The sequence below is a fragment of the Microbulbifer taiwanensis genome, from assembly GCF_014904815.1.
Classification (GTDB): domain Bacteria; phylum Pseudomonadota; class Gammaproteobacteria; order Pseudomonadales; family Cellvibrionaceae; genus Microbulbifer; species Microbulbifer taiwanensis.
The window spans coordinates 1-57,671 of record NZ_JACZFR010000029.1; the positions used below are offsets into that span (position 1 = coordinate 1).

The 57,671-nt window shown below is 61.2% G+C and carries 52 protein-coding genes (1 of these 52 running past the window's edge); 25 read left to right on the forward strand and 27 right to left on the reverse strand.

What is annotated here, in order from left to right; genetic code table 11:
• Positions 1-191 precede the first annotated feature (191 nt).
• Positions 192-1,190 carry a TauD/TfdA family dioxygenase gene (locus tag IG627_RS11455; RefSeq protein WP_193192504.1) on the forward strand — a complete coding sequence of 333 codons (999 nt, stop codon included), beginning with the start codon at positions 192-194 and terminating at the stop codon, positions 1,188-1,190.
• Between the two features lie 28 nt (positions 1,191-1,218).
• A complete protein-coding gene (locus IG627_RS11460) occupies positions 1,219-2,199 on the forward strand; it encodes a TauD/TfdA family dioxygenase (protein WP_193192505.1) in 981 nt (326 codons plus the stop codon).
• A gap of 301 nt (positions 2,200-2,500) precedes the next feature.
• On the opposite strand, the gene IG627_RS11465 is transcribed toward IG627_RS11460, so the two are convergent.
• Entirely contained in the window at positions 2,501-3,658 is a 1,158-nt protein-coding gene (locus IG627_RS11465) for a DNA-binding protein (protein WP_193192506.1), read from the reverse strand.
• Positions 3,659-3,765: 107 nt separating this feature from the next.
• Here IG627_RS11465 and IG627_RS11470 point away from each other — a divergent pair, with 107 nt between their 5' ends.
• Positions 3,766-4,764: a site-specific integrase gene (locus tag IG627_RS11470; protein ID WP_193192507.1), complete on the forward strand. Its 999-nt coding sequence runs from the start codon at positions 3,766-3,768 to the stop codon at positions 4,762-4,764.
• Between the two features lie 34 nt (positions 4,765-4,798).
• On the opposite strand, the gene IG627_RS11475 is transcribed toward IG627_RS11470, so the two are convergent.
• Together IG627_RS11475 and IG627_RS11480 are read right to left on the reverse strand one after the other, a co-directional pair.
• Positions 4,799-6,439, reverse strand: a complete 1,641-nt coding sequence (locus IG627_RS11475) for an acetolactate synthase large subunit (protein WP_193192508.1) — start codon at positions 6,437-6,439, stop codon at positions 4,799-4,801.
• A gap of 83 nt (positions 6,440-6,522) precedes the next feature.
• Positions 6,523-7,929: an aminotransferase-like domain-containing protein gene (locus tag IG627_RS11480; protein ID WP_193192509.1), complete on the reverse strand. Its 1,407-nt coding sequence runs from the start codon at positions 7,927-7,929 to the stop codon at positions 6,523-6,525.
• Between the two features lie 118 nt (positions 7,930-8,047).
• On the opposite strand from IG627_RS11480, the gene ccoG reads away from it, so the two are divergent.
• Positions 8,048-9,406, forward strand: a complete 1,359-nt coding sequence (gene ccoG / locus IG627_RS11485) for a cytochrome c oxidase accessory protein CcoG (RefSeq protein WP_193192510.1) — start codon at positions 8,048-8,050, stop codon at positions 9,404-9,406.
• A gap of 214 nt (positions 9,407-9,620) precedes the next feature.
• On the opposite strand, the gene IG627_RS11490 is transcribed toward ccoG, so the two are convergent.
• Both IG627_RS11490 and IG627_RS11495 read right to left on the reverse strand, forming a co-directional pair.
• Entirely contained in the window at positions 9,621-11,672 is a 2,052-nt protein-coding gene (locus IG627_RS11490; protein WP_193192511.1) for a hypothetical protein, read from the reverse strand.
• A gap of 324 nt (positions 11,673-11,996) precedes the next feature.
• Positions 11,997-12,275 carry a hypothetical protein gene (locus IG627_RS11495; RefSeq protein ID WP_193192512.1) on the reverse strand — a complete coding sequence of 93 codons (279 nt, stop codon included), beginning with the start codon at positions 12,273-12,275 and terminating at the stop codon, positions 11,997-11,999.
• A gap of 26 nt (positions 12,276-12,301) precedes the next feature.
• Here IG627_RS11495 and IG627_RS11500 point away from each other — a divergent pair, with 26 nt between their 5' ends.
• Both IG627_RS11500 and IG627_RS11505 read left to right on the forward strand, forming a co-directional pair.
• The gene (locus IG627_RS11500; protein ID WP_193192513.1) at positions 12,302-12,790 is read left to right on the forward strand and encodes a Crp/Fnr family transcriptional regulator; all 489 of its coding nucleotides are present in this window, start codon (positions 12,302-12,304) and stop codon (positions 12,788-12,790) included.
• A 148-nt stretch (positions 12,791-12,938) separates the two neighbouring features.
• A complete protein-coding gene (locus IG627_RS11505; protein WP_193192514.1) occupies positions 12,939-13,268 on the forward strand; it encodes a hypothetical protein in 330 nt (109 codons plus the stop codon).
• Between the two features lie 239 nt (positions 13,269-13,507).
• Here IG627_RS11505 and IG627_RS11510 read toward each other — a convergent pair whose 3' ends face one another.
• Positions 13,508-14,425 carry a pirin family protein gene (locus tag IG627_RS11510; protein WP_193192515.1) on the reverse strand — a complete coding sequence of 306 codons (918 nt, stop codon included), beginning with the start codon at positions 14,423-14,425 and terminating at the stop codon, positions 13,508-13,510.
• 352 nt (positions 14,426-14,777) lie between these two features.
• Here IG627_RS11510 and IG627_RS11515 point away from each other — a divergent pair, with 352 nt between their 5' ends.
• Both IG627_RS11515 and IG627_RS11520 read left to right on the forward strand, forming a co-directional pair.
• Entirely contained in the window at positions 14,778-15,629 is an 852-nt protein-coding gene (locus IG627_RS11515) for a DUF417 family protein (RefSeq protein ID WP_193192516.1), read from the forward strand.
• Positions 15,630-15,898: 269 nt separating this feature from the next.
• A complete protein-coding gene (locus IG627_RS11520) occupies positions 15,899-16,741 on the forward strand; it encodes a mechanosensitive ion channel family protein (protein ID WP_193192517.1) in 843 nt (280 codons plus the stop codon).
• Positions 16,742-16,744: 3 nt separating this feature from the next.
• Here the strand turns inward: IG627_RS11520 and IG627_RS11525 are convergent, their stop codons facing one another.
• A complete protein-coding gene (locus IG627_RS11525; protein ID WP_193192518.1) occupies positions 16,745-17,683 on the reverse strand; it encodes a LysR family transcriptional regulator in 939 nt (312 codons plus the stop codon).
• A 109-nt stretch (positions 17,684-17,792) separates the two neighbouring features.
• Between IG627_RS11525 and IG627_RS11530 the strand changes: the two genes are divergently transcribed.
• Complete coding sequence (locus IG627_RS11530; protein ID WP_193192519.1) at positions 17,793-18,386, forward strand: FMN-dependent NADH-azoreductase; 594 nt, start codon at positions 17,793-17,795, stop codon at positions 18,384-18,386.
• Positions 18,387-18,458: 72 nt separating this feature from the next.
• The gene (ygiD, locus tag IG627_RS11535; RefSeq protein ID WP_193192520.1) at positions 18,459-19,241 is read left to right on the forward strand and encodes a 4,5-DOPA-extradiol-dioxygenase; all 783 of its coding nucleotides are present in this window, start codon (positions 18,459-18,461) and stop codon (positions 19,239-19,241) included.
• Positions 19,242-19,463: 222 nt separating this feature from the next.
• On the opposite strand, the gene IG627_RS11540 is transcribed toward ygiD, so the two are convergent.
• The 3 genes from IG627_RS11540 to IG627_RS11550 form a co-directional block, all read right to left on the reverse strand.
• Positions 19,464-21,518: a TonB-dependent receptor gene (locus tag IG627_RS11540; RefSeq protein WP_193192521.1), complete on the reverse strand. Its 2,055-nt coding sequence runs from the start codon at positions 21,516-21,518 to the stop codon at positions 19,464-19,466.
• Between the two features lie 170 nt (positions 21,519-21,688).
• Positions 21,689-24,853 (reverse strand): efflux RND transporter permease subunit, encoded by a 3,165-nt coding sequence (locus tag IG627_RS11545; protein ID WP_193192522.1) that lies wholly within the window; start codon positions 24,851-24,853, stop codon positions 21,689-21,691.
• Between the two features lie 12 nt (positions 24,854-24,865).
• On the reverse strand, positions 24,866-26,068 hold the full coding sequence (locus IG627_RS11550; RefSeq protein WP_193192523.1) for an efflux RND transporter periplasmic adaptor subunit: 1,203 nt from the start codon (positions 26,066-26,068) through the stop codon (positions 24,866-24,868).
• A gap of 331 nt (positions 26,069-26,399) precedes the next feature.
• On the opposite strand from IG627_RS11550, the gene IG627_RS11555 reads away from it, so the two are divergent.
• Complete coding sequence (locus IG627_RS11555) at positions 26,400-27,059, forward strand: TetR family transcriptional regulator (RefSeq protein WP_193192524.1); 660 nt, start codon at positions 26,400-26,402, stop codon at positions 27,057-27,059.
• Positions 27,060-27,100: 41 nt separating this feature from the next.
• Here IG627_RS11555 and IG627_RS11560 read toward each other — a convergent pair whose 3' ends face one another.
• From IG627_RS11560 to IG627_RS11605, 10 genes are read right to left on the reverse strand one after another with little or no spacing between them, the layout of a single operon-like run.
• On the reverse strand, positions 27,101-28,795 hold the full coding sequence (locus IG627_RS11560) for a Na(+)/H(+) antiporter subunit D (RefSeq protein WP_193192525.1): 1,695 nt from the start codon (positions 28,793-28,795) through the stop codon (positions 27,101-27,103).
• The gene (locus IG627_RS11565; protein ID WP_193192526.1) at positions 28,788-29,081 is read right to left on the reverse strand and encodes a hypothetical protein; all 294 of its coding nucleotides are present in this window, start codon (positions 29,079-29,081) and stop codon (positions 28,788-28,790) included. The genes IG627_RS11560 and IG627_RS11565 overlap by 8 nt, the downstream gene beginning before the upstream one ends.
• Before the next feature lie 6 nt (positions 29,082-29,087).
• Positions 29,088-30,557 carry a proton-conducting transporter transmembrane domain-containing protein gene (locus IG627_RS11570; protein WP_193192527.1) on the reverse strand — a complete coding sequence of 490 codons (1,470 nt, stop codon included), beginning with the start codon at positions 30,555-30,557 and terminating at the stop codon, positions 29,088-29,090.
• A complete protein-coding gene (locus tag IG627_RS11575; protein WP_193192528.1) occupies positions 30,554-32,032 on the reverse strand; it encodes a monovalent cation/H+ antiporter subunit D family protein in 1,479 nt (492 codons plus the stop codon). Before IG627_RS11575 ends, IG627_RS11570 begins: the two co-directional genes overlap by 4 nt.
• A complete protein-coding gene (locus IG627_RS11580) occupies positions 32,032-32,403 on the reverse strand; it encodes a cation:proton antiporter subunit C (protein WP_319024556.1) in 372 nt (123 codons plus the stop codon). The genes IG627_RS11575 and IG627_RS11580 overlap by 1 nt, the downstream gene beginning before the upstream one ends.
• A 1-nt stretch (position 32,404) precedes the next feature.
• Positions 32,405-33,439: a DUF4040 domain-containing protein gene (locus IG627_RS11585; protein WP_193192529.1), complete on the reverse strand. Its 1,035-nt coding sequence runs from the start codon at positions 33,437-33,439 to the stop codon at positions 32,405-32,407.
• A gap of 20 nt (positions 33,440-33,459) precedes the next feature.
• Entirely contained in the window at positions 33,460-33,846 is a 387-nt protein-coding gene (gene mnhG, locus IG627_RS11590; protein ID WP_193192530.1) for a monovalent cation/H(+) antiporter subunit G, read from the reverse strand.
• Positions 33,839-34,129: a monovalent cation/H+ antiporter complex subunit F gene (locus tag IG627_RS11595; RefSeq protein ID WP_193192531.1), complete on the reverse strand. Its 291-nt coding sequence runs from the start codon at positions 34,127-34,129 to the stop codon at positions 33,839-33,841. Before IG627_RS11595 ends, mnhG begins: the two co-directional genes overlap by 8 nt.
• A complete protein-coding gene (locus tag IG627_RS11600) occupies positions 34,123-34,620 on the reverse strand; it encodes a Na+/H+ antiporter subunit E (RefSeq protein ID WP_193192532.1) in 498 nt (165 codons plus the stop codon). The genes IG627_RS11595 and IG627_RS11600 overlap by 7 nt, the downstream gene beginning before the upstream one ends.
• A gap of 46 nt (positions 34,621-34,666) precedes the next feature.
• Entirely contained in the window at positions 34,667-35,116 is a 450-nt protein-coding gene (locus tag IG627_RS11605) for a Rap1a/Tai family immunity protein (protein ID WP_193192533.1), read from the reverse strand.
• Positions 35,117-35,397: 281 nt separating this feature from the next.
• Between IG627_RS11605 and IG627_RS11610 the strand changes: the two genes are divergently transcribed.
• The 14 genes from IG627_RS11610 to IG627_RS11670 all read left to right on the forward strand — a co-directional run bounded on the left by IG627_RS11610 (position 35,398) and on the right by IG627_RS11670 (position 49,891).
• Complete coding sequence (locus tag IG627_RS11610; protein WP_193192534.1) at positions 35,398-36,114, forward strand: response regulator; 717 nt, start codon at positions 35,398-35,400, stop codon at positions 36,112-36,114.
• Positions 36,111-37,463, forward strand: a complete 1,353-nt coding sequence (locus tag IG627_RS11615; protein ID WP_193192535.1) for an ATP-binding protein — start codon at positions 36,111-36,113, stop codon at positions 37,461-37,463. Before IG627_RS11610 ends, IG627_RS11615 begins: the two co-directional genes overlap by 4 nt.
• Positions 37,464-38,031: 568 nt before the next feature.
• Entirely contained in the window at positions 38,032-38,178 is a 147-nt protein-coding gene (locus IG627_RS20885; RefSeq protein ID WP_226864978.1) for a hypothetical protein, read from the forward strand.
• Between the two features lies 1 nt (position 38,179).
• Positions 38,180-39,367, forward strand: coding sequence for a LuxE/PaaK family acyltransferase (locus tag IG627_RS11620; RefSeq protein WP_193192536.1), 1,188 nt, complete (start codon positions 38,180-38,182; stop codon positions 39,365-39,367).
• Positions 39,368-39,395: 28 nt separating this feature from the next.
• Positions 39,396-39,776, forward strand: a complete 381-nt coding sequence (locus tag IG627_RS11625) for an iron-sulfur cluster assembly scaffold protein (RefSeq protein WP_193192537.1) — start codon at positions 39,396-39,398, stop codon at positions 39,774-39,776.
• Positions 39,773-40,954 (forward strand): cysteine desulfurase family protein, encoded by a 1,182-nt coding sequence (locus IG627_RS11630; protein ID WP_193192538.1) that lies wholly within the window; start codon positions 39,773-39,775, stop codon positions 40,952-40,954. Before IG627_RS11625 ends, IG627_RS11630 begins: the two co-directional genes overlap by 4 nt.
• 16 nt (positions 40,955-40,970) lie before the next feature.
• On the forward strand, positions 40,971-42,677 hold the full coding sequence (locus tag IG627_RS11635; RefSeq protein ID WP_226864979.1) for a fatty acyl-AMP ligase: 1,707 nt from the start codon (positions 40,971-40,973) through the stop codon (positions 42,675-42,677).
• 20 nt (positions 42,678-42,697) lie between these two features.
• Positions 42,698-42,970, forward strand: a complete 273-nt coding sequence (locus IG627_RS11640) for an acyl carrier protein (protein WP_193192540.1) — start codon at positions 42,698-42,700, stop codon at positions 42,968-42,970.
• A complete protein-coding gene (locus IG627_RS11645) occupies positions 42,970-44,037 on the forward strand; it encodes a flavin-containing monooxygenase (protein WP_193192541.1) in 1,068 nt (355 codons plus the stop codon). Before IG627_RS11640 ends, IG627_RS11645 begins: the two co-directional genes overlap by 1 nt.
• A complete protein-coding gene (locus IG627_RS11650) occupies positions 44,034-46,382 on the forward strand; it encodes an efflux RND transporter permease subunit (protein ID WP_193192542.1) in 2,349 nt (782 codons plus the stop codon). The genes IG627_RS11645 and IG627_RS11650 overlap by 4 nt, the downstream gene beginning before the upstream one ends.
• On the forward strand, positions 46,372-47,169 hold the full coding sequence (locus tag IG627_RS11655) for an outer membrane lipoprotein-sorting protein (RefSeq protein ID WP_193192543.1): 798 nt from the start codon (positions 46,372-46,374) through the stop codon (positions 47,167-47,169). The genes IG627_RS11650 and IG627_RS11655 overlap by 11 nt, the downstream gene beginning before the upstream one ends.
• 4 nt (positions 47,170-47,173) lie before the next feature.
• Entirely contained in the window at positions 47,174-48,361 is a 1,188-nt protein-coding gene (locus IG627_RS11660; RefSeq protein WP_193192544.1) for a hypothetical protein, read from the forward strand.
• 9 nt (positions 48,362-48,370) lie between these two features.
• On the forward strand, positions 48,371-49,162 hold the full coding sequence (locus IG627_RS11665) for a 4'-phosphopantetheinyl transferase family protein (protein WP_193192545.1): 792 nt from the start codon (positions 48,371-48,373) through the stop codon (positions 49,160-49,162).
• Between the two features lie 48 nt (positions 49,163-49,210).
• On the forward strand, positions 49,211-49,891 hold the full coding sequence (locus tag IG627_RS11670; protein WP_193192546.1) for a MaoC family dehydratase: 681 nt from the start codon (positions 49,211-49,213) through the stop codon (positions 49,889-49,891).
• Here IG627_RS11670 and IG627_RS11675 read toward each other — a convergent pair.
• The 7 genes from IG627_RS11675 to IG627_RS11705 all read right to left on the reverse strand — a co-directional run.
• Positions 49,882-53,037 carry an efflux RND transporter permease subunit gene (locus IG627_RS11675; protein ID WP_193192547.1) on the reverse strand — a complete coding sequence of 1,052 codons (3,156 nt, stop codon included), beginning with the start codon at positions 53,035-53,037 and terminating at the stop codon, positions 49,882-49,884. The genes IG627_RS11670 and IG627_RS11675 overlap by 10 nt on opposite strands.
• 13 nt (positions 53,038-53,050) lie before the next feature.
• Positions 53,051-53,953, reverse strand: a complete 903-nt coding sequence (locus IG627_RS11680; protein ID WP_226864981.1) for an efflux RND transporter periplasmic adaptor subunit — start codon at positions 53,951-53,953, stop codon at positions 53,051-53,053.
• Between the two features lie 26 nt (positions 53,954-53,979).
• Positions 53,980-55,281, reverse strand: coding sequence for a TolC family protein (locus IG627_RS11685; protein ID WP_193192549.1), 1,302 nt, complete (start codon positions 55,279-55,281; stop codon positions 53,980-53,982).
• Between the two features lie 76 nt (positions 55,282-55,357).
• The gene (locus tag IG627_RS11690; protein ID WP_193192550.1) at positions 55,358-55,720 is read right to left on the reverse strand and encodes a hypothetical protein; all 363 of its coding nucleotides are present in this window, start codon (positions 55,718-55,720) and stop codon (positions 55,358-55,360) included.
• Positions 55,721-55,780: 60 nt separating this feature from the next.
• Positions 55,781-56,434 (reverse strand): protein-methionine-sulfoxide reductase heme-binding subunit MsrQ, encoded by a 654-nt coding sequence (locus IG627_RS11695; RefSeq protein WP_226864982.1) that lies wholly within the window; start codon positions 56,432-56,434, stop codon positions 55,781-55,783.
• Positions 56,434-57,441, reverse strand: coding sequence for a protein-methionine-sulfoxide reductase catalytic subunit MsrP (gene msrP, locus IG627_RS11700; RefSeq protein ID WP_193192551.1), 1,008 nt, complete (start codon positions 57,439-57,441; stop codon positions 56,434-56,436). The genes IG627_RS11695 and msrP overlap by 1 nt, the downstream gene beginning before the upstream one ends.
• 145 nt (positions 57,442-57,586) lie before the next feature.
• On the reverse strand, positions 57,587-57,671 hold the final stretch of the coding sequence (locus IG627_RS11705; RefSeq protein WP_193192552.1) for a flavin monoamine oxidase family protein. 1,307 nt of this gene lie beyond the right edge of the window; 85 of the gene's 1,392 nt are visible here — the last part of the coding sequence; its start codon lies beyond the right edge, outside the window — the gene reads right to left on this strand; its stop codon occupies positions 57,587-57,589.

Consider the following 57,671-nt stretch of genomic DNA (forward strand, 5'->3'; position numbering starts at 1 on the left):
GCAAAAGAGCCCAGAGCGGGTCAGAAAATATTTCAAACACGAGAAAATCCGCTATGCAGCGTGAGCGAAATATACTATTGCCGGGTTAATAACAGTGTAATATTTCTTTACTAACAATCGGATCGGTACTAAAAGTATCCATCACGGCATAGGTTCTTAACCAGAAAAAATGTAGCTTGTGTGAAATTGGCATGGACACAATTGATCTGTTTCGTGATGAAAAAGATGAAATAGTTAAAATTATCAAGGATCTTGATAAGAAGTATGGCAGCGCGTCAAGCCAGAACTTTGTGCAGAATGCGCCCCTGCATGCTATGGAGCTCCCTCGTCGCGTGCGGGCTTCCCTGGCCCCCTTGAAATATGATGAAGAGCACGCTGGAATCACCATCTGCCGGGGGTTTCCTGTCGACCTGAAGACCAATACACCAGATGGATGGGATTATCCTCAGTCCTATTTCCCTGCGATCCCCCTTGATTATTTCGCAGTCCTACTTGGCAGCATCGTGGGGGAAGCCTTTGGTTGGTCCACCCAGCAGAATGGTAAACTGATCCATGACATCATTCCGATGCGAGGCAAGGAGAACCAACAACTAAGCACGGGCAGTGCCAGTGAACTCCTCCTGCATACCGAGGATGCGTTCCATGAGTATCGCGGGGAGTACATCTGTTTCTATTGCTTGCGCAACCCGGAGCGAGTGCAGTCGATATTCGCCACGATCCGCGACATACAGCTTCCCGATCATATCTTGGACACTCTATTTGAAAACCGCTTTTTCATCGCACCGGATGACTCGCATTTGGATCTCGCTCAGAGAGTCGATGCCGCCAGCGAAACCTATCATAGGGACCTGATGGAGGATGAAAATCGATTTTCCCTTCTGTACGGTAATATTAGATTCCCCTACCTGCGCTTCGACCCTGCCTATACGATTGCACCCAGCGACGACCAGGAGGCTGCCAACTGCTATGTTTTCCTGAGGCAGCAAGTCGAGCGCAATGTCCATAAGGTAGAACTACGCCCAGGGGATGTCTGTCTTATCGACAACCGCAAGGTAGTTCACGGAAGAGCCGCTTTTAAAGCGAACTACAACGGCAAGGGCCGGTGGATGAAGAGAATCAATATATCCTCAAATTTGCGACGATCTGCGTTCCTGCGCAGCTCTGACATGCTTCGGGTGATAGGGACATGATGCATGCATTTCGAACAGGGAGACAGCAATGCATTCCTTGCATTTTACTAAACAGAATTTGGTACAGACTCAAGACCTGATTCAGGTCGTTATGGAACAGTATGAAACCGCGGAGGATGGCGATTTTCTACGGGATGCGTATCTCTGGGCAGCCGATCTCCCCGACGAAGTCCGGCGCGTTACCACCGCCCTGAAAACGGATGAATACCACGATGGTATCCTCCACCTTAAAGGATATCGATTCCGTCGCCCGCTACGTCCAACCCCGAGGAACTGGACCCTGCCTGAAAGCGGGTTACCAGACCAAGAAGCGGACTTCCTTGGCGTACTGCTATCTACCCTGTTGGGTGACGTATTCGGGTTCGAAACCCAGCAGGATGGGAAGTTGATCCACGACGTCATGCCCGTTAAAGGAATGGAGTTTGTTCAGTCAGGCAGCAGCAGCCTGGCCAATTTGAGCTACCATACGGAAGATGCCTTCCACCCTCATCGCGGAGAATTTCTCGTATTTTGCTATCTGCGCAATCCGAATCGCGTCGGCACTGAATTGGCCAGCATCCATCAGTTTGAACTCCCGGATTCAGTGCACAGAATTTTGACACAACCGAGGTTTTTTGTTGTACCGGACAATACACACAGTGTAGGGGAGGAATTCGGAGAAAGAACGCCGGTGTTATTCGGGCCAAGCGACCGCCCTTTCATCCGTTTCGATCCAGATTTTACACATGCCTGCCATGGCGACAACGAGGCCGAAATGGCCCTTCAGGTGCTGGACAAGTCAATCAAGTCCGTCCTTTTTGAGGTGCCGGCCGAACCAGGAGATTTTCTTGTTATCGACAACTGCAAAGTTGTTCATGGTCGGCGTCCATTCCAAGCGAGGTTTGATCAGGAAGACCGCTGGCTTAAGCGCTTCAATATTAACCTCGACTTAAAGCGAGCCGCACCCTATCGGCGAGACATGAGGAGCCGCCTGCTATCCGCGGCGCCAGTGGGCCGAAACAGCGCATGACAAAGTCGAGTCCCTAACCTTTTGATGCGCCCCTAGCGGGTTTGATATCAATTGGACTAGTTCAGACTTGATCTGACAGTGACCGGTTTTTCAGAAGTTATTCTGTCAGGTCAAGTCTGAACTACTACATATCACTATAGCCACTAGTAAGATCCGCTTGGGATTCTATTCATCCGGGCACCATCGCCGGCGCATCAACGGGGCATTTGAGGCTTATCTCCACTCTCTCGGCATGGTCCTGCAAGCGAGTTCAAACTGCTCGACACCGGTGAGTTGAGCGCAATCTAAATTCGCAAGCGCCTTAGGTTTCGTTTCTCGTCTCCACCAGGGAGTGCGTCAGTTGCTTGAACTGACCCTGGATTATGGCCTTTTCCTGCAGAATGGTTCGGTTCTCATCGGCCAGGGATACAAGCCGTTCCCTGGTTGAGCCCAGCTCCGACTCCACTTTGGCCAGTGACTGACGCAGCAGCTCAACTTCTTTGCCAGCGGCCACACTAGTGCTTTGCAGAGCGCTGATTCTTTCCCCCAGGGCACCGATTTCGGATTCCTTTTGAGACACCTGGTTCCGGTAGTCGGCGCTCGCCTGTCGGAGAGATTCCGCCTCTGCACTATGGATCGAGACCTGCTGCAGCAGCTGCTGCCTTTCAGCGCCCAGCTCTGCAATTGTAGCCTGATGCTGCTCGCACATCTGCTCCCGCTCGACGAGTCTGCGGCCGGTTTCGGCAAGTTGCTCCGACAGGCGGGCAACCTGTCCCTGGAGCTGTTCGTTGGTCGAACGAAACTGATCCCGCTCCTGCTGGCGATCTTCCGCCGTGCGCAGCTGGAAATGCTCGAAGTGATCGCGCATATCGCGATTCTCCCGCTTCAGCTCTTGTTGCGCGGACTTCAGCTCAGCAATGCGGGCCATCCCGTCCTCTCGCTGAATCTCGCTTTTCGCCAGCGCTGCCAGCGATTCATCGCGCGCCTGTTTCAGCTGCCGATTCTCTTCCTCGGACGCCTCCAGTTTCTGGGAGAGGTCCCGCAGTTGCTTGAGCTGACTCGCGGCTATATCGCGCGCCTCTTTCAGCTCACAGCGCCATTTTTCTGCGGCAGCTTCCTGTTGCTCCCGCGCCTGCTCAATCTTTTGATCGGCTTCCTGCTGTACCCGTTCGCGCAAAGCGCGCAGGGCATCGATCAGATCTTTTGGCAAACCGTCGCTGTCCGCCGGATTGTCTGTTTCGGCACGCCATCGCTTTAGGAGGGGCGCAATGGTGCTCTTGCTCCCCGTGCCCAGATGGGCCCTTACCCGATCCACTGTCGGCTCCTCTCCGCGATTTTTGACCGCTTCCGCCGCCCGGACGATATCCAGGTAGGTTACTCCTGTACGCGCCATTCCCTGCTCCTTGTATTTTTCTGTAATGTAATACGTGATACGTAATATAACATTATTTGTTGTTTTAAAAGTACTTCTTGAGAACAAATTACTAACCTACGATAATCAAACTTATCGCAGGTTATATTTCACTCTTCCAATCTGCACACTCGACTCTCAGTACGAAATCCGGAAATCGGCGACGCACTTTCTCAATGGATAAAAAACACCCTTCACCAGAATCCCCGCAGCAACTCGGCGTATCACCGACAGGCGCACAGGCACTGCAATCCAGGGAAAGGGTTCAGCGGTATCTGCGCGAGGCGACATCAGACAGCACGCGCAGGGCCTACCGCTCAGCGATACGGCAGTTCGAGAAATGGGGAGGGAGGCTGCCCACAGACAGTGATCACATTGTTCGCTACCTGCTCGACAGGGCCGAATCAGTCAACCCGCGCACACTGGACCTGCATCTCACCGCTATCGGCCAGTGGCACAAACTCCAGGGCATCGCCAATCCCGCAGATACCGCCCTGGTACAAAAAACCATGACCGGTATCCGGCGTCTGCACGGCACGCCAAAACAAAAGGCCAAGGCCCTGCGACTGGAACATATCGCGGCCATGACCCGATATTTGCGCGCGCTGCCGCAAAGCAGGAAGAATCTGCGGGATCTGGCCCTGGTGCTGACGGCCTATTTTGGCGCCTTCCGGCGCAGTGAACTGGTGGCTATCCGGGTTGCCGATCTGACCTGGGAAGATGAGGGCCTGATCGTCCGCCTGCCGAAGTCCAAGACCGACCAGGGCGGAGAGGGGCTGATGCGCGCCCTGCCCTACGGCGACGCACCCGTCTGCCCCGCCACAGCGCTCAGGCAGTGGCTGGAGGCGGCGGCGATCAGCGAAGGGCCGGTGTTTCGCGCCATCAATCGCTGGGATCAGGTCCGCCCGGGACAACTGAACCCGGGCGCCGTGAACGATCTGCTGAAGAAACTTGGCAGCGAGTGCAATTTCGACTTCGTCGCCAGTTTGAGCAGCCACAGCTTCCGGCGCGGCATGTCGACGAGTGCCGCACGCGAGAAGGTCGAGTTTGAACTGATCAAGATGCAGGGCGGGTGGAAAAGCGATGCCACCGTGTGGGAATACATCGAGGAGGGACAGCGGCTGACGGACAATGCCGCCATAGTGCTGATGGAAAAAATGGCGCGCCTGGTATGACCGCTGTTCCGCGAGGTGTACACCCAGGTTGCCGCTACAATTTGCGCGACAGCTCGAGAATTTCCCGGTTGAGGATACGGTCGTTGTCACTGTAATTGACCTGCACATCAATCAGGTGCACGCCACCCTCCGCGCAACACTGTTCGATCAACGGTTTCAACTCGGTAGTGGCACCGATACGGTGGCCGTGCGCACCATAAGATCTTGCATAGGCAACGAAATCCGGATTGCTGAAATCCAGGCCGAAATCGTGGAAGTCCATCTGCTTCTGCTTCCACTTGATCATGCCGTAGCCATCGTCGCGCAACAGCAGGATCACCAGGTCCATCTTGAGGCGTACGGCTGTCTCCAGTTCCTGGGAGTTCATCATAAAACCGCCGTCGCCACAGATCGCCAGCACCTTGCGCTGCGGGTAGACCAGCTTCGCCGCCATCGCCGACGGCAGGCCGGCGCCCATGGTCGCCAGGGCGTTGTCCAGTAGTACGGTGTTCGGCGCATGGGCCGGGTAATTGCGCGCGAACCAGATTTTGTACATACCGTTGTCCAGCGCAATGATACCGTCGTCCGGCACCACATCGCGGACTTCCTTTACCAGCCGCTGCGGGCGAATCGGGAAGCTGTCGTCACCGCAGCCCTCGAAAATATGCCGGTGCAATGCATCGCGGATACGATGCGCATCGGCGAAGCTCCAGTGCTCCTGTGGTACCAGTTTTTCTTTCAGTTGCCACAGGCTGTTGGCGATATCGCCGACCACCTCAATCTGCGGGAAGTAGACCGGGTCGACACGGGCGGAATTAAAGTTGATATGTACCACTTCGGCGCCGCCGGGGCGCATAAAGAAGGGCGGCTTCTCCACCACGTCGTGGCCGACATTGATGATCAGGTCCGCCTGGTCTATGGCGCGGTGCACGAAGTCGCCGTCGGAAAGGGCCGTATTGCCGATAAAGTGCGGGCCTGACTCGTCGATCACGCCCTTGCCCATCTGGGTGGTGACCGCGGGGATACCCAGTTTCTCGACAAATTCGCGCAGCATCTTGGCGGTGAGTTTGCGATTGGCGCCGGCACCGATCAGCAGCAGTGGTTTGCGCGCGCCGGCAATGGCTTCCGCCGCCTGGCGAATGGCTTTTTCTTCGGCGATGGGCCTGCGGGTGTAACTCGGCTCCAACACCGGCATGGTCGAGTGCTCGTGAGCTATGTCTTCCGGCAGCTCCAGGTGAGTCGCACCGGGGCGCTCTTCCTCCGCCTGGCGAAAGGCCTCGCGCACATGGGCGGGAATATTGTCGCCGCTGACGATGGTTTTGGTGAACTTGGTCAGCGGCTGCATCATGTCGACGATATCGATGATCTGGAACTGACCCTGCTTGGAGCTTTTGATCGGCTTCTGGCCAGTCACCATCACCATCGGCATGGCCCCGAGTTGGGCGTAGGCGGCGGCGGTCACCAGGTTGGTAGCGCCCGGTCCCAGGGTCGACAGGCAAACACCGGAGTTGCCGGTCAGGCGACCGTAAGTGGCGGCCATAAAACCGGCCGCCTGCTCATGGCGGGTAACGATCAGTTTGATCTTCGAGCCGCGCAGGGACTCCAGCAGGTCCAGGTTTTCCTCGCCGGGAATGGCGAACACATATTCGACGCCCTCCGCTTCCAGCGCACGGACAAACAGATCGGATGCTTTCATTGGCGACTTCCTCGAGTTGACCGCCCCGCCCATAGGGGAAAGTTTCCATTAAAGACCAGGGCTTGGCCTGCTGCACGCCCGGGTCATTGTTGCAGCAACATCCCCGGCAGTCGATTCAGCGCCTGCACACGCGCCTCATGCCAGGGGTGTGCAAAGCTGATGCGCAGGCAGTTCCTGAATTGGCCCGACGCGGAAAACAGGGGGCCGGGCGTCATCACAATGCCCTGCTTGAGCGCCTCGGGATAGGCCGCCAGTGTATCCACTGTCTCCGGCAGCTCCACCCAGGCGGCCAGCCCGCCCTGCGGGGTGCTCGCCCTGGTGCTGCCGGGCCAGGCATGCAACAGCGCCAGCAGCTGGTCCCGCTGCTCGCGAAGCCTGTTGCGCTGGCGCCGCAGGTGGGCGGCAAAACTGCCGTCCGCGATAAACTCCGCCACACCCTGTTGAAGATAGCGGCTGCTGGCCAGTTGGGTTACCAGTTTCAGGTGCAGAATACGCGCATGCCAGCGGCCGCCGGACACCCATCCCAGCCTCAGGTCGCGGGACAGGCACTTCGAGAAAGAACTGCAGAGAATCACCCGCTCATCCATGTCCAGTGCCTTGAGCGGGTCCGGTACCGGGCCAAGCGCCGTGTCGGCGTAGATATCGTCCTCGATCACCGCCAGGTCATGCTGCTCGGCCAGCGCCAGCAGTCGCTTCTTCGCCACATCACTCATCAAGGCTCCGGCGGGTGTCGCGAACGCCGGCGAGACGATACACGCCCTCACCTTCCAGCGTTGCAACACCGCTTCGAGTGCATCCAAATCCATCCCGCTCGCGCTGGAACTGGGCACCTCAACAACCTGCAGGTCCAGCTGTTCGATCAGCTGCATGGCGCCGTAAAAGCCGGGGGACTCGACAGCGACCACATCGCCGCGCTGGCAGGACGCCATCAGCGCCAGAAACAGCGCATGCTGGCAGCCCGAGGTGATACACAAGCGCTCCGGCTCTGGCCGGTAGCCCCGTCGCGACAGGTGCAGCGTCAGCTGTTCCCGCAGGCCCGGGTCACCGGCGGGATCGTCGTAATACTGGAATGCATCGCCCTTCTGGCGCCTGAGCGAGCGCGCGATCGAGCGGTTCAATGCGACGATGCCCGATGGCAGGTCGCCGGCATCGAAATCCGGCAGCAGGTCGAAGGCGGCACTCCTGCGCATGATATCCAGCAGCAGATCACTGACTGTGACCGGCGCCGGCGCCGCCAACCGCGCGCGGCCCAGTGGCTGCTGCACTGTGGTCGCTTGCAAGCATACGAAATAGCCCGCCTTGGGGCGCGCCTCCAACAACCCCTGCGCCTCCAGTCTCTGCAAGGCATGCTGTACCGTCGCTTTTGATACCGCGTGTTCCCGGCACAGGGCGCGGATTGACGGCAGTCGCTCCCCCAGGCGCCAGCGTCTGTCCCTGATGCCCTGCAGCAACCAGGCTTCCAGCTTCTGGTAGCGAAAATCCGCGGCCATCCATATACCTCCCCAGGGAATCAATCTGTACCTATTATATTTATTTTTTCTACACCTGACCCTATCGACGTTATCGGCGTAGCCTGCCCGCCGTCAGACTTCTAGCGGTACGACCAAAATGGAAAAGATTCCTGCAGTAGAAGAATTCACGCCCACACAGATACACGACGGCAAGCTCCATGTGCGGCTCGTCAATGGCCGCTTCCAGAACCTGCGGCGGCTTGCCAGTTGGCCCCTTATTGCGCTCTTCTTTGGCCTGGTCTGGGTACAGGTCGACGGCCAGCCCTGGCTGCTGTTTTCCTTTGAAGAGCGCCGCATCCTGCTGTTCGGCAATGCCCTGTCCTGGCGCGACCTGTCGCTGCTGGCCGGCCTGCTGATTGCCGGCGCCGGCCTGCTGTTTTTCCTCGCGGTCGCCTGGGGCCGCGTCTGGTGCGGCTTCGCCTGCCCGCAGAGTATCTGGACCTGGCTTTTTATCCGCATCGAAGATCTGACCGAGGGCAGGGCCGACAAGAGGGCCAGGCAGGAAGGCGCGCCCCTGGGTGGGTGGCGCCTACTGAGCCGGTTCGGCAAGCACCTGCTGTGGCTGCTGCTGGCCCTCGCGACAGCGGTGACCTTCACCGGCTATTTCATCCCGATCCGGGAACTGCTGTCGGATGCCGTACAGCTGCAGATGTCGGCATCCGTTGCCGGCTGGCTGCTGATCATGGCCGCCCTGACCTACCTCAACGCGGGACTGGTGCGCGAAAAAATCTGCCTGCACGCCTGCCCCTACTCGCGTTTCCAGGGCGTGATGTTCGACGAGCATACGCGTACCGTCAGCTACGACGCCTGCCGCGGCGAACCCCGCGCCAACCGGCGCAAGGGTGACGCCAACAGCGGCGACTGCATCGACTGCGGCCTGTGCGTGCAGGTGTGCCCGGTCGGCATCGATATCCGCGACGGCCTGCAGGCCGCCTGTATCGACTGCGGGGCCTGCATCGATGCCTGCGACAGCGTAATGAAAAGGGTCGACAGACCCGCCGGGCTTATCCGCTTCACCGCCGAAGCCGAACTGCAGGGCGGCGGCAGCCGCTTCCTTCGCCCGCGACTGGCCGGCTATGGCGCCGTGATGCTCGTCGCCTTCAGCGCCGTACTCTACGGCTTCACCGACACCACCCAGTTACTGATTGAAATCCGGCGCGATCGCGGCGCCCTCTTTACCCGCCTGGACGAGCACACTGTGTGCAACAACTACCGGGTCAAGGTCGAGGGGTTTGTTGAGGGGCAGCAACTGGTCGATGTATCGATTGCCGGCGACGACCAGTTCGAGTTGTTTGGCAGCGGCCAGATCGACCTGGCAGAAAACAATGCCAGTTGGCTGCCCTATCGGATCTGCGCCCGCGACCTGAAGCGGCCGAGCGCGAAAGTGACGTTCAACTTTAGCGCCGGATCAGTAGCGGCATCGAAGGCGTCGACCTTCCTGGCCCACTCCCTGTGAAGGCGTTGTTAAATCTGGCTGTATACCAGCAACGAGGCTCCCACTTTGCCTCGCTGTTGATCGACGGGATCCACCATGGCAACTGCACCGGCGCCGGTGGAAATCGGCAAGAAAATCACCCGACGGAAAATCCCGGTCTCTAACATTGCGACACGGGCCGACAGGGCCCCCTGGCGCTGGCGCCGGTTCCATGACCGGCGCCAGCTGTGCGACCTTACATGTATCCATACCTGGAACTGTAAACACAGTAAAGCTTGTCGCGATGCGCGGCCAGCGTCGGCGCGCACAGCGTGTAACAGACGCCGGGCTGTTTCCGTCCACTCCAGGAGGCGGCGCCCTTGTCGAGCGTGTTAAGCCAGACTGCGATGTCTTGCTTTTCGCGCCAGGCGCAGTAGAGTTTGTCCTTGAATACCGCGAGGCTGGGTGATAGTCCTGAGCGTTGGCTGTCCGCGATCAGCTCCTCCTGCTGCCAGTTGCTGCCGTCTTCGTCGGCTCGAATCCACGCCAGCCGGCCGCCAGGATCGTCACTGCAACGGTAGACTAGGTGAAGCTTTCCGTCGAAAACCGCGGCGGCCGGGTTGGATCCACAGCGGCTGGAGATGACTAACGACTTGCTAAAATTATCTGAGTGGCTGTAGCAGAGGTCGTTACTGTCCCGATCATAGAAGAAGAAGTGGCGTCCCATTCTGTTACCTCTCGGGTCCACTGTAATAGCCGCACCCATTGCAACCTCTGTGTGATCTGTGGGTTGGGGATACACTATCCCTTCTTGGTGTTTCATTCCGCTTACGGCCCTATATGAATCGGAATTATTGGTACCGGATACGCGCTGCAGACCCGCCCAATTGATCGATCCACCTTTATAGAGCGCCGCGGTAGCTCGCTTTATCTCCAGGTTCGCCGGAAATATGTAGTCATCAGCCGTCCAGTCATGCATATATCGCGCAATTGAGATCTTGTCCTCGAACCAGCTGTGATACAGACAATACAGGAGGATATCGTCGTCCTCGGGTAATGGCGGCGCGACGAGTACCGGGTCGCGTGCGTGGATCTGCATAGAATGCTTTTGCCAGCCTGCGCCGTGGTCCTCGAGAACCGTGCAAAATAGGTGGCCGGGCCCCTTGGGCTCGATGGTCGCATCCATATAGAGTTTGTAGTGGGCGTTCTCGCCGACAAAGTTCCAGTAATGCGCGTCTTCGGTCAGCCGCTGCAACACTGTCCGGTTGATCGCGATGGTGCGGTGCTGGATAAGATCGTCGCTGCCGAGGATCAGGTCGAGCAGCGCCCCCATCAGCGCCGAGACGATGGCGATAACCGCACCGAGAGCGGCGTCTTCCTTGTCCCCATTGTCGATGATATCTGAGGCGCCGTCCGCGCAGTATTCGGCGATGTCCGCCAGGGCATTGCGGACATCATTCCAGAAGCCGCCGCGATCCTTCTCCCAGCACTGGATATCCACCATCAGTGTTCGCCGGAAGCCACCGTTGAACAGGAATGTATCGGCGCTGAAATTGCGGCGATCGCCCGCGTCCACGTTGCCGAACTCCGGCGAGAAGTACTCGGTCACGCTTTGGGCATCGCTGCCGGTGCCACAGCCCCAGTAGATCTCGTCGGACGGGCCGAAGAATGAGTCACCGGTACCCTTGATACAGTCGAAATAGCGCAAGCGCACCGTGACATCGTCCGGCGGCGGTACCAGTTGCGAGCGCGGCTGCGTTGAATCGACAACGACGGTCAGCCCGCAGCCCTGTTCGCGCATGGCGGTGATAAACTCCGGGCTGTCCAGCTCCGCGCCCTGCGGGAGACTGGCCATATCGACCACGCTGCAGTTCGGCTGCAACAGCACTCGCTCACCCAGGCTCACCAGGTCGCCCCGGAAGTCCGCGCCGCCATAGGAGTCCGACACCGCCAGCCGGGTCACCTCCGCCGGAAAGGCTGCCGCGCCTCGCGCCCTGGCCTGCTCGTACACCCGGCCCATTTCGGCCAGTTCGTCGGCCGGCAATAACCGCTTCAGCCCCGTGAAGAGCAGTTGCTCCAAACCTGACAGTTTCAACCCCTCGTTCGAGCGGGCGCACGCATGCAATGCGAGCCCCATCAGGAAGTTACCGGTATCGGCCGTTCCCAGGCTGCGGGATTTTGCGGTGCCATTCACCTGCGCGCGCAAACGGGCCATGCGCTCTTCCCGCGTCGATTCGGCGAGACTGGCGCACCCCGTATTCGCTTGATTACCCTCGGTGTGTGGATCCGGAGTTGGATTTTCAGACATATCAATTCCTTTGTTTGTCTCATTTTATTGATAAGGATGAGATAGAGGTTGTCTACTCGTTATTTTTCGAGCAACTGATACCGCTCCAGACAGTAACAAAAACGGTATCGACTCAATTTCATCCGTTTCCATTTGCTATCTGCTACAGCAGAAGCTTCGGGATTATAGTCACCATTTCATTAGGAAATGTGTTTTTAATACCAGAATTTCTGATAGAAAATTAACACGATCATCTTGGCAACTCTTCAGCTTCCAGACCGTGATCTGGCCATTACTTTTCAATCGCACACTGAGTAAAAATAAACCCACTTCACTTCGATAGAATCAGTAGCGCAACCGCCAGTAAGAAACAGCCACGGCTTCGTGCCCACCCGGTAAATGCACAGCGCTCTTTGCATCAACGAAGTCCAGGTCGAGAAGGTATGCGACTCCTGCACCACCAATCAGTACCAGGCCAACACTCTGCACGCTGCCACCACCAGGTTCAGCCACAACACCTGCATTTTTGTCAGCGGCGGCAGCCACTACAGGCAGCACGAATCCTGCAGCGCCCGAAGCACAATCGCCGGCATTGGCCCATACTTGACGAATGGTCCAGAGCAACAGTATCAATTGATGAGAAGGCTGCCATGCGACAGTTAGATGGTGAGCTACTACTCGATGAACTCGGCATCGATCATTTGAAAAATGGTGCGGCTTTCGGCGCCCTGACCAGTCAGGCGATCACTTACCTGGTAAAAAAGGGGCGTATTCACGCGCTGCAAGAAGGGGAAACTCTGGTCGAAACCGGAGAGCCTTCGGGCTCCTTCTTTATCGTCCTGAAAGGTTCCCTTTCCTACTACCAGTCGCTAAACAGCCACAAAGAGCATATCTACGACTTCCACTTTGGAGAGGCAATAGGTTTCGTCAGCATGATCGCGCTGACGCCCTGGCCCGGCACAACCATTGCCGCCAGCGACACTCATGTGCTGGAGGTGAATTCAAACCTGTTTTACACCTTTCACTGCGAAATGCCCTTGGACTTTGGCGTGCTACTGATCAACCTATCCAGGGAGCTGGCGCGAAGAATCCTGAACCTCTCCCAGCAGGTGGCAACACTGAAAAGCAGAACTCCCTGAAGTTACCGCCCTGACCACTGCAGTAACCTGCCCCCTTCGTCTGCCCGATAAAGTTTGTCATCAAATTCATGGAGTTTGCCGTGGGAACTGTTTGGACCAGACCCTTTGTCCGGTAGTATGCGCCGCTCTTTTTTGAGGGGGATTTACCATGACGATTGGACAGAAAATTTTCCAGGCCATCGAATTGTTCAGCACTGAAGTACCGCATTTCGATAGGTTCAAGAACGCATTTCGCAATACCCTGATCGATAACGGCGCTCCGAAGGAAAATGCCGAGCAGATGGCGGCGATTGCCGCAGAGACACTGGGTGACCTTGACGAGGTTGACTACCACTTGGGTATGGCCCATATCATCACCTTTCATACGGAGTTTGAAAGAGCTGCCGGTGGCAATCCCGAGGCACTCCAGGCCATGCACAAGTACATGTCTTATTACCTGGATTTCTCAGAGCTGCAACCGACGGCGGCCGCCAACTGACGGCAACCGTTTCCTTCGGGTTTCAGGAGGAATTCCGTTTTGGAGGACAAGACGCCGGGCGATCACCAACGTCATTTTGCGTAAAAGGGGATCTGGCGGCCACAGAAATTGATCTGCGCACTCCCTAAGACCAGGTCGGCAGCTGATTTCCATTGTATTCTGCTGCGACCACTACCTCCGCCACACCATTGAACTTCAGGTTATGGAAAAGACGGACGGTCGAGTCGCGGCCATTGGCTTTATTTATCGGGAAATGGAATAAATTCCACCTCGTCGCCAACTACTTTCGGGAAGCGACCATCTTTCCACTGCTGCACGGCCTCATCGATGCGCCCGGCGCGACTGGAGACAAAGTTCCAGACTATGCAGCGCTTGCCCATCGGCTCACCGCCGATGATGGTGATGCGACTTTCCTCGACGGCCTCCAGCTCCACGCCTGGCTGGTTCGAGAAAACCGCCAGCGAGTGTTCCGGAATCACGGTATCGCGCGCCTTCAGCCCGCCACTCGCCACATAGACGGCGCGCTCCTCCGCATCCGGTAGCTCAATCCTCTGGCCCGCCTGCAACCTCGCCTCCGCGTACAGTGTTTCGGCAAACGTCACAACCGGCGATGTGACGCCGTAGGCACTGCCCATGATCACGCGGATCGGGACACTGCCAACGGTGATCGCCGGAATCTGCGCGGAGGGGTAGTGGTGAAATTCCGGCTCCATTTCCTCGAGCGCCTGCGGCAGCGCCAGCCACAGCTGCAGCCCGTGCTGGCGGTGGCCGGCCTGCCGAAACTCCGGTCGCTCGCGCTCCGAGTGCACTATGCCGCGGCCGGCCACCATCAGGTTGATATCACCGGGGCGGATCAGCTGCTCGCTGCCCAGCGAATCCCGGTGCAGAATCTCGCCCTCGAACAGGTAGGTGACGGTGGCGATACCGATATGCGGGTGGGGTCGCACGTCTATCCCCTGCCCTGCGGGGAAATCGACCGGGCCCATATGGTCGAAAAATATCCAGGGGCCTACCATCTGCTGCTCGCGACTGGGCAGGCAGCGCCTGACCGAAAAGCCGCCGAGTTCCCTCTCCTTCGGCTGCACTATTTCTACAAGGGCTCCGCAGCCCTGCACAAACTCGCATGCCAGTTCGACCGTCTTGGTCAAGTTGCTCATATTTACCCCCGGCGACAGTACCTATGGAATTACCGCCAACTATAGCTTCTCCGGTCGACAAAGAGGCTGACGGCAGATCGGCATCCCGGGCGCTTCGTCACATCACTGCACCCTCTTGCCGCGGGAGCCGACCTTATTCGGAAACAGCCATTCCCTACCCCAGGGGCCACTGTTGGCAACCACCTTTATCCTCGGATGCTCGGGCAACCCGTGCCAGAATGTAAGAAACGCCTTCCCGGCGCGACAGAGTTCTGCGAATGCATTCTTTTCACGTTTGTCCGAGCTGCACCCCGAATTCAATGAGAGTCCGGTATGTATTCGATGGCAACTTTCACACACATGCAGGATTTCTATGGATTACACCTGGTCGAGAAGACTCACACTGCTGCTCCTGGCAGCCTCATTTGGACTGATAGGGCTGGCCCTGGCCAGCGGACAGATGGGCGGCTTGGCAAACATCGCCGACTTTTATGGCGTCGACACAGAAAGCGTCCAGAGTGCGATCAGGCCGCTGGCCGCGGTGGCTTTTGCCCTGCTGGCCGGAATGGCCCTGCTCTGCCTCTTCTACAGGAAGGCGACCATACTACTCGCCTGGGCCATGCTCGGGCTGTCGGCCCTGCCACTGCTTAGCCTGATTGGAAAGAGTCACTGGATTGATTCTCTGGGCGGTTTTCCGGCCATCGGCTCCGGGCAGGGTGTCATCAAGTATTTTGCCCTGGTGGCGCTGGCCCTGACCTGGCTGTACGGCGGAAGGTTGGGCCCCGGGCGACTGGCCTGGCTCAATTATCTGCCGGTGGGTCTGGTACTGCTCTGGATCGGCGGGATGAAATTTACCACCCTCGAAGCGCAGGGCATTGAGCCCCTGGTGGCCAGCTCGCCGCTCATGTCGTGGATGTACAACCTCTTCGATGTGCAGCAGGCGTCGAACATAATCGGCGTCTACGACCTGATCGCTCTGTTACTGCTGGCCTTGGGGCTGACTATCAGGCGACTCTTCTGGCCCGGAATCCTTATGTGTGCCGCCGTCTTCTTTACCACCCAGAGTTTCCTGGCAAGCTTCCCCGGCGCCTGGAGCGCTCCCTGGCAACTTTCTTCCAGCGGAATTTTCATTGTCAAGGACCTGTGGTTTATAGCCAACCTGCTGGTCCTGATTGAAATCCGCGGCCGAACTGAGATGAATAGCGGGAAAGCTTCCCGCCCCTGAATTTTTTGTTGGGGGTTGCTCACGGCGACTCCCCACTGCCGTCGCCGTCTACCGGTTCGCGCCGTCAGCAGCCCTGCAATCACACGCACCTTATCCATTTACATGCCCCGGCGTCTGGAGCTACAGTGTCGCCGATGCTGGCAGGCCCTCGGTTCCGCCTGGTGATATTTTCAGGGCCCGGGGCGCCGGTCGGCTAAGCTTGATGCGTCGCCGCAGCGCGGTTCAGCTGACGTGACAGAACAACCTATTCCTTTAGTACGGGACCAGAGATGCTGGAACAGGTTCTCGACAATAATCTCATCCTGACCCTGGTGGTCGTCGCCGTAATCCTGTCGTTGCGCTGGCTGCTGTCGTTTGCCATAGCGCGCAGTAACTGGGCCATTGCCGACAAGCGGCGGCGTATCAACACGGTACACAACTACTGCAATCTGCTGCTGGTGATTGGTGTTATCGCCATCTGGATCACCGAACTGCGCGAGTTTGCCCTCTCCATTGCCGCATTTTCCGTGGCCATAGTGATAGCGCTGCGGGAATTTGTGCAGTGCTTTGTCGGCGGCCTTTTTCAACGGGCCATGCGCTCGTACAACGTCGGCGATTGGGTCAAGATCGGGGACAAGTTCGGCGAGGTGACCGACAGCGACTGGCTGAGCACCACGCTGTTGGAGATAGATCCCCACGGTCTCGGCAACGGCTATACCGGTGCCACCCTGTATATTCCCAGCAGTGCCTTCTTTACCCAATCGGTGAAAAACCTGAACTTTATGCGCCGCTATATCGAGCACAGTTTCTCGATAGTACGCGAGAGCAAGGGCATGAACCCCTTCGAAGCGAAAGCGTTCATCGCCGAACGGGTGCGCGAGCACTGCGACTCCTTCCGCGAGGTGGCCGAGCGCTACTGCAAGCTGATCGAGCACCGCATGGGCGTGGAGCTGTCCGGCCCCGATGCCGAGGTAAGAATCACCACCAACGAGCTGGGGCACGATGTATTGACGGTCACCGTATTCTGCCCCCGGGAAGAGGCCCACGAGATCGAACAGCGGGTCACCGAGGATTTCTACAGATTCTGGCTCGAGAAGACCCGCCAGCAGGCGGAACCCACGACGGGGCAATAGACGCTATTCGCCTTCCGCCGCACACATCGACTGCATCTGCCGCCGGATAATTTCCGCCAGCCGCTTGACACCGGGGCCCGGCGAATCCCGGTCGGCAAAAATCAGGTACATCGCAAGGCTGCGCTCGCTGCCGCCGCGCAGCGGCAGTGGCTTCAGAACGCCCTGCTCCAGCTCCGCACGAATCTTCTCCTCCGGCAGCCAGGCGAAGCCGTAGCCGCGACAGGCGGCACCGATGGAGGTGGCCATATTGCTCACCGTCCAGCGCTGTGCCACCTCCACTGTGGCCGTGCGGGTGTCGCGCTGGGAGCCGGAATCGCGTACCACCAGGTGGCGGTGCTTGCGCAGGTCGCGCAGGGTCAACTGCCGTTCGAGCCGATGCAGTGGGTGCTCGGGATGGGCCACCGGGATTACCCGCGCCGGTCGCGGCAGTAACTCGCCGGTGAATCCACTGGGAACATGGGGCGTGATCGCCAGCTCCGCGCGCCCCTGCTGCAACGCCTCGGGGCCGCCGCCGATCACCGTTTCGTACAGCTCGATGCGGGTCTGTGGACTTTCGACACCAAACTGGTCCAGGCACTCGAGCAGCAGCCAGGTCGGGAAGAGCACTTCCACCGCAATGCCGATCTCCGCCTCCCAGCCGGCAGAGGCCTTGTGCGCCGCTATTTCCAGGCCGCTTGCGTCCTCCAGCAGCAACCTGGCGCGGCGATACAGCATCTCCCCCGCCGGGGTCAGCACTGCCTTGCGCCCTTCGATTGCAAACGCCTTGATAGCCAGCACCGATTCCAGCTTCTGAACCGCGTAACTGACCGACGATTGGCTCTTAAACAGCCGCTCCGCCGCCTGGGCATAGCCGCCCTCCTCCACTACGGCCACCAGGCAGCGCCACTGCTCGAGGCTGATACGCGGCGCCACTGTCGACTCCAGGGTCTCACCATTACTCATAACATCGACTTAACCGATAGGTTTAAGCGTATTTTTATGATTTTTTATCGAATAATTCAATGATTCAATGCGCACATCCCGAAAAACAAGTCCCCGTTGGAGGTGCCGCATGGCAAAGCTACTCAAGATCCAGACCAGTATTTTCCAGAACGACGGCCAGTCATCCCTGCTCGCGGAGCAGTTCGCCAGCGATTGGCAAGCCCGCAACCCGGGTGGCCAGGTGGCCAGTCGCGACCTGACGGCGGAGCCGGTGCCGCACCTGGACCTGGCCCGCTTCCAGTCCTTCATCACCCCGGAAGCCGAGCGCAGCGCCGAGCAGAAGGCCGTGGTCAGCTATTCCGACGCGCTGATCGAGGAGATTGTCGAGGCCGATGTGCTGGTGCTGGGCATTCCGATGTACAACTTCAGCGTGCCCTCCACCCTGCGCGCCTACTTCGACCATATCGCCCGCGCCGGCGTGACTTTCCAGTACACACCCGAGGGCCCCGAGGGACTGCTGAAAGGCAAGAAGGCGGTGGTGTTTATCACCCGCGGCAGCCACTACGGCGAGGATCACTCCCAGACCGCTTTCGTGCGCCAGTTCCTCGGCTTTATCGGCATCACCGATGTGGAGATAGTGCACGCGGAAGGTCTGGCGGTGGGTGACGAAGCCCGGGAAAAGGCGCTGGGTGCTGCCCGGAAGCGCATCTCCCAACTCGTGTAACAGGCGTAACGCGCTTACACTCTTGGGCGGCGGACTTCCGCCGCCTTTTTTCATTCCCAAAGAGAAGGCCCTATGTCCGAGCAGCGAATGCCCGTCTTGTTTATCGGACACGGCAGCCCGATGAATGCCATCGAAAGCAACCCGTACACGGAAAGCTGGCGGCGGCTGGGCGAAAGGCTGCCGAGACCCAGGGCGATTCTGGCAATCTCTGCACACTGGTACACCGACGGCACCCATGTGACCGCCATGGCCCGGCCGCAGACACTGCACGATTTTCGCGGATTCCCGCCGTCGCTCTACGAGTGCGAATACCCCGCACCCGGCGCGCCGCAACTGGCACGGCGAATACGTCAGCTGCTGGAACCCATGAACATTGGACTGAGCAACGACTGGGGCCTGGACCACGGCAGCTGGTCGGTATTGATGCAGATGTATCCGCGGGCGGAGATACCGACGCTGCAGTTGAGTATCGACGCCGGCAAGCCGGCGGAATTCCACTACCAGCTGGGGCAGCAGCTGCGCGCTTTGAGAGATGAGGGCGTGCTGATTCTGGCCAGCGGCAATGTGGTGCACAACCTGGGATTGCTGCGTCGGGAGGCGAACGCGGAGCCCTACGACTGGGCCAGTGCCTTCAACGACAGGGTGCGCAATGCGCTGATCGACGGCGATCACGGCTTTCTGATCCATTGCGAGCAGGCCGGCGCCGAGGCGCGGCTCTCGATACCCACTGCCGAGCATTTCCTGCCGCTGTTGTATATCCTCGGTGCCAGCGATGGCGGCGATAAATTGGAATTTCCCTGCGACGGCATAGCGCTGGGAGCCATCAGTATGCTGTCGGTGCTGTACGCCCGATAACTCAAGTTTCGGAGCTCAGATCGGAGTGCCGCGCCGCCTGACCGCGCGCTGCGTCTACTGTGGGAGCCTGCCCTGCAGGCGAAAATGCGGTGCTAAAAAGCAATCCCTTTATTCGCCAGCAGGGCTGGCTCCCACAGGGTGCAGGTCCATAGCTCAGTAGTATCGGGGCGGGTTTCGTCAACTCCGAAACTTGAGTCGACAACTTTTCCTTTTTTCGCACCGCTACCACTCGACCGCCAGGCCCAGATAGAGGGCGCGGCGCTCACCGGGAAAGTACCTGTCGCCGCCGAAGCTGCTGTAGTCGGCGCGCTCGGCATAGGCCTCGTCGGTCAGGTTGAGCAGCCGCGCCGACAGTTGCCAGCTATTGAATTGCCACTGGGCGTGCAGGTTGAGTAGATCGTGACCCGGATAGCGGTGCCTGTTCTGCGGATCGGTAAAATAGTGCCCCTGGTGCAGCCACTCCAGTTCCGCAAGCAAGGCGGCTGTCGGCTGCCACTGCAGGCGACTGCTGCCGAATGCCCGCGGCGCCGAGTCGACCAGTTTGCCCTTGAGGGAAACGCCATCGAGCAAGCGCTCGTCCCGGTAGCGGTGCTCCGCGTAACTGGCGGACAGCTGCATTCGCCACTGTTCGGCCAGCTTGTAATCCAGGGCCAGTTCCAGGCCGCGGTGTTCCGTCGCGCCGCCAGACTGGTTGAAGAAATCCGCATCGCGGAAAATCACATTCTCCTTGCGCATCGCATAGACGACCAGCTCGTAGCCGAGGCCGGTATCCCCGCCCCTGATCCCCAGCTCGGCGCTGTCAATCTCCTCCGCATCCAGTTCTGCCACCGTCTGCTCCCGCTGCAACCGGTAGAGCTCCGTGGCCTGGGGCACGCGGAAGCCCTCGGCGAGATTGGCGAACAGCTGGCTGTTTGCACTCAAGCGGTAAATGGCGCCGAGTCGCGGCGACCAGTTGCGAAAGCTGTCCTCGCGGTCTGCCGGCCGGTTGAAGCGGCAGCCGCCGAAAGCGCAGGGGGTGCCGTCCTCTGCGGTGCGGCCGGCGAGCATGCGGTTATCGTAGTCGTACTTCAGCGTTTCGTAGCGCAGTCCAGCGTTCAGTATCAGCTCTTCGGTCGCCTGCCAGCTGGCCAGTGCAAAGGGCGCCGCAACCAGTGTATCGGCGCGGTAGTCGTAGTGCCTGCCGGTAGGAATCGTCGCCTGCAGGAATTCCGATCCCGCGGTGGGATTCTGTTGGGATTCGGTCAGGTAGCCCCGGGTGAATTCCGTATCCAGACCCGCTACCAGCTGCAGGTCCCGACCGAGATAGCCGCTATAGCTGCTGCGCAGGCCGATACTGCGCTGGCCATTCTCTTCCAGCGCCTGGCCGGGCAGATAGTGCTGCAGGAATTTCATATCGGCTTTGCGCAGATAGGGGGTCAGGCTGACATTGCCGCCCGTGTCGGTATCGAATTCTATCCGCGATGACAGGCGCAGGGCGCGGGCATCCCGATAGGCCTCGGGGTTCGGGTTACTGCGACTGAGTCGGCGGTCGCGGTAGGCCCCCTCGCCCTCGATATAGCCGGCGGTTTCCTGGTTCAGGTTGGTGGCGGCCAGGCTGGTGCGCACCCTCGCCGCACCGATATTCGCCTGGTGACGCAGGGCGAGTTTCTGCTGGCCGTAACCGGATGCATCGCGATAACCGCCATCGCCTGTTAAAGACAGATCCGCGCGCGCACCACTGCCGCTTTTCAGGCCACTGTCTACGGAAACCCTCGTGCGCGCGAAGTCGTGCGGACCCGCCTCCACGCCAATGGAAACTCCTTCGCTCTCCCCGACCTGCGCCCCGATCACATTGATCACCCCGTGCATTGCATTGGAGCCGTAGAGAGTACTGGCCGGCCCGCGCACCACCTCGATGCGGCGCGCCATTTCGCTGTGGGACTCGAAGAGTTCATTGACGTTGCAGAAACCCGCCGCGCGCAGCGGTATGCCGTCCTCGGCGCTCAGCAGGCTGCCACAGGCGCCGGCGCCGGACAGCACCGGCGAGCGCAGGGATGGCAGATATTCCTGGCCGTTGCCGCGGGCGAAATTGACCCCGGGGACCCGGGCCAGGCTCTGCTGGATATGGGTGTGGTCGATCAGGGTGAGGGAATCTCCGTCCAGCAGGGAGAGGCTGTCGGAGTTGTCCTGCAGGGGTTTGGCGTGGCGGCTGGCGGTGACCACCAGGGTTTCCAGTCGCGATTCTTCCGCGGCGGCGAGGCCGCTGCAAAACACCAATACAAATATTACAGACCGCATTTCCCTGCCTTTTTGTTGTTAACAAACCGGCAGGGATTCTACGGAATTTGGACGGAGATTGTAGCGCTGTCGTCATTCCGGCACAGAACCTGTGTCGGACTCGATCCGGTACCGGAATCCAGGTACCACCGGGCTGGATACCGGCTTTCGCCGGTATGACGAAGAATTATTTACAGCGCCTCCAGGGCCTCGGCTTCGCGCGGCTTGTCTGCCGCGACCTGCTCCGGCTGCGGCCGCTTGCTGCCAAACAGCCGCTGCACCACGACGAAAAAGAGCGGGATAAAGAAGATCCCCAGCAGCGTACCTATAACCATGCCGCCCAATACCCCGGTGCCGATGGCCTGTTGTGCACCGGAACCTGCGCCGGAGGCGATGGCCAGCGGCAGTACGCCGAGGCCGAAAGCCAGCGAGGTCATCAGGATCGGGCGCAACCGGTCGCGCACCGCGCGCATGGTGGCCTGCACCAGTTCCATACCGTTTTCCAGGTTCTGCTTGGCGAACTCCACGATCAGGATGGCGTTCTTGCTGGTCAGGCCCACAGTGGTGAGCATGGCCACCTGGAAATACACGTCCCGCTCCATACCGCGGAAAGTGTTTGCCAGCACCGCACCGAGAATACCCAGTGGTGCCATCAGCAGTACCGCCGTGGGTACAGTCCAGCTCTCGTAGAGCGCCGCCAGGCACAGGAATACGATCAGCAGCGACAGTGTATAGAGCAGCGGCGTCTGCGCACCGGCCGCGCGTTCCTGATAGGAGAGACCGCTCCACTCCATACCGATACCCGCCGGCAGTTGCGCTACCAATTGCTCCACCTCGGCCATGGCCTCACCGGAGCTGATGCCGGCCGCGGCCTCGCCGTTGATCTGCATCGCCGGTACGCCGTTGTAGCGCTCCAGCCGCGGCGAACCGTACTCCCAGTCGAAGCTGGCGAAGGAGGACAGCGGCACCATCTCGCCCTTGTTGTTGCGCACGGACCAACGCTGGAAATCCTCCGGCACCATGCGGTAGGGCGCATCCGCCTGCATATAGACCCGCTTGACGCGGCCGCGATCGATAAAGTCATCGATATAGGCCCCGCCCCAGGCGGCACTCAGGGTCGCGTTGATATCGGCAATCGAAAGCCCCAGCGCCGCGGCCTTGGCCGTGTCGATATTCACGCGGAACTGCGGCGTATCCTCCTGGCCATTGGGGCGCACGTTGGCCAGCAGCGCACTCTGCCCGGCCATGCCGAGGAACTGGTTGCGTGCATTGGTCAGTGCCTCGTGGCCCAGGTTGGCGTTGTCCTTCAGATAGAAGTTGAAGCCGTTGGACGTACCCAGCTCCGGCAGCGCCGGCGGCGAGAAGGCGTAGGCAATGGCGTCCTTGATCTGCATCAACGCGCCCATGCCGCGCATGGCCACGGAGCTCGCGCCCTGCCCCTCGTCCTCGCGCTCCTCCCAGTCCTTCAGTTTGATAAAGGCGATACCGTTGTTCTGGCCGGAGCCGGCGAAGCTGAAGCCCTGCACCGAGAAGACCGATTCGACATTGTCCGGCTCATTGTTCAGGAACTGGTCCTCGACCTTATAAATGGACTCCATGGTGCGCTCCTGGGTGGCGCCCACCGGCGTCTGCACCATGGAGAAGAGCACGCCCTGGTCCTCTTCCGGCAGGAAAGAGCTGGGCAGGCGCAAAAACAGCACCGCCATCACAATGGACAGGCCGGCGAAGACCGCCATAAAGCGGCCGCTGCGCGCGAGTATGCCGCGCACACCGCGCTGGTACTTGTCGGTGCCGCGCTCGAAGTTGCGGTTGAACCAGCCGAAGAAGCCCTTCTGGCCGTGATGCTCACCTTTTTTCAGCGGTTTCAGCATGGTCGCGCAGAGCGCCGGCGTCAGCACAATCGCCACCAGCACCGACAGCGCCATGGCCGCGACGATGGTTGCGGAGAACTGCCTATAAATGACCCCGGTGGCGCCGCTCATAAAGGCCATGGGCACGAATACCGCCGACAGCACCACGCCGATACCGACCAGGGCGCCGGTGATCTGCTGCATGGATTTCTTCGTCGCCTCCCTCGGCGACAGCCCCTCCTCGCTCATCACCCGCTCGACGTTTTCCACCACCACGATGGCGTCATCCACCAGCAGGCCGATGGCCAATACCATCGCGAACATGGTCAGCATGTTGATCGAGAAACCCAGCGCGGAAAGTATGCCGAAGGTCCCGAGCAATACCACCGGCACGGCGATGGTCGGAATCAGTGTGGCGCGGAAGTTCTGCAGGAACAGGTACATCACCAGGAACACCAGTACCACCGCCTCGATCAGGGTGTGGATCACACCTTCGATGGACACCTGCACGAAGGGCGTGGTGTCGTAGGGCACCACCGCCTTGAGTCCCGTAGGAAAGAATTCCTGCAGCTCCTCCAGCTTTGCCCTGACACCGTCGGCGGTCTCCAGCGCGTTGGCGCCGGTGGCCAGGGTCACGGCCACACCGGTGGCCGGCTGGCGGTTGAAGCGGGTGATGAACTCGTAGTTCTCCGCACCGATCTCCACCCGCGCTAGATCCCCGAGGCGCAGTACAGAGCCGTCGTCATTGGCGCGGATCACGATATTGCGGAACTCCTCCGGCGTCTCCAGGCGGCCCTGGGAGGTAATGGATGCGTTCAGCTGCTGTCCGGGCACCGCCGGTGCACCGCCGAGTGCCCCCACGGCCACCTGCTGGTTCTGCGAGCGCACCGCGGCGGTCACGTCAGACGGGGTCAGGCTGTAGGTCTCCAGCTTGCTCGGGTCCAGCCAGATACGCATCGCGTACTTGGAGCCGAACACCTGCAGGCTGCCGACGCCGGGCACGCGGCTGATCGGGTCAACCAGGCTGGAGGAAATGTAATCGGCGATGTCGTCCTTGGACATGCTGCCGTCCTCGGACACGAAGCCGAGCACCATCAGGAAACCGCTGCGCGACTTGCTGACATTGACGCCCTGGCGCTGCACCTCTTCCGGCAGCAGCGGCATCGCCAGCTGCAGCTTGTTCTGCACCTGCACCTGGGCGGTATCCGGGTCTGTGCCATTCTCGAAGGTCAGGCTGATGGAGGCACCGCCGCTGGACTGGCTGGTGGCAGACATATACAGCAGGCCGTCGAGGCCCTTCATGTTCTGCTCGATGATCTGGGTCACCGAATCCTCCACCACCTTGGCGGAGGCGCCGGGATAGCTGGCCTCAATGGTCACCGCCGGCGGGGCGATATTGGGATAGCGCTCCACCGCTAGCTGGGTGATGGCCAGGCCGCCGCCGAGCATCACGATAATCGCGATAACCCAGGCGAAAATCGGGCGATTGATGAAAAAACTTGCCATTGCCGGACTCCTTTACGACTCGTCTGCAGTCGGCGCTTGAACTTGCTTGGCCTTCGCTTCGCCAGCAGTGACTTCTCCGGCCGCCGGCGCTGCGGGCGCTTCGGCCTCGGCGGCCTGCACCGGCGCGCCCGGGCGGATTTTTTGCAGCCCCTCGACGATGACTCTGTCACCGGCCTCGAGGCCGCCCTCGACCAGCCATTTGTCGCCGATGGTGCGACTCACCTGTACCGAGCGCTGGGCCACTTTGTTTTCACCGGTCACGACCATGGCCGAGGTACTGCCCTTGGGATCCCGGGCTATGCCCTGCTGGGGTACCAGGATCGCCTGCTCGCGCACACCGCGGCCGACCACTGCGCGCACATACATACCCGGCAGCAGCATGCTGTCCGGGTTGGGTACCCGCACCCGCAGCAGCACGCTGCCGGTGGACGGATCCACACTGGCCTCGGCAAATTCCAGCTTGCCCCGGTGTTCGTACTCGCTGCCATCCTCCAGCAGTATGGTGACCGGCAGGTCGGTGGTATCGGATACTGTGCCGGCATCCAGCGCCTTGCGCAGCTCCAGCAGCTCCGCGGTGGACTGGGTCACATCGACGTAGATCGGGTCCAGTTGCTGTACGGTTGCCAGTGCGGCGGATTGGTTGGCAGTGACCAGGGCACCTTGGGTCACGGCGGACTTGCCGATGCGGCCGGAAATCGGCGCGCTGATACGGGCGTATTCCAGCTGGATACGCGACCGCTGCAGCGCAGCCTTAGCTGCGGCCACATCCGCCCTGGCCTGCTGCAGCGTGGCCTGGGCACTGTCGTTGTCCTGTTTGCTGACCGCACCCGTCGTCACCAGGTCCGCGGTGCGCTCGGCATTCAGGCGGGAGACGTTGAGCGCTGCCTCGGCGCGCTGCAGACTGGCTTTGGCGCTGTCGACATCGGCGCGATAGGTGGCGTCGTCCAGCTGGTACAACGGCTGGTTGGCGTCGACCAGGCCGCCCTCGCGGAACAGCTGCTGCTTGACGATACCGTTCACCTGCGGGCGCACCTCCGCCACCTTGAACGGCGATGTGCGACCGGGCAGTTCCCGGGTCAGGGTGACCGGCTCCGCCTTGAGGGTGACCACGGTCACCTGGGCCGCCATCATCGGCGGCGCGGCGGCCTCCTCACCACAGGCGGTAAGCAGTGCAGATGCCAACAGCAGACTGACCAGCGCTTTCTTTTTCAGCATGACTTCCTCGACCTTTACCTCGATCCAGCGCCGCTATCCGGGCGACGCCGTAGATATGAACAGATTTGTGCGAACAGACAGCTTAGTCCGGTTCTGATAGCGCGCATTTTATATTCATGCACAAATGAATATCAAACATTTATTCATGCATGAATATAAAATAGAATGCCCAACCAAACCCGGATAGCCCGGCGGCCCAAAGCGAACCACCCGTAGGTACTGGTCGCTATTAACCGCGCCGAATCGACAGAGTTCAATTCGACTGCGGCCAGCGGTGCCCCCGCCGGGATCAAGTGAATTTAGTGACTTTTGTAACAGGTTCGACAAGCCGATGGCCAAACGCAGAAAAGAGGATGCCCTGGAGACCCGCGAGCGGATACTGGATGCCGCCATTACCGTGTTCCACAAACACGGTGTGGCCCGCCCTTCCCTGACGGAGATCGCCGAGCTGGCCGGAGTCACCCGCGGCGCCGTCTACGGCCACTTCCGCAACAAGGGCGACCTCTTCGCCGCCCTGACCGAGCGGGTGAAATTCCCCGGTGAGAAGCTGTGCGAGTCCGCCGGTGAAGAACTGAAGAAGGATCCCCTGGGGGTACTGCGCACCCGCTGGCTATGGCTGTTCCAGGAAGTGGCCAGCAACCGCCAGTGGCAACTGATCCTGGAAATCGTATTCCACCGCTGTGAACTGGTCACCGAGAGCGGCGAGATTCACCAGCGCTTGATACAGGGCCACGCCGAGGGTGTCGAGCGCATGCGCGAGCTGATCAGCATGGCGGTGGCCAAGGGCCAACTGCCCGCAGACCTGGATATCGACCTGGCGGTGCCGATGCTGCACGGCGCCCTGGTCGGCGTGCTCGAAGAATGGCTACTGCAGCCGCAGATCGGTGATCTGGGTGAGTTGGGAGAGCGCTATATTGACGCGATGATTGATATGGTGCGCGTCTCACCGACGTTGCGCCGCCAGCAACAAAAAGTTGCCGTGATGCACTGACGGGCGCGGCAATGCTTCGATGCCTGGCAAACTCTGACTGTTTAAAGAGTGAAGCCAAGCAGCAGGTAAACTCCCAGCAACAGCACCACACCCGCCACCATGCTGCCCGTCAACCAGCTGCGTGCCATCACTCCCTCGGGCTTGTGATGGCCGCTGATGCCCTCAATCAGATTACCGACGCCTTTCAGGGCTGCACCGCGCAGGCGCTGGTCCAGCCGGAAGGCAGCGGCGACAAAGCCGCGCGCGGCATTCGGCAGCAAGCGGCGGTAGAACCACTCGACATCCAGGTTTACCGACGGCAACTCTGGCGGATACAGCCGGCGCAAGTTCAGCCACACAAACGCCAGCGCAGAGAAGAACAGCAGTTGCAGCTGCGTCAGCACGTGGGTGACATCGTAGGGCGTGTAGGCCATTTCAAATGGCAGCAGGCTGTACAGCGCCTGCGGATAAATGCCCACCGCCAGGCACAGGGCCGCAGCGATGGACATGGCCACCAGCATATTGGCCGGTGGCTCCTTGGCGCGCAGCCCCGAGTCGTGGGCGAAAAAGGCGAAGTACGGAATTTTGATCCCCGCGTGGTGGAATACCCCGGCCGAGGCGAACAGCAGTATCAGCCACACCCAGTCGTAACCGTTCTTGATCGCCGCGCTCATGACCATCGACTTGCTGACGAAACCACTGAACAGCGGGAAAGCCGAAATGGACGCGGCCCCGATAATACACAGCACCGTGGTCTTGGGCATCGTCTTGTAGAGCCCGCCCAGCTCGGAGCCGTTGATGCGCCCGGTCACGTGCAGCACCGCGCCCATGGACATAAACAGCAGCCCCTTGAAAATCACATCGTTGAACGCGTGCGCCACAGCGCCATTGATGGCCAGCGATGTACCGATGCCGATACCCACCACCATAAAGCCCAGCTGGTTGATCAGGCTGTAGGCCAGCACGCGGCGCAGGTCGTTTTCGATCACCGCATAGAAGATCGGGAAACAGGCCATGGTCGCGCCGATATACACCAGCAGTTCGGTGCCCGGATAGGCCCGCGCCAGGGCGTAGACCGCCACCTTGGTGGTGAAGGCACTCAGGAATACGGTGCCGGTGGGGGTGGATTCCGGATAGGCATCGGTCAGCCAGTTGTGGAAGAAGGGGAAGGCGCACTTGATACCGAAGGCCAGGAATATCATCCAGCCGTAGGGGTTCTGTCCCAGGCCTATCTGCCCGAATTCCAGCGAGCCGTGGGCCTGGCCGTAAAAAATGATTCCGCCGAGTAGTAACAGTCCGGACAGAATATGTAGCGCGAAATAGCGCAACCCAGCCACATAGGCGCGACCGCTGCGGCGCGCCCAGACGAGAAATACGGACGTCAGCGCCAGCAGTTCCCAAAAGATAAACAGCGTCAGCAGGTCACCGGCAAACACCGCGCCCAGCGCACTGCCGGCGTAGAGCAGGCTCGCCACCTGCTGCATCGTATCGCGCAGGTGCAGTGCATAGACGATCGCGATCAGCGCGGCAACATGGAACAGGTAGCCGAACAGCAGGCTCAGCCTGTCGGCGCGGAACAGCAGCAACTGGAAATCCAGCACCGACCAGGTGCCGAAGCTGCCCTCTCCCAGCAACCACAGGTTTGCCAGCCCCAGCAGAGGGACGGCAATCATCAACAGCGCCCGCGGCCAGCCCCGTAGCCACAGTGCCAGCGCGGCGGCAACGAAGAATGGAATAAATGGAGCCACTTCAAACATCGTCGTGCCCTCCCCGCGCCTCGTTATTCCGAAGCTCCAAGCGATCGTAGTAATCCTCCGGACGCATCAGGAAGCTGCGCATCCACTTGGCGACAATCACCAGGATCACGCAGCCGACGAAGCCATAGAGCGGGTAAAAGGCCGGCAGTCCCTCCCAGCGGAATTCGGTATGGCGGTGCACGACAAAATCCGCCGCTACCAGCAGCGCACAGATACCGTAAAAGATCCGCAGCACCAGGCGGATATTGTCCGGCCTGTCGAAGAAGTATTGTTTTTCGCCACTCATACGCGCTTAGATTCCGGCCTTGATCAGCTGATAAAAGGTATCGGGAAATAACAGCAGGTAGACACAGCCCGCCGCGGTGATCGAGAGCGCAATCACCGACGGCAGCGGCGCCTCCCTGATAACCGAGGCCTTCCCGGCGCCACCCGCCGGCGGCTCCTCACCGTCGAGGAAGGCGCGCAGCGGAATCGGCAGCAGGTAGGCAATGCTCAGCAGCGAGCTGGCCATCAGCAACCCCATCAGTAACCACTGCTGCGCCTCCAAAGTGCCCAGCATCAGATACCATTTGCTCCAGGTGCCGCCGGTGGGCGGAATGCCAATAATGCACAGGCTGGCCACCAGGAAGGCGGTCATGGTGACCGGCATCTGCCGGCCTATGCCGCGCAGCTCGCCGACTTCGGTCTTGTGCGCGGCCACCAGGATCGCGCCCGCACAGAAGAACAGCGTAATCTTGCCGAAGGCGTGCATCACGATATGCAGTGCGCTGCCGGTCATGCCGGCGCTGGTGGCCAGCAGCGCGCCCAGGGTGATATAGCCGAGCTGGCTGACGGTGGAATACGCCAGGCGTTTTTTCAGGTTCTGCTGGCGCAGCGCGACAATGGAGGCGAGCAGAATCGAGGCTCCGGCCAGGTACAGCAGCCACTGTGTGGCGGGGATGCTTTTCAGGGTGTCCAGGCCGAAAATCAGCAGGCAGACTTTCAGCAGCACAAACACCCCCGCCTTGACCACGGCCACCGCGTGCAGCAGTGCACTCACCGGTGTCGGCGCCACCATCGCCGCCGGCAGCCAGCGGTGAAACGGCATCACCGCCGCCTTGCCGACGCCGAACACGAACAGCACCAGCAGCACCGACAGCAGCGCCGGGTCCGAATCCGGCGCAAAGACGCCGCCGGCTCTGAAATCCAGCGTACCGGCTAGCAGCCAGGTGGCGACAATGGCCAGCAGGAAGAAGCCCACCGAAGTACCCAGCAGCACGCTCAGGTAGACACGCCCCCCCTGCCGCGCCTTGTCTGTGCCGGCGTGGGTGACCAGCGGATAGGTGCACAGGGTCAGGACTTCGTAAAAGACAAACAGCGTGAACAGGTTTTCGGCAAAGGCGATGCCGATGACCGCGCCGATGGAAAGCGCAAACAGGCCGAAAAAGCGCGTCTGGTTCTGTTCGCCGTGGCCGCGCATATAGCCAATCGCGTACAGGGTGGTCACTATCCAGAGAAAACTGGCCACCAGCGCAAACAGCAGGCCGAGCGGCTCTATGCGAAATGCCAGTGCCAGGCCGGGCAGCAGATCCAGCCAGTGGACCGCGATCTCCCTGCCATCCAGCACCGGTTGATACAGTGACGCCACCACTGCAAACAGAGCCGTCGCGGCCAGCAGGGAGACGGCTTCGCGCGGGTTCTGCCAGCGGCCGGTCAATTGAATAGCCACCAGCGCCAGCGGTGCGATCAGTAGCGCCAGTTGCAACAGGGCCGATTCGGTCATTGTGCGCCTCCCAGCAGGAATTGCGCCGCCGCGGCAGTTACCTCTACCGGCAGGCAGGTATCAATACCGAAATACAGGTTGGCGCCGATCAGCAGCCAGGTGGGGAGCAGCAGGCCGAGCGGCGCTTCGCCGCGCGGCTGCCCGGCGTCCGCCGGTGCGTGGAAGTAGGCAGCCTCCACCAGCCGCCAGATATAGGCCACCGCCAGCAGCGAGCCCAGCACCACCAGTAGCGCCAGCCACCACAGCTCGCGTTCCATGGCGGCGGCGATCAGATACCACTTGCTGACAAAGCCCACCGTCAGCGGCACACCAATCAGGCTGACACCGCCGACGACAATGGCGGCCATGGTCCAGGGCATGGCGACGCCCAGGCCGCGAAAATCTTCAATACGGCTACCGCCGACCCGGTACACCAGCCCCGCCAGGGCCAGGAAGAGGCCACCCTTCATCAACGCGTGATTGAACAGGTGCAGCAACGTCGCCTGCAGGGCCGTGACGGTGCCTATCCCCACGCCCACCACCATATAGCCGATCTGCGCCACGCTGGAATAGGCAAACATGCGCTTGATATCCACCTGGTAGACGGCCACCGCAGAGGCGACGAAGACGCCGATCAGGCCCAGCCCGATCAGCAGGGTTTCCAGTGGCAGGCTGGCCAGCGAGAACTCCACTCCGAAAACGGTGATGGTAAAGCGCAGCAGCAGGTAGAGCGCCACCTTGGTGGCCGTGGCGGCGAGAAATGCCGTCACGATCGACGGTGCGAAGCTGTAGGCGTTGGGAAGCCACTGGTGCAGCGGGAAAAGCGCCAGTTTCAGGCAGATACCGACAAAAATAAATGCAAAAGCGGCCAGCACCGTCGCTGAATTCTCGACTGCCGGCAGGCGCACTGCCAGGTCCGCCATATTCAGAGTACCGGTCATCATGTAGAGGAAACCGATCCCGATCAGGATAAAGGTTGCGCCTATGGTGCCCATGATCAGGTACTGGAAAGCCGCCCAGAGTGCGCGGCGATCGCGCCCCAGGGCAATCAGCGCGTAGGTGGCAAGCGACGAGATTTCCAGGAAAACGAATACATTGAAGACATCACCGGTGGCGACAATACCCAGCAGGCCGGCAAAACACAGCAGGTAGAGCGTGTAGAAGAGTATCTGCCGATTGCCCTCCAGTTCCCTCGCCACACTGGTGTGTGCCGCGGCCAGTACCACGCTGCTGAGACCGGAAACGATCAGCAGCACCCAGGCATTGAGCAGATCGATCCGGTACTCGATGCCCCAGGGTGCCTGCCAGCCGCCGAGGGTGTAGCTGATCGGGCCGGCGGCATAGACCTGCTGCAACAGCAGCACACTGACCGCCAGCGCCGACAGGCACGCGGCCAGGGCAAACAACCATACCAGGCTGGCGCGGCGCAGAAACAGGCAGGAGGGCGCCGCCACCAGCGGCAGTATGACCTGCAGTATCGGAAGGTGCGTCAACACTACTGCTCGCTCCCTTCTGTCCGTTCATGCGCCAGCGCCTGGATATCCCCTTCCTCCACACTGCCGTAGGCGCGCTGGATACGGATGACCAGCGCCAGTGCCAGTGCCGTGGTGGCGATACCCACGACAATCGCGGTCAGGATCAGAACGTGCGGCAGCGGATTTGAGTAGAGACTTTCGCCCTCGCTCAGAATCGGCGCGCTGCCGCCGTCCACCTTGCCGGCGCTGATGTAGAAGATGAAAACCGAGGTCTGGAATATATTCAGCCCGATGATTTTCTTGATCAGGTTGCCCTGGGCGATCACCATGTACAAGCCGATCATCATCAGCGCTATGACCACCCAATAGTTGTAAAGCGACGCCAGCAACACCTTAACCGGCCCTCCCTGTAATGGATTTCCCCGCCGGCGCAGCCGCGCCCCGCTGCGACTTCAGCAGCTGCTCAGAGAAGAGATAGAACACCAGCAACATCACCGCGGCGACCGTGATGCCGACCCCCAGCTCAATCGCAATGATGCCGATATGTTGTCCGCTGACCGGATCTGCCGCCAGGCCGCCGTAGTCGAGAAAATTCCGCCCGGTGGCCATACCCAACAGGCCCACACTGCCGTAAATCAGCACACCCACCGCGGCGAGCATCTGCACCAGGCCGCTCGAAGCAACCCGGCGCACCGCGTCCAGACCGAAGACTAGGCCGTAGAGAATGAAACCCACGGCAAAAATCACTCCGGCCTGGAATCCCCCACCCGGCCCGTATTCGCCGTGAAACTGCACGTAGAGGGCATAGATCAGGATCGGGGCTATCAGTATCTTGGCCACCACCTCCAGTACCAGCTGCCGCTGCGCATCGGCGACGGCAGCGACCGGATTGGGAAGCGGAACCTCTCCGCGACCACCCGCCAACAGCGCCAACACGCCGAGGCCCGCGGTGAAGATCACCACCACTTCGCCGAGGGTATCGAAGGCGCGATAGCTCGCCAGTACCGAAGTCACGATATTGGGGATACCTATCTCGGCGAAGGATTCACCGATATAGTGCGGTGCCACATGCAGATGCGCCGGCGCTTCCGCAGCGCCGAAGGCCGGCATATCCAGCGTCGCCGCGACCAACAGCGCGCCGACCGTGGCCACCAGCAACAGCGCCGCCAGGGCCCGAGTCGGGTGGGCGCGCTGGCGGCGACCACACAGGGCCAGGGTCATCAGGATCAGCAGTGGCGATATACCCGCGCCGACCGCCGCCTCGGTAAAGGCCACATCCACCGCGCCCATGGTCATAAAAAAGCTGGCGGACAAGAGGCCGTAGATACCGGCCAGCATCGCGGCCGCAAACAGGTCCCTTGTCCAGGCGATAGCCGCCGCAGTGACCAGCAGCAGGGCGAGCAGCGCGATATCCAGTATCAGTTCCACGATCGAGTTCCCCTTTGCTGTCAGATGCGATCCGCGGTGTCTGCTGCCACCGCGATCTCCGGCTCGACAGCGGCTACCGCTGCCGGTTCGGGGTACTGTGCACGGCTCTCCGCCAGCCGCAGCTCGCTGTGCTGGGCCGATTTGGCCAGGGCGTGGCTCGCGGTTGGACTGGTGAAGAAAATAAACAGCAGAATCAGGCCCAGCTTGAACAGCGCCAGGCTCCAGCCAGCGATCAGCATCAGCCCGCCGACGATCAGGAAGGTGGCCAGGGTATCGGTAATCCCGGCGGCGTGCATACGGGTGTAGAAGTCCGGGAAACGCAGCAGTCCCACGGCGCCGGACACCATAAAGAAGCAGCCCAGAGCCAGCGCCAGCCCGCTCACGACAACCAAAACAGATTCAATCATGAGGCGCCCCCTCCCCCACTTGTCCATCGCCGCGGCGGGAGCGAAATTCGAAATAGCGCAGCACACCGATCACGCTGACAAAATTGATCAGCGCGTATACCAGTGCGATATCGAGGAACTCCGGTTTTCCGAGGGTGAAGCAGATCACCGCAATCAGCAGCACCGTCTTGGTACCGAACACATTGAGTGCGAGAATGCGGTCGTAGATTGTCGGGCCCAGCAGGGCCCGCGCCAGCGCCATTGCCATGACTACCAGCAGCGCGATCGCTGTTGCCGTCAGCATGATTTTTTCAGTACTCCCAGCCCGTTGATCCGCGCTTCCATTTCGCCGCGCCGCAAATCCTCCAGCGAGTCCGCAGTCAGGGCATGCACAAGAATTTCATCGCCATCAATATCGACGGCCACCGTGCCCGGCGTCAGGGTGATGGAGTTTGCATAGAGCGCCCTGGCGAGATCACCGCGCAGTGACGTTGTAATTCGTGCGCTGGCGGGCTTGAGCGATACCTTGAGCGACTTACTGCCGCGCCAGACACAGGCGACCACCTCGAGATTGCTGCGCAGGATTTTCCGGAACAGCCACCAGTAGTAACCGGGCAGCGCGAGTAACAGATGCAGGGGCTGAGAGTCGCTATCGACAATGTTCATCCGGTGGGCGACGAACACGACGAAAACCACCGACAGCAGGCCGAAGCCGAGCAGGAGCGGCGAGTAGTGGCCGGAATTGGCCAGCCAGATGAAAGCCAGCACCGCAAACAGGGAAATGGTGTAACGCATGGTAAACTCGCGCAAATTCAACCGGCAAAGCGGTATCGGTGCGCCATCAACTCCTCGGTACCGAATCGCACAGGTAGTGGGTCTCGAAAACCCGACGCATCACATCGGCGGCATCGGCACCCGCAGGCAGCTCACGCGGCTGGGCGGCGACCTTGGCGATCAGGTCGTTCAGGCGTTCGCCTTCAGGCAGGCAGAAGCGACTGTTGAGACGTTTCTCAGCCGCGTCTGACAACCGGCTGGCGCGGGTGCGAATGGCGCGGGCGACAAATCCGGACGGCCGCTCCTCCGCGGCCACTATCTCGTCGGTCGCCGACAGATACCCCTGAATGAATCCCCGGCAGGTGGACGCAGCGGCCGCATCCAGTCCCTGCTGGTGTTCACTGCAGGCGGACACCAGCGCTTCCCCGCTCAGGGGTTCCATAGCGGCCAGCGGCTGAGCGATGGCCAGCGCGAGTAGCGCGCCGATACGGATCAGTAGTCGCTTTGTTCTCGCCATAGTTTGCCCGTTGTTTTGCGGTGTTATTGTTGGCAGCGCGATTACTTTGGCACTTTTGCTGTGGCGAATATTGTCAGCATGGTGAAAAAGTGTGGCAAAGTTTGTCGACCCGGACACCCGCGGCCACCGCGGTCTCCCACAACCCCCGCAACTTGGCGCCGTACGGCGCCTTTGCTAAAGTTGTGACTTCACGCGCCGCGGCACTGCGCCGGCCGAACAGGCTCCCGCGTCGGGTTCCGCCGCACGTTTTGCAACATTTGCCAACAATAGAAGAGATCCCGATGGCGGAACCCAAGGCCCGCGTACTGGTCGTCGACGACGACTGCGATATTCGCGTACTGATCTCACAGCTTCTGACCGAGGAGGGTTATGCGGTCGAGGCAGCGGGCGACGGCGAGGAGATGTTCGCGCTGCTGGGGCAAAAACCCGTGGACCTTATACTGCTCGACGTAATGCTGCCGGGCCGGGATGGTTTCGATCTCTGTCGCCAGTTGCACAGCGATGCGAAGATGCCGCCGGTGATCATGATCACCGCCAAGGACGACGAGATAGACCGGGTGGTCGGACTGGAGTTGGGGGCGGATGACTATATCGTGAAGCCCTTCAGCGGCCGCGAATTGCTCGCGCGGATCAAGGCCGTACTGCGCCGCGCGCGGCAGCCCGCCGCCAGCCACAGGCGCGGCCACTATCGCTTTGCCGGCTGGCGCTTCTATCCGGCACAGATGGAGTTGTTCGACGCGGACTCCACCGCGATCCCCCTTTCCACCAGCGAGACGGAACTGCTGCTGGCATTTGTGCAGAATCCGCAGGTGCCCCTGTCCCGCGATCGACTGCTGGACCTGACCAAGGGCCGGGAGAGCTTTCCGTTCGACCGCAGTATCGACTCCCATATCAGCCGTCTGCGACGTAAACTCGGCGACGATGCCAAGAAGCCGGAGCTCATCAAGACAGCCTGGGGTACCGGCTATATCTTTACCTACCCGGTCGAGACAGAGTGAAGAACTGGCTCCCGCGCACCATCCGCTCGCGCACGATACTGGTGCTCTTCTGCGCTTTCCTTCTATCGCATACCGTCAGCCTGGCGATCTATGAGATCAACCGGGACAAGACCATACTGCTGACCGAGGCCACCGACCTCGCGGACCGCATTATCGGCGTGGTTGAACTGGCCCGCAGTTTTCCCGAGCGGGATCGACAGCGCATTCTCACGGCGGCGGAAACACAGTTCCTGACCATGTTCCCGGAACCCGGCAATCTCGACGACGAGCGCTGCCGGGACAACGACTTCTCCAGGCGCCTGACAGAATCCCTCGGCGCCGCCTTCGCCGACGTTCCGGGATTCAACGCCCGCGTCTGCCTGCGCCGCCTGAAACCCTCTCCCCTGCTGAGCCGGCGCGAGCCGCTGCACGGCTATGATGTCCTGGTCTCGATCAATTTTCCCGACGACGAGCGCGCGGTCTTCCACGCGATCCTGCCGGAAGGGGAATCCCTGATTCACGACGCGGTGGTGGTCTACCTGCTGTTTTCCAGCCTGGTGGCCCTGCTGTTGGCCGGCTACCTGATCCGCAAAACTGTGGAGCCCCTGGGCAAGCTGGCGCGCGCCGCCGACAGTATCGGCACCAATATCGATGCCCCGTCACTGCCGGAATCCGGACCCGACGAAATTGCCGCGGCCGCCCGTGCATTCAATCGGATGCAGCAGCGCCTGGCGCGGCTGGTCCACGGCCAGACGGAAATGCTCGCGGCAGTTTCCCACGACCTGCGCACCGCGGTTACCCGCCTGCAACTGCGGGCCGAGATGCTGCAGGACAAGGAGGAACGCGAGGGTATGCTGCGCGTTGTGGAGGATATGAAACTGATGACCCAGTCGGTAATCGATTTCGTTCGCGGTGTGGAGCCCAGCGAAGCACCGCGCAGGATCGACCTGCGCGCCATGGTCGAGAGCCTCTGTGACGACCTCAGTGAAGAGGGCTACCCGGTGCTGTGCGACACGGGAAGCGGCGACTTTACGCTCGAATTGCGCGCGGCGGCCCTGCGCCGCGGCCTGCAAAACCTGATCGACAATGCGATCAAATACGGCGGCGAGGCCCGGGTAAGCCTGAAGCAATTGCCAGACGCCATTCAAATTGCCGTCGATGACAATGGCCCCGGAATTCCCGCAAGCGAACTGTCCGCCGTAATGCGCCCCTTCTACCGGCTGGAAAAATCCCGTAACAGCCGCACCGGCGGTGTCGGCCTGGGCCTGTCCATCGCCGGCAACATCATACAGGCCCATGGCGGTGAGCTGACTCTCGAAAACCTCGATGTTGGCGGTCTTTGCGCAACCATTCAGCTGCCCCGCCGATGATGTGAGCCTGACTCCCCGCCCTACCCATCTGGTTTTCTCTACGCGGGCGCCAGCGCTTTCCGCCTGCAATCGTGAATTCGCGCAAACTGATTCATCGGTACCAGCTGAAAGCGCCTCCCCTCACCAACAATATCCTGCGACCAACCCGGGCATAACGATCGTCTCATTTTAAGACGGGCCTTCCGTCACAGTTACGGACAAGGCCAAAGCAATTGAAATAATCGTACCAAAAAAATTTAGTATTTTTTCCGGACGGCACTGAAAATTTATAGCGCTAATCGGCAATCCTAAAAATCAAATTATTTACCCGAAGCAAATGCGTCTCCACACCAATAGTCATGTTATAGATAGAACAACGGAAGGAAATCCGATTTTCTTCCGATAAAAAACTAACTTTTCGCACAACAACCCCCAGCCACCAGAAGACAACAGAAAATCAGCAAGCCTGTAAAGAGTTGACTTTGCAAAATACGCCCAATATCTTCGGCCAACCTTAACAATTCTGTCATAAAAAGAATCAGGATATACATAATTCGAATAACACAACTGATCCCATAAACGTCCACCAGTGTTTTCCGACATGCCGAAATCCGTCATACAGGGCGAGCATCTGCGACCAGTGGTGGCGGCACATGAATTCAATCAGGAAACAGAATCCAAGGCGCTAGTGCCGACGGTAAAAACCGAGAAAAAGGAATTTTTAAATGGAGATTGAAATGTCGACTCAGTTGCACAGCCTACTGAAGAACAGCGGACTGGACCCCTTGAAGGTGGCACTGTCATCGGTGCCGGAACTTTTTTCCATGCCGGACGAAAAGCTGCTGGAATTCAAGACAGGGCTGATCCACGAGGCCTTCTCCCATCACTACGCGAACAACCCTTTTTTCCGCTCCGCGTGCGACGGCAAGGGCGTGACGCCCGACAGCATCTCAACGCCGGCGGACCTGGTCAAAATACCCCTGATCCCCATCGAACTGTTCAAATCGAATGACAGCCACAAGCTGCTGTCCATCAGCCTGCGCGACGTCGAACTGGAAATGCGCAGCACCGGTACCTCCGGTATCCCAAGCGTATCCCGCCGCTGCGCGAAAACGATCGACAATGCGGTGCTGGGCATCTACGCGATGTATCGCGAGTTCCTCAAGATCTCCAAGGGCGCTGGTCTCTATCTCTGTCCCTCGACCGAGGAAATCCCTGAGATGGGTATGATCAAGGCACTCAACATGCTTGCAGGCCTACTCGATACCCACCGGTTCATGGTCCGGCAGGAATCGTTCAAGCCGGAAGAGGCGCTGGCACAGCTCGAAGAGTGGAATCAAAAGTTCAACCGCCACCTGATCGGACCGCCGTTTCTGATCAACCGTTTCATCAGCTACCTCAAGGCCACCGACACCCGCATCAAGCTCGACAAGAACAGCTACATCATCACGCTCGGTGGCTGGAAGCGCTTCTCGGGCCAGATGCTGTCGCGGGCCGAGTTCAATCGCGAGTGCGTCGAGTACCTGGGCGTAGAGGAAAGCCAGATTCGCGATATCTATGCGCTGGTCGAGTCCAACGTCGTGGCCATCGACGACGAACACGGGGTCAAACACGTATCCCCGTTCATTCACTTCTCCGTGCGCGATCCCAAACAACTGGACCGCGAGGTCGAACCTGGGGAGACCGGTCAGCTCGCAATTCTCGATCCGCTGGCCCGTTCCACACCCGGCTTCATGCTTACCGAGGACCTGGTGCGCCTGCTGCCGGAACCGAGCCGCTCCGGTCGCAGCGGGCAGCGCATGCAGTACGTCATGCGCTTACCCGAGTCGAAAGAGTTCGGCTGTTGTGCGGTGAACCTGGACAAACGGCTGGAAGACCTTGATGCCGAGCAGGCCGCCAGCGGCAGCTGCCCGGTCGTCGCCTGATCGTTGCCGGCAAAGGGGAAGCCAGCGCATGTACAACGACATCATCATCGACAACTTTTCCGACCCGGCCCACGTCGGCGACATCGACGGACCGGAATACCAGTACGAAATCGGCAACCCGGTGTGCGGGGACCGGATACGCATACAGATCAGCGCCACCGGCGGACGGGTCGACAGCGCCCGCTTCAGGGCCTGGGGCTGCGCCACTTCGGTGGCGACGGCCAATATTTTCTGCGCCTCGCTCGAGAGACTGGTGCTGGCGCGTCTCGGCGAGCGCAGTGACAGTGAGATCGAGGCCATGCTCGGCGAGCTGGAACCGTCACAGTACCACTGCGTCGAGATACTGCAGCAGCTGCACCGACGGCTGGTCGACCTGGCGGGCGAAGACTGCCGGGAGGCCACCACATGATGGATATGCATCCGATCGAAGGCTACTTCGACTACAACGCCACGACACCAGTTTCCGAGGCGGCCGCGGCGGCGATGACCGCGGCGCTGCGGCTCTTTGCCAACCCGTCGGGCCGCACGCGGCCCTCGACCAGCAACCGCGAACTGATCCGGGAATCCAAGGCCCGGGTCGCCCGCCTGCTGGGCACGGTGCCGGAAAAAGTGTTCTTCACCTCCGGCGGCTCCGAGGCCAACAACTGGGCCATCAAGGGCAGCCTGCTGAACGACCTGGCCGCGCCCGGCCACATTCTGACCACGGCGATTGAACACCCCTCGGTGATCGAGACCATCCGTTACTGCGCCCGGCAATTCGGCTTCGAAGTCACCTGCCTGAAACCGGACGCGAGCGGCGCCGTCAGCCTGGAGGCCGTCGCCGACGCCATACGGCCCGACACCAGGCTGATCTCGATGATGTACGCCAACAATGAAACCGGTGTGATTCAGCCGGTGGAACAGGTGGCAGCGCTGGCCCGCGCCGGCGACATTCCGTTTCACGTGGACGCCGTCCAGGCGGTCGGCAAGCGGCCCCTCGATGTCGAGGCGCTAGGGGCCGACTTTGTCTCTCTGTCGGCGCACAAATTCTACGGCCCCAAGGGCATCGGCGGCCTCTATATCCGCGACATAGACCGCATTTCGCCGCTGATCCACGGCGGCGGCCAGGAGATGGCGATGCGCTCGGGCACCGAGAATCTGGTAGCCATCGCCGGGCTCGGCGAGGCGGCGGACGAATGTCGGCGCGAACTCGAACGCTGGGACCGGCATTGCCTGGACTGCAAGCAGCGGCTGCTCGAGCGGCTCCGAAAGACGGCCATCGAAACACGCATCAACGGCCTCAGCGATTGTGCGGGCGCGCTTTCCAATACCCTCAACCTGTCGGTTCCGGGTGTCCGCGGCGAGGCGCTGGCACTGCTGATGGAAAAGAAGGACGGCATCGTAGTGTCGATCGGTTCCGCCTGCAGCAACAACAAGACCCGCCAGCTGTCGCCGGTACTGCAGGCCATGGGGCTCGCAGACGAGGCCATCCAGAGCGCGATCCGGATCAGCTTTGGCCGCTTTACCCGGCTGGACGATATCGACCGCTTCGTCGATTCGCTGGAGCGGTGCGTGCAGCAGCTCAAGACCATGAGCTTCAACGGATAGGGAAAGCGGGCCCATGATGGATCAGACTTTACCGGCCCCGCGCTTCATGGATGTGTTCGCCCGGCACGTGGCCGCCGATCCCAACCGAGTCGCCTGCGTCTTCCAGCCCCAGGGCCCCGACAGCGCCCTGTCGCTGAGCTACGGGGAACTGAACCGGCAGGTCCAGGAGCGGGCCCGGTTGCTGGTGGAGCGGGGCTATGGCGGTCAGCCCCTGGCGCTGCTGTTCCCCGCCGGGATCGACTTCGTTGTCAACTTCCTCGCCTGCCTCGCCGCCGGCGCCATTGCCGTACCATTGAACCTCAGCCGCAATGCGCAGCAGCTCGAGCGCACGGTGCGAATCCTCGAGGACGCGAAAACCAAAGCCATCCTCACCACCGCCCGGACCCGCGAGCAGCTGTCCGGGCAGTTGGCGGAATCACCGCAGATTGAGCTGGGCGAGCAGGCCTGGATAGACGAGCAGCAGACAGGATCCACCGAAGCCGTCGGGTTGCCGCAGCCGGCCCCGGAACAGCTGGCGTTCGTGCAGTACACCTCCGGCTCCACCGGCCTGCCCAAGGGCGTGATGGTGAGCCACGCCAATATCGTCGACAACCAACTGGCGATCCAGCAGGCCTGCGGTCACCGCAAAGGTTTAATCGCCGGCGGCTGGCTGCCGCAGTTCCACGACATGGGGCTGATCGGGCACCTGCTGCAGCCGCTGTTCCTCGGCGGCACCTATGTCTCCATGCCGCCGATGAACTTCGTCCAGCGCCCGCGCCGCTGGCTGGAACTGATCTCGCGCTACCGCATCCAGAGCTCCGCCGCGCCCAACTTCGGCTACGAGCACTGCGTCAAGTTCATCGGCACACGGGAGGACCTGTCGGGCCTCGACCTCAGTTGCTGGACGGTGGCCTTGAATGGCTCAGAGCCGGTCAGCGCCGACACCATGCGGGCCTTCGCCGAACGCTTCCGGCCCCTCGGTTTCTCCGCCGACGCTTTCTTCCCCTGCTACGGCATGGCGGAGACCACGCTGTTCGTCTCCGGGGGGCCGGCGCGTAGCGGCATTGAAACCCTGGCCTTCGAGCCCGCGGCGTTCGACCGCGGCCGGCTGCAGACTGCCGAAGAGGGCCGCTGGGTGGTCAACTGCGGCCGCATCACGCCCCGGCTGGCGGTGAGCATCGTCGCCCCGGAGAGCGGCCGGCTTACCGGCGCCGACCGCATCGGCGAGATCTGGATCAGCGGCGCCTCGGTCGCCCGGGGCTACCTGAACAATCCGCGGATCAGCGCGCAGCAGTTCGGCGCCCGGCTGTCGCCCTGCGACGGCCGCCGCTATCTGCGGACCGGCGATATGGGCTTCGTGCGCGACGGCATGCTCTTCGTAACCGGGCGCATCAAGGAAATGCTGATACTGCGGGGCCGCAACCTCTACCCCTACGATATCGAGCGCACATGCAGCGGCCATCCGGACGTGGCCGGCAACAACGGTGCCTCGGTGTTCACGGTGGAGAGCGGCGGCGAAAACCGACTGGCAGCCATCGTCGAGATCCGCCGCAACGCCTTTCTCAACCGCGACCACGCCGAACTGCGGCAGGAGCTGCGCGAGGCGGTGATGTCGGCGCACGACGTCGCCCTCGACCGGCTGCTGCTGGTGAAACCCGGCGACATTCCGAAAACCACCAGCGGCAAGGTCCGGCGCACCGCCTGCCGCGCACTGATCGCCGCCGAAGAGACGCAGCCCGCCTGACCACATGAGAGGAAATCAAGATGACGGCTGATTTTTGCCTGAAACCCCTGATGGAGCAGATCGCCGACTTCATCGTTGCCAAGACCCCGGAGTTCTCGATCGAGGAGCACAGTGACACCTCTTTTTCGAGCCTGGGCCTGGACTCGGCGGACCACGTCCGGCTCTCGGCCCTGGTGGAGGATCACCTGTCCATCGAGGTCGATCCGACGCTGGCTTTCGACTACCCGACCATCAACGCCCTGACTGCCCACCTGGAGCAGCATTTCGCCGACACGGCCCGGGAGCGCAATTGATGGCGCCTATCGACTGCCTGGTAATCGGTGGCGGCCAGTTCGGCCTCCACACAGCGCGCCGCCTGCAGCAGAGCGGACTCGACTATCTGCTGCTGGAGCGGGACGCTATCGGCGACGTCTGGCGCAACCGGCTCGAGGGCATGCGGCTGTTCACGTCGCGGCAGTTCTGTGCCCTGCCGGAGCTGGCGTTCCCGGGCGACCCGCAGGGTTTCCCGACCACGGCGGAAATGGCCAACTATCTGGCCCGCTACGCCGAGCACTTCGAACTGCGGATTCGCGAGCACAGCGAAGTGATGCGCCTCGATCGCCTCGCGACCGGCGGCTTCCAGGCCACTCTCGCCGACGGCACCGCGCTGCAGGCCAGCAGTGTCGTCAACGCCACCGGGGCCAACCAGATGCCACAGGTGCCGGCGATCAGCGCACAGCTGGCCGGGGAGGTGCAGCAGCTCGACGCCTGTATCGCCTCCACCGATGCCATTGCCGACGGTCGCACCGTCGCCGTGATCGGAGACGGCGCCAGCGGACGCCAGATCGCGGATCGCCTGGCGGGGCGTTGCAGCCTGCTGCTAGCCACCGGTTCGCCCCGCGGCCTGCCCCCCAACCGGTTGCTCGGGCGGGACATTTTCTGGTGGCTCGACCGGCTGCGCATTCTCTATGCCGACAAGAACAGCCTGGTTGCGCGGATCCTGAAAAAGCGCAACCCCGTACCCTGCGGCGAGTACAACAACCGCCGCCTGCAGGCCAAGGGCGTAGAGATTGTCGGCCGGGCACAGGAGTGTTCCGGCCGTCGCATCCGCTTCGATTCCACCGGCTGGCGCGACGTGGATACCGTGATCTGGGCGACGGGCTATCGCGACCGCACCGACTGGATGAAGCTGCCGCACTGTGTCGACGATCGGGGCTTCATCGAGGAGTACGGCGAGACGCCCGAACCCGGCCTCTTCCTGGTGGGTAGCAAATGGCTCAGCTGCCGGGCGTCTGAGCTGGTGATGGGCGTCGGGGTGGACGTGGAGCGGGTGATGGTGCCGCTGCAAACCTTTTTATCGGACGGGAAGGAAACACCTTGAACAAGGGTATAAAGACGGACTGGATCATCCGCTCTGGCGCCAGCCGCTGGCTGCTGGCACTGGTACTGTTGCTGACGCTGGCGTCGGCCGCCGGCCTGACCCGGATGGGGCTGGCCAGCGACTATCGCGTTTTCTTCGACGACGACGACCGCGACCTCCAGCGCCTGGAGCAAATGCTGGACACCTACAGCACCACCGACAACGTGTTCATCATGATCGAGCCCGGGGACGGGCGCATCTACAACCCGCGCACGCTGGGCCTGGTACACGAGTTGACGCGGGCGCTGTGGCGGGCGCCCCACGTTTCCCGGGTCGATTCGTTGACCAATTTCCCCTACAGCTCCGCCGACGGCGATGACATCCTGATCGAGGAATTCGTCTACGAGCTCGACGAACTGACACAACAGCGGATCGCTTTAATCGAAACCGCCGCCAGCGGGGAGCGGGACCTGGTCGGCAACCTGCTGAGCGCGGACGGCCGCTACACCGCGATCAATGCCACCATCCGGCTGCCGGGAATCGACCACAAGGCCGAAGTACTGGCCGTCACCGGCGCCGTCGATGGGTTGATCCGGTCGTTCGAGGCGGACTATCCCGATCACCGCTTCTCCGTCACCGGCGTGGTGGAGATGAACGGCGCCTTCTTTCAGGCAGCGAAAAAAGATTTCGTCACGCTGATTCCACTGATGATCCTCTTCGTGCTGATCAGCGCCGGCCTGATTCTCCGCTCGCCGGCCGCCGGCGGCGCTATTATGGTGGTGGTCGTACTGGCACTGCTCGGTTCCCTGGGCCTGGCGGGCTGGCTCGGCATTCAACTGTCGGCGCCGTCGGTGTCGGCCCCGATCATCATGTTCACGGTAATCGTGGCGTCGGCCATCCATATCCTCAGCTATATCCAGCGCCAGATCCGCAGCGGCGTTTCCCGCGAAGAAGCGGTGCTGCAGTCCTACCGGCGCAACCTCAAGCCGATCGCGGTGAGCCATATCACCACCATCATCGGTTTCCTGGCGATGAACTTCAGCGACTCGCCGCCGTTTCGCGACCTCGGCAACATAGTGGCGCTGGGTGTGCTGTTTTCGCTGCTGCTGTCGCTGACGGTACTGCCGCAACTGCTGCTGCGGATCCGTTTCTCATCGCGGGCCACCGGCGCCAACCGGCTGCTCGATCGCATGGCCCCGCTGTCGGACTGGGTGATCGCCCGCCGCCGGCCGATCCTGTGGCTGATGCTGCCGCTGTCCCTCGGCCTCGCCGCGCTCAGCCCACAGAACCAGCTCGACGACGACCTGATCCGCTACTTCGATGAGTCGCAGCCGTTCCGCGCCGATGCCGAGCGCATCGACCGGCACTTTTCCGGTATCTACACCATTGACTACTCGCTCTCGGTGCCGGAGCAGAACGGTATGTTCCAGCCGGCATTCCTGCAGTTTCTCGAGCAGTTCGAGGCCTGGTTGCGACAGCAGCCCGAAGTCTTCACCACCGCGAGCCCACTGCACCGGATCAAGGATCTCAACCGCCTGATGAACGGTGGCGACCAGGCCTTCTACCACCTGCCGGGCGATGCCACCACAGCGGCGCAGCAGTTCCTGCTGTATGAAATGTCGCTGCCGTTCGGGCGCGACGTGACCCATCAGGTCAGCTTCGACAAGTCTTCGGTGAAACTGACTGCGCGACTGAAAAACCTCAGCTCCGTGGGCCTGATCGCCTTCGAGGAGCGGGTCGAGGACTGGCTGCGGCAGCACCGGCCGCAGGCCATCGGCATCTACCACAGCAGCCCCGCGGTGATCTTTTCCCATATCGGCCAGTCCAACATCGTCAGCCTGCTCGAAGGGGCCTCGCTCGCATTCGTGGTGATTTCGCTGACACTGATGCTCGTGTTCCGCTCGCCCTATATCGGCCTGCTGAGCCTGATACCAAACATGCTGCCAGTCGCGGCGGCCTTCGGTTTCTGGTATCTCGTCAACGGCCAAATCTCGATGGGGCTGGCCGGTGTATCGGCGATGGCGATCGGCATCATCGTCGACGATACGGTGCACTTCCTCTACCAGTATGTCGACGGTCTGAAACGGGGCCTCAGCCCCGAAGACAGTGTGCGCGAGACCTTCGGCAAAACCATGGGCGGCATCCTGATCAGCTCGCTGCTGCTGGTGGTTGGCTTCCTGCTGCTGTCGACCTCCGCCTTCGAGAAAAACGCCCAGATGGGCATGCTCACCGGCATGTCCATCGTGCTGGCACTGATCTTCGACCTGATACTGCTGCCGGCGCTGGTGCTGACCTTCATGCGACGGGCGCCCGCAGTAGCGACACTGCAATTCCGCGACGACAAGGAGCTCAACAATGCGAAATGATTACCGCCTCCTGTTTCCTGTGACGCTGCTGTGCGGCCTGCTGAGCCTTCAGCTACAGGCTGCGGATACTGGCGCAGCAAAGGGGCGTGAGATCGCCGTGGCAGTCGAAAATCGCGATCTGGGGTACAGCGACAGCGTCGCCGAACTGACGATGATCCTGCGCAACAGAAGCGGGGACGAAACCCGACGCGAACTCGAAATTAGCATTCTCGAGAACCGCGACGGTGGCGACAAGTCGCTGATCCGATTCGACTTCCCCGCCGATATCCGCGGCACGGCACTGCTCACCCATCCGCAGCCCGACGACGCCGATGAGCAGTGGCTATATTTACCGGCTTACACGCGTATCAAGCGGATCTCGTCGCGTAACAAGAGTGGTGCTTTCGTCGGCAGCGAGTTTTCATTCGAGGACCTGGCCGACAAGGAGGTCGATGATTTCCGCTATGCCTATGTGCGGGCAGAAGCTTGCGGCGAAGGTATCCTGATGTGCGATGTCATCGACCGGATGCCCGAGGATACGCACTCCGCCTACAGCCGGCAGCGGGTGTGGGTCGACCAGAGTGCCCAGCGCATCTTCCGCATCGATTACTTTGACCGCAAGGAGGCACTGCTAAAGACCTTTACCGCAAAGGATTTCCGGCTCTACGAGGATCGCTACTGGCGTCCATTGGAAGTGGCGATGCGCAATCAGCAGAGTGGAAACGTAACCATCCTGAGCTACAGCCGCATCCAGTTCCAGACCGGTCTCTCGGCCGCAAATTTCCATCGCAATACACTGCGGGATTGAGAGCATGGGGTTATTGCGCAAAGCGGCGCGGGCGATGCTGAGCCTGAGCCTGGCTACCCGGCCGGCCGTCGCGGACACAGAGATCGACAAGCACTCCGTGGACGTCGCGGCCACAGCTCGCGCATTCGCACAGGCGGCACCGCTCGCTATCGGCGACAGCTATGACTATGCCCCCGGCGTCCAGGGCGAAGCGGATGCAGAGGGGCGCATCGGCGACACCGATTTCAAGTTGCGGCTGTTCGGTGCCTGGGACGCGCAGGACGAGGAGCGCCGCTACGCCGATATCCGCCAGGCCAGCCTCCACTGGCGACACGACCGGCTGTCGCTGGGCGCCGGTGTCGGAACCTTCTTTTGGGGTGTCTCGGAATCGATCAACGTCGTCAATGTGCTCAACCAGGCGGACCTGCGCCAGGCAGTCGACAGCAAGGAAAAGATGGGGCAGACCTTCGTATCGCTGGGGCTGCGTTTCGGCAACGGCGAGCTGTCGCTTTTCTACCTGCCGACCTTTCGCGAACGCGAATTCCCCGAGCGCCCCGCGTTCGGGCTGCCGGTGTCGCAGCGGGCCCTTTTCGAGACCCCCGACAAGGGTGGCGATATCGCCCTGCGCGGTCTCTTCTACGCCGGTGATCTCGAGGCTGGACTCGGCTACTTCAAGGGGACACGGCGGTCGCCGCTGTTGATCCGGCGCAGCCCGACAGCAACGGAGTGGACGCCTTTCTACATCGAAACCGAGAACCTGCTACTGGATGCGCTCTACCTGCTCCACGAAGCGACCCTGAAGCTGGAAGCCAAGACCGGGCGCGAGCTGGATCAGGGTTTCTTCGCCGCCAACGTCGGCATCGAGTACCCCGTCTATTCACTGCCGGGCGGCATTCAGGAGCTGTCGCTGATCGCCGAGTACCTGGTCGACGACCGGGGCGAGCGGGCCGAAACACTGGGCCAGAACGATCTTTTTATCGGCCTCAGGACCAGCTTCGGAGATATCGGCAACAGCAGCTTCCGCGGTGTGGTCAGTTACGACTTCGACAGCCAGGGCAACTACCTGGACCTGGGGCTGGAGCACCGCCTGAGCGACTATTTCCGCTTCGAAACGCGGGCGCTGGTGTTTCTCAACGCCGGCCGCGACGATAACTGGCTGTACCCGGTCCGGAACGAGGACTTTATCGAGTTCAAGTTGCACTACTCTTTCTGAGCGCCACCCGTGAAGATCCCCGTTGACGACGATATAAGCCTCCGGATTGCCACCACGACGTCATTCGAACCACTGTTGCAGCGCGACCCGCGAACCGTCTTCACCACCGTCAGCAAGGCCGAGCAGAGCAGGTATCGCTCAATCGTCAACCGGACGGCTGGCCTGCACTTTCTGCTCGGGCGCTATATGCTGCGTCGCGCCCTGTCCGCCGAGAGCGGATCCGGTATCCCGCCCGCGCGCTGGGAGATCGCCGCGGACGGCCACGGCAAGCCGAGGGTTTTGAACCGGGAGGCGGCTTCGGTACGCTTTAGTATTTCCCATAGCGGTACTGCGGTCGCCATTGCGCTCAGCCGGACCCATGACCCCGGTCTCGATCTCGAACCACTGGCCCGGGATCACGGCGCAGGCCTCGCCGCCAGGCATCTGCTCAGCCCGGCGCAGTGCGACCAGTTGCGCCGTGTACCCGGCGCTGATCGCGACGCGCTGCTGGCGCGGGTCTGGTGCATCAAGGAAGCCGTGTCGAAGGCGTGCGGCCTGGGTCTCCGGCTGCCCTTCCCGACGCTTGAGTTCGACCTGATGTGCCTCTGTAACGCGGATCCGGCGGGCTGGTTAGAATGCAGGGTGCGGGAATTGGGCCGTTTCCAGTTCAGCCTCCACACCTTGGCACGGCGCTACCTGCTCTGCGTGGCGGTGACGTCGCCGGTGCCACCCGGCTCGGCCCGGATTGCACTGAAACCCTTCAAACCGCAGCCAGGCCGCACCCGGGACACGGCGTCGAAGACAATGATTGTGCCGCTGTGATATCACCGGCAGGGGCGTACTGCCCAGACCACCAATACAGGATTAATGATGGACGTACTCGAATACATCAGGGAAAAAGAAAGGTCCCTCAGGACCCGAATCAACAACTTCGATCTGAAAAACACGTCCGACACGCATTTGCGCCAGCTGTCCTATTTCATCAGTCACTCGCTGAACAATACGCTGAACAATTCCTGGGTTTCGAAAATCCACCTGTTCTTCGATTCGAGCAGTGACCGCGAGCTGCAGGGTGTCAAGAATCCCAAGGTTATCGCCTTCTACCGGGAGTGGCAGGCGCGTATCGACCAGGAAGTGTTCCTCGGTGACTGGGTGGCGATAGACCAGTCTCGTATCGACCGTTTTGCTGAGGTGACCGGCGACCGCCAATGGATCCATACCGATCCGGAGCGCGCGCGGGCCGAATCGCCGTTCGGCGGCACCATCGCCCACGGCTTCCTGATCCTGTCCCTGCTGCCGGAACTCACCGATACCGTCAATCCGAAAAAACCACCCTACCCCAAAGCCCGGATGGTCGTGAACTGCGGGCTCGACCAGGTGCGCTTTCCCTATCCGGTCAAGACCGGCAGCCGGATCCGCGCCTGCACGACACTGAAGTCCCTGGTGCCGTCCAAGCGCAGCGTGGAAATAGTCAACCAGATCCAGGTGGAGGTCGAGGGTTCCAACCGTGTCGTCTGCGTCGCCGACAGCGTGTTGAAACTCTACTTCTGAATCGACGCTGCACCGCGCACCCGGCCCCTGTGCTCATCGCCGTGCACTATCCGGTACAGCAATGGCAACACGAACAGCGTCAGCAGAGTCGAAGAAATTATCCCGCCGATCACCACCGTCGCCAGCGGCCGCTGCACCTCGGCACCGGTGCCGGTGTTGAGAGCCATGGGCACAAAGCCGAGACTCGCCACCAGCGCGGTCATCAATACCGGGCGCAGGCGGGTCATGGCGCCGTCGACGATGGACGCCATCAGTGCTCCACCTTCGCCGCGCAACTGGCGGATAAACGACAGCATCACCAGTCCGTTCAATACCGCCACCCCGGACAGGGCGATAAAACCCACCCCGGCGGAAATCGACAGCGGCATATCCCGCAGCCACAGCGAAAGCACGCCACCGGTCAGCGCCAGCGGCACGCCGGTGAAGATGATCAGCGCATCCTTGAGGGAACCGAAGGCCATCACCAGCAGGCCCAGGATAATAAGAAGGGTCAACGGTACGACAAGCGACAGGCGCCTGCTGGCGGATTCCAGCTGTTCGAAGGTGCCGCCATAGTCCAGCCAGTAGCCCGGGGGCAGCTGCACATCGCTGGCGATGCGCGACTTGACCTCATCGACAAAGGAGCCCAGGTCGCGGTCGCGTACATTGGCGGTGACCACCACCCGGCGCTTGCCGTTCTCGCGGCTGACCTGGTTTGGGGCCGGGGACAATTGCAGGTCGGCGACTTCCTCGAGCGGTACATAATTTCCCGATGGACCGCCACCGGGCAGCGGCACCGGCAGGTCGCCAAGGTGTTCCAGGTTGCGGCGGATATCCTCCGGCAGGCGCACTACCAACTGGAAGCGGCGGTCACCCTCGTAGATTAGCCCCGCGCGCTCGCCGCCAATGGCGGTGGCCACCAGATCCTGCAGTGTCTGCAGATCCAGGCCATAGCGGGCGAGCTGGATGCGTTTCGGCACCACCGACAGCACCGGCAGTCCCTCCACCTGCTCGACACGCGCATCCGCAGCGCCGTCGATGCCCTGCAGCACGGCCAGGATATCCTTTGCAGACACCACCAGCTGATCCAGATCGTCACCGAATACCTTGATGCCGAGGTCGGCGCGCACGCCGGAAATCAACTCGTTGAAGCGCATCTCGATCGGTTGGGTGAATTCGTAGTTGTTGCCGGGCAGCTGGCGCACCGCCGTCTCGATTTCCTCGATCAGTTGATCGCGGGGCTTGTCGGGCTGTGGCCACTCGTCGCGCGGTTTCAGGATCACGAAGTTGTCGGCCACGTTCGGCGGCATGGGATCTGTGGCCACCTCCGGAGTGCCGATTTTTGCGAAGACCTTGTCCACCTGCGGAAACTCTTTGATGCGCTGCTCGAGAATCTCCTGCATCTGCACCGACTGCTCCAGCCCGGTACCGGGGATACGCAGCGCGTGCAGCGCTATATCACCCTCGTTCAACTGGGGAATAAACTCGGAGCCGAGCGTGCTGGCCAGCCAGGCACAGAAGAGCACCAGTGCGGCGGCAGCGGACAATACCAGCCAGCGCACTTTCATCGCCGCCAGCAACAGAGGCCTGTACAGGGACTTGGCGGCCACGATCAGGCGGTTCTCCCTTTCGCTCACCCTGCCGGTCAGGAACACCGCCACCGCCGCCGGCACAACCGTCAGCGACAACGCCAACGCCACCAGCAGCGCCATGACCACAGTGGCCGCCATGGGGTGGAACATCCTGCCCTCCACGCCGGTGAGCGAAAACAGCGGAATATAGACCACGGTGATGATCAGCACCCCGAAGAGGCTCGGGCGTATCACCTCGTTGGTGGCGCGAAATACCAGTTCCAGCCGTTCCTCCAGCGGCAGCGGCCCGTCGTTGCGGCGCTGGGCTTCGGCCAGGCGGCGGATGGCGTTCTCGACGATAATCACGGCGCCGTCGACAATCAGGCCGAAGTCCAGCGCGCCGAGACTCATCAAGTTGGCGGACACGCCCGTTTGTACCATGCCGGCGATGGTGGCCAGCATAGACAGCGGAATCACTGCCGCGGTGATCAGTGCCGCGCGGAAATTGCCCAACAGCAGGAAGAGCACCGCGATCACCAACAGCGCACCCTCGACCAGGTTTTTCTGCACTGTGGCAATCGCCTTGTCCACCAGGGTGGTGCGATCATAGACCGCCTCCAGGCGCACACCTTCCGGCAGTGTCGGCTGGATCTTCTCCAGCGCCGCGGCAACATCCCGGGCCACCGCGCGGGAATTCTCCCCCACCAGCATCATCGCCGTGCCGAGCACGGTTTCCCTGCCGTCGCGGGTGGCGGCGCCGGTGCGCAATTCCCTGCCGATGGCCACTTCGGCGATATCCGCAATCTTCACCGGCGTACCGCCGCGCCTGGCAATCACCACATTCTGAATATCGGCAATATCCTCGAGCTGGCCCGGCGAACGCACCAGCAATCGGCGCCCATTGGTCTCCACGAAGCCGGCACCGCGGCTGTCGTTGTTGCGCCGCAGGGCTCCGGTCACCTCCTCCATCGACAGGTTGAAGGCGAGCATTTTGCGCGGGTCCGGCGTCACGTGGTACTGCTTGTCGAAGCCGCCGATGGTGTTGATCTCGATCACTCCCGGCACCAGCGCCAGCTGCGGCTTGATGATCCAGTCCTGGATCTCCCGCAGTGCGGTGGCGTCATAGGCGCTGCCGTCTGGCCGGCTGGCCCCTGGCAGCGCCTCCACGGTGTACATAAAGATCTCACCCAGGCCTGTGGCGATAGGCCCCATCTCCGGTTCCAGCCCGATTGGCAGCGCGCTTTTGATAGCACCGAGGCGCGCGTCGATCAGGTTGCGGGCAAAATAGATATCGGTGCTCTCCTCGAACACCACCGTGACCTGGGACAGGCCGTAACGGGAGATGGAGCGCGTATAGGCGAGGTTGGGCAGCCCCGCCAGGGCTGTCTCCACCGGGTAGGTGATACGCTGCTCCGCTTCCAGGGGCGAGTAGCCGGGGGCCTCGGTATTGATCTGTACCTGCACGTTGGTGATATCCGGTACCGCATCTATAGGCAGTTGCCGATAGCTCCAGAGCCCCACACCGACCAGTACAAATATCAGGGACAACATCAGATAGCGCCGCTCAATCGAGAGGCGCAGGATGGATTCAATCATCTCTTGACCTCTCTCAGTGATGGTGACCCGCGCCGGACTTTTCGATATCGGCCTTGATCAGGTAGCTGTTGGCGGTGACATAGCGTTCACCGGGCTTCAGCCCCCCGAGAACCTCGATCACGCGGCCGTCGGAAGCGCCCAGCCGCAGTGGCCGCGCCTCATAGCTGTCACCGACCACCACAAAGACCACCAGGTCGTCACCGAGCGGTTGCAGCGCGCGCTTCTCCACCAGCAGCGGCACGCGCACCCGCTCGACGAGCACCCTGCCCTCGAGCATCAGGTCCGGCGGCCAGTTGAGTTCCCGGTTGTCGAGTGGTGCCCGCGCCAGCAGGAAGGGCTGGCCCGCACCCGGCACCAGATTGGCAATCTCTGTCTCCACCTCCTGGCCATCGGCACTGAAGAGCACCTTCTGGCCGCGCTTTATCTGTGCCCGCTGCGCTGGAAAAACCCGCAGTTCCACCCAGAGCCGATCGTAGTTGGCGATGGTGAACAGCTCGCGCTCGCCGCTGTACTCGCCGCGACTCGCCTGCTTGTCGATCACCAGACCGTCGATGGGTGACTCTACCGAATAGACCTGCAGGCTTTCGTTGGACTCCACCTGCGCCAGGGTCTGCCCCTTGCGCACCCGGTCCCCCACTTCCACATCCACAGTCTTGATGGCGCCCGGATAGCGCGCGCGCACATGGCTGAGACTGCCGTGTGCCAGTGCCGTTTTGCCGTAGAGAGTGACCGAGCGAAATATCTCGCCGGGACCTGCAACGGCGGTTTCTATGCCCACCCTGGCGGCCGTCTCGGGATTGATCTGCACCCTGCCCTCATCGGACTCGTGGGCCCCGCTGCCGTGGTCGCCAGACCCATAGGCCCCGGCACAAAGCAGCAGTGCCAGGAAAGGCAGTGCCGCGATAACTTTTTGCAATCTGTTTCCGTTATTCATCGGTAATCCTACTTGCTCGTATCCGCACCCGCGGGCAATAGTGGTGCGGCGGTCATTTGTTCTATTTCGGCGCCAAAGCGCAACGCCGCGCTGGCGGCCTCTATCTGCGCGCGACGTGCGCCGATCAATTCCTCCCTCGCCGAGGCCCACTCCAGGTAGGAGTAGCGGCCGCGCCGATAGGCGCGCTCCACTTCCGCCAGCGCCTCGCGCAGGGTCGGCACCACACTGCCCTGCAGCAGCTGCACGGCGGCCAGAGCCTGCTCGCGACCTGAGACCGCGCGGAAAAGGCGGTTCTTCAGGCGCAGCAACGCGGCTTCGCGCTCCGCGGCCACCTGCTCCCGCTCGGCGCTGGCAGCGACTATGGCGCCGGCGTTGCGACGTGCCGGGAAGAGCGGCAGCTCGAAACCGGCCACCAGGGTGGTTTCGTCAATTTCGCGCGAGCGACGCAGGCCCAGGGACCAGCCGATATCCAGGCTCGACTGGGTCTCGGCCAGGCGCAACTCGGCGCTCCTCAATCGCTCCTCGGAGGCAAAGCGGGCGATGGCGGGGTTCTGCCGGGCGCGGTCATAGAGTTCGGCAAAGCCGGCCGAGGGAGGAAAGCGGTAGAGCTCAGCGGAATCCAGGCGGAAGGCGGAGGCTTCGCCGCCCCACAGGGAGGCCAGCACCAGCTTGTGGTATGCCACCAGGCGCTGCTGCGACTGCACCGCCAGACGCGCCTGCGCCAGTGCCGCGCGGGCGCGCAGGGCCTCGGACCTGGGCGAGGCCGCCGCTTTTACACGGCGCTCCACCGCTTTCATTGTGTCGCCGGCGAGGTTGACCGAGTCCCGCGCCAGCACCAGCCGCTCCTGGGCGGCCAGCACTTCCACATAGCGGCGGATCACCTCCCCTAGAAGATCCAGGGCCGCGGCCTGCTCTTCCGCCAACAGCAGGTCGCGCCGGGCGGAGACAGCGCCAACTCGCGCCCCGCGCTGGCCGCCCAGCTCAATGACCGAGGACAGGGATATCGTCAGTTCCGCCTCGTCGGCACCGCCTTCGCCGGCAAAGTTTTCCAGTTCTGCACCGAGTTCCAGCGGCGGCCGCAACGCGGCGGTCTGCGCCCGGCCCGCCAGCGCCGCGTCGCGCAGGCGGAACACCGCCAGTTCCGGATTCCGGGAGAGCGTACGGTCGATGGCTTCGGCGAGAGTGAGCTGTGCCGCGGGCTCTGGCTGTTGTGCCAGGACCTGCGGTATCCAAAATATCAGAGACGCCAGCGCCAGCAGCGCGACACACCGATACTGCACGCGAACTGCACGCGCAAAAATAGACAACATGGGATACTCCCGAGTTACTTCGTGACAGGCGCGCGCTACATGCGAACACGCGCCATTCAGGGATTGCGGGCGTAACTCAGGCTATGGGTGGGCGGAAAAGCGCGGAGAAATAACCGGGGGTAAAGGAGGGACTATTCGCGTCCCGCAGCACGCGGCTGCCGGAATCGAAAAAATGCGGGGCCTGGCCGAGTATGCCGACCACACCGACGCCATGGCAGTGACAGCAGTGGTGACAGAAATCCGGACCATCCGGATGCGAGGATGATGCACTGTCGCGATCCGGAACTGGGGAAAACTCTACGCTTTCGCCCGCATCCTGGTGATGTGGCGGCACATGGGTGGCGACATCCTGCAATTCCTCGTGGCTATCGTAGAAAGCCACCGCGGTCTGGAAGACCAGCAGCGCAATCAGCAGATGGCAGACTCGAAGGATATTCATTGCAGGGGAAAATCGCTTTGGGTGGTATATCTCTGACTTTAGCAAAGCGACACCCTGTGCTCAACTATACGCGAAGCGCAAACTGCGGAACCAGAGCGCCACTTTACGTCGCCTTGACATAAGCAGAAGCAGCGCGCCGCCGAGGTAAATGGCCGGTTCCACCCAGCCGCTTTTCAGCGACCACCAGAAATGCCAACAGGCCAGCAGCAATATCGGATAGACGAAGCCGTGCAGCGTTTTCCAGTTGCGTCCCATCAGTTTCATCAGACCGGGAATCGACGTAACCGCAAGGGCCAGCAACAGAAGCCAGGCCGAAAAACCCACCAGGATATAGGTGCGCTCAACCAGCTCGCTGCCGATCAGGGACCAGTCAAAACCCAGCTCCAGGGCCAGCCAGGTAAAAAAATGTAAAGACGCCCAGGCAAAGCACCAGAGCCCCAACGGGCGGCGCAGCCTGTTCAGCTGGCCGAAGGAAAGGCCGCTGGCCAGCGGGGAGATCAACAGCGTCAACATCAGCAGGCGCAACGCACCCAGACCGAGAAAATGAATCAGCTCTTTGACCGGATCGCCGCCCAGCAGCCCACGATCGATCGCGAGAAGCAGCCACAGCAGCGGCGTCGCCGCGCCCAGATGCACAGATACCTGCAGCATTACCGCGACGACTTTGCGCCACTGCAGTGGTCGGGGTTTCGCGGCCTGTTGGATAGTCGCCATCAAAAATACTTCTTCAGGTTCATGCCCGAATACAGGGCGGCAACCTGCTCGCCGTAGCCGTTGAACGGCAGTGTCTTCTGCCGCTTTACAGATAGCGGACCGCCGGCGCCGATAAACCTCTCCGTCGCCTGGGACCAGCGGGGATGATCCACCGCCGGATTTACATTGGCGTAAAAACCGTACTCATTGGAGGCCAGCAGGTTCCAGGTGGTGGGCGGCATCTTTTCCAGCAGGCGAATCCTGACGATGGACTTGATACCCTTGAAGCCGTATTTCCACGGTACCACGAGCCTGATCGGGGCGCCGTTCTGGGTCGGCAGCGTCTCGCCGTAGAGGCCGACCGAGAGGATGGCCAGCGGATGCATCGCCTCGTCGATACGCAGCCCCTCGACATAGGGGTAATCGATACCGCCGCCGGCATAGCGGTTTCTCTGCCCCGGCATCTGCTCGGGATCGTAGAGCGTCTCGAAGGCGACGTATTTCGCCCTGCTGGTGGGCTCGAAGCGCTGCAGGAATTTGCCCAGTTCGAATCCGATCCAGGGAATCACCATGGACCAGGCCTCGACACAGCGCATACGGTAGATGCGCTCCTCCAGCTGTGCATCCGCCATCAGCTGCCACACATCGACTTTGCCTGGCCTGGCGACCTCCCCCTCGACTGTCAGCGTCCAGGGCTCCAGCTGAAGGGACTGGCTGTTGCGTGCCGGGTCGGTCTTGCCAGTACCGAATTCGTAGAAATTGTTGTGACTGGTTATCTTGGGTTCCGGAGTCAGGGTCAGGGATGGATCGGGCTTGTCCCGCGTAAACTGCAGCGGTTTACGTTCCGCCGCGCCCTGCGCCTCGGAATCTTGAGACAGGAGATCGAAGAGCCCGGCGTGAGCGGATGTCGCCATCGCCATACCGCCAATCCCCATGGCTTTCAGGAAGTTGCGGCGATTCCGGTAGTTTGACTCGGAGGTGACATCGCTCTCCGACAGATCCCCCGGTTTTCTGTTTTTTAACAACACGAACTGATTCCTCGACTTTGCCAGGCAGCACGACTCGCACCTGAGACCACGCAGAAACGGATGCGTTTCTTCCATTTGTCGGCTTCGAGGAGGAAAAATTACAGTGAGATACGAAAGATTTCGAGACAGCCGGATTAAAAGACGGTTAACGGAATGCTGCGAGCACTTCCGCCGCCGCGCGCCGCCCGGAATGCACCGCCCCCTCCAACTTGCCGTTCCAGGCCTCCGAG

What these genes read in the sequence shown, in the direction of transcription:
- IG627_RS11600 (WP_193192532.1), bottom strand. Translation starts at nt 34,620, where the DNA reads ATGCGTTACACCATTTCCCTGTTTGCGGTGCTGGCTTTCATCTGGCTG.
- IG627_RS11505 (WP_193192514.1), top strand. Translation starts at nt 12,939, where the DNA reads ATGACGATTGGACAGAAAATTTTCCAGGCCATCGAATTGTTCAGCACT.
- mnhG (WP_193192530.1), bottom strand. Translation starts at nt 33,846, where the DNA reads ATGATTGAATCTGTTTTGGTTGTCGTGAGCGGGCTGGCGCTGGCTCTG.
- IG627_RS11670 (WP_193192546.1), top strand. Translation starts at nt 49,211, where the DNA reads ATGGACGTACTCGAATACATCAGGGAAAAAGAAAGGTCCCTCAGGACC.
- IG627_RS11520 (WP_193192517.1), top strand. Translation starts at nt 15,899, where the DNA reads ATGCTGGAACAGGTTCTCGACAATAATCTCATCCTGACCCTGGTGGTC.
- ygiD (WP_193192520.1), top strand. Translation starts at nt 18,459, where the DNA reads ATGTCCGAGCAGCGAATGCCCGTCTTGTTTATCGGACACGGCAGCCCG.
- IG627_RS11530 (WP_193192519.1), top strand. Translation starts at nt 17,793, where the DNA reads ATGGCAAAGCTACTCAAGATCCAGACCAGTATTTTCCAGAACGACGGC.
- ccoG (WP_193192510.1), top strand. Translation starts at nt 8,048, where the DNA reads ATGGAAAAGATTCCTGCAGTAGAAGAATTCACGCCCACACAGATACAC.
- IG627_RS11685 (WP_193192549.1), bottom strand. Translation starts at nt 55,281, where the DNA reads ATGTTGTCTATTTTTGCGCGTGCAGTTCGCGTGCAGTATCGGTGTGTC.
- IG627_RS11625 (WP_193192537.1), top strand. Translation starts at nt 39,396, where the DNA reads ATGTACAACGACATCATCATCGACAACTTTTCCGACCCGGCCCACGTC.
- IG627_RS11540 (WP_193192521.1), bottom strand. Translation starts at nt 21,518, where the DNA reads ATGCGGTCTGTAATATTTGTATTGGTGTTTTGCAGCGGCCTCGCCGCC.
- IG627_RS11635 (WP_226864979.1), top strand. Translation starts at nt 40,971, where the DNA reads ATGGATCAGACTTTACCGGCCCCGCGCTTCATGGATGTGTTCGCCCGG.
- IG627_RS11695 (WP_226864982.1), bottom strand. Translation starts at nt 56,434, where the DNA reads ATGGCGACTATCCAACAGGCCGCGAAACCCCGACCACTGCAGTGGCGC.
- IG627_RS11640 (WP_193192540.1), top strand. Translation starts at nt 42,698, where the DNA reads ATGACGGCTGATTTTTGCCTGAAACCCCTGATGGAGCAGATCGCCGAC.
- IG627_RS11545 (WP_193192522.1), bottom strand. Translation starts at nt 24,853, where the DNA reads ATGGCAAGTTTTTTCATCAATCGCCCGATTTTCGCCTGGGTTATCGCG.
- IG627_RS11610 (WP_193192534.1), top strand. Translation starts at nt 35,398, where the DNA reads ATGGCGGAACCCAAGGCCCGCGTACTGGTCGTCGACGACGACTGCGAT.
- IG627_RS11550 (WP_193192523.1), bottom strand. Translation starts at nt 26,068, where the DNA reads ATGCTGAAAAAGAAAGCGCTGGTCAGTCTGCTGTTGGCATCTGCACTG.
- IG627_RS11620 (WP_193192536.1), top strand. Translation starts at nt 38,180, where the DNA reads ATGTCGACTCAGTTGCACAGCCTACTGAAGAACAGCGGACTGGACCCC.
- IG627_RS11525 (WP_193192518.1), bottom strand. Translation starts at nt 17,683, where the DNA reads ATGAGTAATGGTGAGACCCTGGAGTCGACAGTGGCGCCGCGTATCAGC.
- IG627_RS11455 (WP_193192504.1), top strand. Translation starts at nt 192, where the DNA reads ATGGACACAATTGATCTGTTTCGTGATGAAAAAGATGAAATAGTTAAA.
- IG627_RS11675 (WP_193192547.1), bottom strand. Translation starts at nt 53,037, where the DNA reads ATGATTGAATCCATCCTGCGCCTCTCGATTGAGCGGCGCTATCTGATG.
- IG627_RS11510 (WP_193192515.1), bottom strand. Translation starts at nt 14,425, where the DNA reads ATGAGCAACTTGACCAAGACGGTCGAACTGGCATGCGAGTTTGTGCAG.
- IG627_RS11605 (WP_193192533.1), bottom strand. Translation starts at nt 35,116, where the DNA reads ATGGCGAGAACAAAGCGACTACTGATCCGTATCGGCGCGCTACTCGCG.
- IG627_RS11565 (WP_193192526.1), bottom strand. Translation starts at nt 29,081, where the DNA reads ATGAGTGGCGAAAAACAATACTTCTTCGACAGGCCGGACAATATCCGC.
- IG627_RS11660 (WP_193192544.1), top strand. Translation starts at nt 47,174, where the DNA reads ATGGGGTTATTGCGCAAAGCGGCGCGGGCGATGCTGAGCCTGAGCCTG.
- IG627_RS11655 (WP_193192543.1), top strand. Translation starts at nt 46,372, where the DNA reads ATGCGAAATGATTACCGCCTCCTGTTTCCTGTGACGCTGCTGTGCGGC.
- IG627_RS11560 (WP_193192525.1), bottom strand. Translation starts at nt 28,795, where the DNA reads ATGTTTGAAGTGGCTCCATTTATTCCATTCTTCGTTGCCGCCGCGCTG.
- IG627_RS11570 (WP_193192527.1), bottom strand. Translation starts at nt 30,557, where the DNA reads ATGACCGAATCGGCCCTGTTGCAACTGGCGCTACTGATCGCACCGCTG.
- IG627_RS11500 (WP_193192513.1), top strand. Translation starts at nt 12,302, where the DNA reads ATGCGACAGTTAGATGGTGAGCTACTACTCGATGAACTCGGCATCGAT.
- IG627_RS11515 (WP_193192516.1), top strand. Translation starts at nt 14,778, where the DNA reads ATGGATTACACCTGGTCGAGAAGACTCACACTGCTGCTCCTGGCAGCC.
- IG627_RS11490 (WP_193192511.1), bottom strand. Translation starts at nt 11,672, where the DNA reads ATGTCTGAAAATCCAACTCCGGATCCACACACCGAGGGTAATCAAGCG.
- IG627_RS11475 (WP_193192508.1), bottom strand. Translation starts at nt 6,439, where the DNA reads ATGAAAGCATCCGATCTGTTTGTCCGTGCGCTGGAAGCGGAGGGCGTC.
- IG627_RS11470 (WP_193192507.1), top strand. Translation starts at nt 3,766, where the DNA reads ATGGATAAAAAACACCCTTCACCAGAATCCCCGCAGCAACTCGGCGTA.
- IG627_RS11480 (WP_193192509.1), bottom strand. Translation starts at nt 7,929, where the DNA reads ATGGCCGCGGATTTTCGCTACCAGAAGCTGGAAGCCTGGTTGCTGCAG.
- IG627_RS11645 (WP_193192541.1), top strand. Translation starts at nt 42,970, where the DNA reads ATGGCGCCTATCGACTGCCTGGTAATCGGTGGCGGCCAGTTCGGCCTC.
- IG627_RS11630 (WP_193192538.1), top strand. Translation starts at nt 39,773, where the DNA reads ATGATGGATATGCATCCGATCGAAGGCTACTTCGACTACAACGCCACG.
- IG627_RS11690 (WP_193192550.1), bottom strand. Translation starts at nt 55,720, where the DNA reads ATGAATATCCTTCGAGTCTGCCATCTGCTGATTGCGCTGCTGGTCTTC.
- IG627_RS11595 (WP_193192531.1), bottom strand. Translation starts at nt 34,129, where the DNA reads ATGCTGACGGCAACAGCGATCGCGCTGCTGGTAGTCATGGCAATGGCG.
- IG627_RS11460 (WP_193192505.1), top strand. Translation starts at nt 1,219, where the DNA reads ATGCATTCCTTGCATTTTACTAAACAGAATTTGGTACAGACTCAAGAC.
- IG627_RS11555 (WP_193192524.1), top strand. Translation starts at nt 26,400, where the DNA reads ATGGCCAAACGCAGAAAAGAGGATGCCCTGGAGACCCGCGAGCGGATA.